This is a genomic window from Arthrobacter sp. H-02-3 (assembly GCF_003097355.1).
Taxonomy (GTDB): domain Bacteria; phylum Actinomycetota; class Actinomycetes; order Actinomycetales; family Micrococcaceae; genus Arthrobacter; species Arthrobacter humicola.
Window position 1 is genome coordinate 1 of record NZ_PYUI01000028.1, and the last position, 54,207, is coordinate 54,207.

General features: G+C 62.7%; 58 protein-coding genes. 30 read left to right on the forward strand and 28 right to left on the reverse strand.

The features are described 5' to 3' along the window. Window positions 1-1,110 (forward strand): dihydrolipoyl dehydrogenase family protein (locus C9424_RS19480; protein ID WP_133247540.1); only part of this gene is annotated, 1,110 nt, incomplete at its 5' end. Between the two features lie 74 nt (window positions 1,111-1,184). Then, entirely contained in the window at window positions 1,185-1,691 is a 507-nt protein-coding gene (locus tag C9424_RS19485; protein WP_116768505.1) for a DUF1440 domain-containing protein, read from the forward strand. A 72-nt stretch (window positions 1,692-1,763) separates the two neighbouring features. On the opposite strand, the gene C9424_RS19490 is transcribed toward C9424_RS19485, so the two are convergent. Together C9424_RS19490 and C9424_RS19495 are read right to left on the reverse strand one after the other, a co-directional pair. Then, complete coding sequence (locus C9424_RS19490) at window positions 1,764-2,744, reverse strand: cytochrome c biogenesis CcdA family protein (protein ID WP_116768506.1); 981 nt, start codon at window positions 2,742-2,744, stop codon at window positions 1,764-1,766. 12 nt (window positions 2,745-2,756) lie between these two features. Further along, on the reverse strand, window positions 2,757-3,359 hold the full coding sequence (locus C9424_RS19495; RefSeq protein ID WP_202615937.1) for a TlpA family protein disulfide reductase: 603 nt from the start codon (window positions 3,357-3,359) through the stop codon (window positions 2,757-2,759). Window positions 3,360-3,916: 557 nt separating this feature from the next. Here C9424_RS19495 and C9424_RS21520 point away from each other — a divergent pair. Further along, complete coding sequence (locus C9424_RS21520; RefSeq protein ID WP_161958258.1) at window positions 3,917-4,057, forward strand: hypothetical protein; 141 nt, start codon at window positions 3,917-3,919, stop codon at window positions 4,055-4,057. 224 nt (window positions 4,058-4,281) lie between these two features. On the opposite strand, the gene C9424_RS19500 is transcribed toward C9424_RS21520, so the two are convergent. From C9424_RS19500 to C9424_RS19550, 11 genes are read right to left on the reverse strand one after another with little or no spacing between them, the layout of a single operon-like run. Continuing rightward, window positions 4,282-4,719, reverse strand: a complete 438-nt coding sequence (locus tag C9424_RS19500; RefSeq protein ID WP_116768507.1) for a DUF4913 domain-containing protein — start codon at window positions 4,717-4,719, stop codon at window positions 4,282-4,284. A gap of 14 nt (window positions 4,720-4,733) precedes the next feature. After that, the gene (locus C9424_RS19505; protein ID WP_116768508.1) at window positions 4,734-6,503 is read right to left on the reverse strand and encodes a type IV secretory system conjugative DNA transfer family protein; all 1,770 of its coding nucleotides are present in this window, start codon (window positions 6,501-6,503) and stop codon (window positions 4,734-4,736) included. After that, window positions 6,500-8,089 carry an ATP/GTP-binding protein gene (locus tag C9424_RS19510; RefSeq protein WP_442862058.1) on the reverse strand — a complete coding sequence of 530 codons (1,590 nt, stop codon included), beginning with the start codon at window positions 8,087-8,089 and terminating at the stop codon, window positions 6,500-6,502. Before C9424_RS19510 ends, C9424_RS19505 begins: the two co-directional genes overlap by 4 nt. 8 nt (window positions 8,090-8,097) lie before the next feature. Next, window positions 8,098-9,606 carry an SCO6880 family protein gene (locus C9424_RS19515; protein ID WP_116768509.1) on the reverse strand — a complete coding sequence of 503 codons (1,509 nt, stop codon included), beginning with the start codon at window positions 9,604-9,606 and terminating at the stop codon, window positions 8,098-8,100. Further along, a complete protein-coding gene (locus C9424_RS19520) occupies window positions 9,593-10,861 on the reverse strand; it encodes a hypothetical protein (RefSeq protein ID WP_237563575.1) in 1,269 nt (422 codons plus the stop codon). The genes C9424_RS19515 and C9424_RS19520 overlap by 14 nt, the downstream gene beginning before the upstream one ends. 40 nt (window positions 10,862-10,901) lie before the next feature. Then, window positions 10,902-11,648: a hypothetical protein gene (locus C9424_RS19525; protein ID WP_116768511.1), complete on the reverse strand. Its 747-nt coding sequence runs from the start codon at window positions 11,646-11,648 to the stop codon at window positions 10,902-10,904. A gap of 27 nt (window positions 11,649-11,675) precedes the next feature. Next, window positions 11,676-11,945 (reverse strand): hypothetical protein, encoded by a 270-nt coding sequence (locus C9424_RS19530; RefSeq protein WP_116768512.1) that lies wholly within the window; start codon window positions 11,943-11,945, stop codon window positions 11,676-11,678. Window positions 11,946-11,956: 11 nt separating this feature from the next. Continuing rightward, complete coding sequence (locus C9424_RS19535) at window positions 11,957-12,568, reverse strand: DUF6668 family protein (RefSeq protein ID WP_116768513.1); 612 nt, start codon at window positions 12,566-12,568, stop codon at window positions 11,957-11,959. A gap of 34 nt (window positions 12,569-12,602) precedes the next feature. Then, on the reverse strand, window positions 12,603-14,105 hold the full coding sequence (locus C9424_RS19540) for a chromosome partitioning protein ParA (protein ID WP_116768514.1): 1,503 nt from the start codon (window positions 14,103-14,105) through the stop codon (window positions 12,603-12,605). A 41-nt stretch (window positions 14,106-14,146) separates the two neighbouring features. After that, window positions 14,147-14,665: a hypothetical protein gene (locus C9424_RS19545; RefSeq protein WP_116768515.1), complete on the reverse strand. Its 519-nt coding sequence runs from the start codon at window positions 14,663-14,665 to the stop codon at window positions 14,147-14,149. After that, window positions 14,662-15,741 (reverse strand): CHAP domain-containing protein, encoded by a 1,080-nt coding sequence (locus C9424_RS19550; RefSeq protein ID WP_116768516.1) that lies wholly within the window; start codon window positions 15,739-15,741, stop codon window positions 14,662-14,664. Before C9424_RS19550 ends, C9424_RS19545 begins: the two co-directional genes overlap by 4 nt. Window positions 15,742-16,208: 467 nt before the next feature. Between C9424_RS19550 and C9424_RS19555 the strand changes: the two genes are divergently transcribed. From C9424_RS19555 to C9424_RS22110, 9 genes are all read left to right on the forward strand, one after another. After that, on the forward strand, window positions 16,209-16,481 hold the full coding sequence (locus C9424_RS19555; RefSeq protein WP_237563576.1) for a helix-turn-helix domain-containing protein: 273 nt from the start codon (window positions 16,209-16,211) through the stop codon (window positions 16,479-16,481). Window positions 16,482-16,587: 106 nt separating this feature from the next. Further along, on the forward strand, window positions 16,588-16,794 hold the full coding sequence (locus tag C9424_RS19560; protein ID WP_116768518.1) for a hypothetical protein: 207 nt from the start codon (window positions 16,588-16,590) through the stop codon (window positions 16,792-16,794). Between the two features lie 401 nt (window positions 16,795-17,195). Next, on the forward strand, window positions 17,196-18,221 hold the full coding sequence (locus C9424_RS19565) for a hypothetical protein (protein ID WP_116768519.1): 1,026 nt from the start codon (window positions 17,196-17,198) through the stop codon (window positions 18,219-18,221). Between the two features lie 162 nt (window positions 18,222-18,383). Further along, window positions 18,384-19,028: an AAA family ATPase gene (locus tag C9424_RS19570; protein WP_116768520.1), complete on the forward strand. Its 645-nt coding sequence runs from the start codon at window positions 18,384-18,386 to the stop codon at window positions 19,026-19,028. Continuing rightward, window positions 19,019-19,318, forward strand: coding sequence for a hypothetical protein (locus C9424_RS19575; RefSeq protein WP_133247541.1), 300 nt, complete (start codon window positions 19,019-19,021; stop codon window positions 19,316-19,318). The genes C9424_RS19570 and C9424_RS19575 overlap by 10 nt, the downstream gene beginning before the upstream one ends. Before the next feature lie 262 nt (window positions 19,319-19,580). Beyond that, window positions 19,581-19,937 (forward strand): TnpV protein, encoded by a 357-nt coding sequence (locus tag C9424_RS21995; RefSeq protein WP_237563577.1) that lies wholly within the window; start codon window positions 19,581-19,583, stop codon window positions 19,935-19,937. A 95-nt stretch (window positions 19,938-20,032) separates the two neighbouring features. Then, window positions 20,033-24,988, forward strand: a complete 4,956-nt coding sequence (locus C9424_RS19580; RefSeq protein WP_237563578.1) for a helicase-related protein — start codon at window positions 20,033-20,035, stop codon at window positions 24,986-24,988. Between the two features lie 298 nt (window positions 24,989-25,286). Next, window positions 25,287-26,060 carry a hypothetical protein gene (locus C9424_RS21345; RefSeq protein ID WP_133247542.1) on the forward strand — a complete coding sequence of 258 codons (774 nt, stop codon included), beginning with the start codon at window positions 25,287-25,289 and terminating at the stop codon, window positions 26,058-26,060. 5 nt (window positions 26,061-26,065) lie between these two features. Beyond that, window positions 26,066-26,191, forward strand: coding sequence for a hypothetical protein (locus C9424_RS22110; RefSeq protein WP_272914165.1), 126 nt, complete (start codon window positions 26,066-26,068; stop codon window positions 26,189-26,191). 78 nt (window positions 26,192-26,269) lie between these two features. Here the strand turns inward: C9424_RS22110 and C9424_RS19590 are convergent, their stop codons facing one another. From C9424_RS19590 to C9424_RS19600, 3 genes are all read right to left on the reverse strand, one after another. After that, a complete protein-coding gene (locus C9424_RS19590; protein WP_116768524.1) occupies window positions 26,270-26,515 on the reverse strand; it encodes a hypothetical protein in 246 nt (81 codons plus the stop codon). A gap of 73 nt (window positions 26,516-26,588) precedes the next feature. Continuing rightward, on the reverse strand, window positions 26,589-26,903 hold the full coding sequence (locus C9424_RS19595) for a hypothetical protein (RefSeq protein WP_237563579.1): 315 nt from the start codon (window positions 26,901-26,903) through the stop codon (window positions 26,589-26,591). After that, window positions 26,884-27,216 carry a hypothetical protein gene (locus tag C9424_RS19600; protein WP_116768526.1) on the reverse strand — a complete coding sequence of 111 codons (333 nt, stop codon included), beginning with the start codon at window positions 27,214-27,216 and terminating at the stop codon, window positions 26,884-26,886. The genes C9424_RS19595 and C9424_RS19600 overlap by 20 nt, the downstream gene beginning before the upstream one ends. A 409-nt stretch (window positions 27,217-27,625) precedes the next feature. On the opposite strand from C9424_RS19600, the gene C9424_RS19605 reads away from it, so the two are divergent. From C9424_RS19605 to C9424_RS19630, 7 genes are all read left to right on the forward strand, one after another. Next, a complete protein-coding gene (locus C9424_RS19605; RefSeq protein ID WP_116768527.1) occupies window positions 27,626-28,234 on the forward strand; it encodes a DUF6349 family protein in 609 nt (202 codons plus the stop codon). A 158-nt stretch (window positions 28,235-28,392) separates the two neighbouring features. Continuing rightward, the gene (gene nrdH, locus C9424_RS19610; RefSeq protein WP_116768553.1) at window positions 28,393-28,626 is read left to right on the forward strand and encodes a glutaredoxin-like protein NrdH; all 234 of its coding nucleotides are present in this window, start codon (window positions 28,393-28,395) and stop codon (window positions 28,624-28,626) included. 77 nt (window positions 28,627-28,703) lie between these two features. Next, the gene (locus C9424_RS19615) at window positions 28,704-29,318 is read left to right on the forward strand and encodes a hypothetical protein (RefSeq protein WP_116768528.1); all 615 of its coding nucleotides are present in this window, start codon (window positions 28,704-28,706) and stop codon (window positions 29,316-29,318) included. Between the two features lie 63 nt (window positions 29,319-29,381). Then, entirely contained in the window at window positions 29,382-29,528 is a 147-nt protein-coding gene (locus tag C9424_RS21525) for a hypothetical protein (protein WP_161958259.1), read from the forward strand. A 3-nt stretch (window positions 29,529-29,531) separates the two neighbouring features. After that, complete coding sequence (locus C9424_RS19620; RefSeq protein ID WP_116768529.1) at window positions 29,532-29,819, forward strand: hypothetical protein; 288 nt, start codon at window positions 29,532-29,534, stop codon at window positions 29,817-29,819. A gap of 23 nt (window positions 29,820-29,842) precedes the next feature. After that, entirely contained in the window at window positions 29,843-30,367 is a 525-nt protein-coding gene (locus C9424_RS19625; RefSeq protein WP_116768530.1) for a single-stranded DNA-binding protein, read from the forward strand. Between the two features lie 67 nt (window positions 30,368-30,434). Next, window positions 30,435-31,040 carry a DNA-binding protein gene (locus C9424_RS19630; protein WP_116768531.1) on the forward strand — a complete coding sequence of 202 codons (606 nt, stop codon included), beginning with the start codon at window positions 30,435-30,437 and terminating at the stop codon, window positions 31,038-31,040. Between the two features lie 347 nt (window positions 31,041-31,387). On the opposite strand, the gene C9424_RS21755 is transcribed toward C9424_RS19630, so the two are convergent. The 5 genes from C9424_RS21755 to C9424_RS19655 form a co-directional block, all read right to left on the reverse strand. After that, window positions 31,388-31,972 carry a hypothetical protein gene (locus tag C9424_RS21755; protein ID WP_116768532.1) on the reverse strand — a complete coding sequence of 195 codons (585 nt, stop codon included), beginning with the start codon at window positions 31,970-31,972 and terminating at the stop codon, window positions 31,388-31,390. Beyond that, window positions 31,969-32,283, reverse strand: coding sequence for a PadR family transcriptional regulator (locus C9424_RS22000; RefSeq protein WP_116768533.1), 315 nt, complete (start codon window positions 32,281-32,283; stop codon window positions 31,969-31,971). Before C9424_RS22000 ends, C9424_RS21755 begins: the two co-directional genes overlap by 4 nt. A gap of 86 nt (window positions 32,284-32,369) precedes the next feature. After that, the gene (locus C9424_RS19645) at window positions 32,370-33,053 is read right to left on the reverse strand and encodes a nuclease-related domain-containing protein (RefSeq protein ID WP_237563580.1); all 684 of its coding nucleotides are present in this window, start codon (window positions 33,051-33,053) and stop codon (window positions 32,370-32,372) included. A gap of 553 nt (window positions 33,054-33,606) precedes the next feature. Then, window positions 33,607-33,804 carry an MJ0042-type zinc finger domain-containing protein gene (locus C9424_RS22245; protein WP_116768535.1) on the reverse strand — a complete coding sequence of 66 codons (198 nt, stop codon included), beginning with the start codon at window positions 33,802-33,804 and terminating at the stop codon, window positions 33,607-33,609. 361 nt (window positions 33,805-34,165) lie between these two features. Then, on the reverse strand, window positions 34,166-34,486 hold the full coding sequence (locus tag C9424_RS19655; protein ID WP_116768536.1) for a hypothetical protein: 321 nt from the start codon (window positions 34,484-34,486) through the stop codon (window positions 34,166-34,168). Window positions 34,487-34,799: 313 nt separating this feature from the next. On the opposite strand from C9424_RS19655, the gene C9424_RS19660 reads away from it, so the two are divergent. The 4 genes from C9424_RS19660 (at window position 34,800) to C9424_RS19675 (ending at window position 37,363) form a co-directional block, all read left to right on the forward strand. Beyond that, window positions 34,800-35,375, forward strand: coding sequence for a recombinase family protein (locus C9424_RS19660; RefSeq protein ID WP_116768537.1), 576 nt, complete (start codon window positions 34,800-34,802; stop codon window positions 35,373-35,375). Window positions 35,376-35,574: 199 nt separating this feature from the next. Beyond that, a complete protein-coding gene (locus C9424_RS19665) occupies window positions 35,575-35,931 on the forward strand; it encodes a transcriptional regulator (protein WP_116768538.1) in 357 nt (118 codons plus the stop codon). Continuing rightward, a complete protein-coding gene (locus tag C9424_RS19670; protein WP_116768539.1) occupies window positions 35,931-36,785 on the forward strand; it encodes a nucleotidyl transferase AbiEii/AbiGii toxin family protein in 855 nt (284 codons plus the stop codon). Before C9424_RS19665 ends, C9424_RS19670 begins: the two co-directional genes overlap by 1 nt. Then, entirely contained in the window at window positions 36,782-37,363 is a 582-nt protein-coding gene (locus tag C9424_RS19675) for a recombinase family protein (protein ID WP_116768540.1), read from the forward strand. Before C9424_RS19670 ends, C9424_RS19675 begins: the two co-directional genes overlap by 4 nt. Before the next feature lie 351 nt (window positions 37,364-37,714). On the opposite strand, the gene C9424_RS19680 is transcribed toward C9424_RS19675, so the two are convergent. The 4 genes from C9424_RS19680 to C9424_RS19695 form a co-directional block, all read right to left on the reverse strand. Further along, entirely contained in the window at window positions 37,715-39,352 is a 1,638-nt protein-coding gene (locus tag C9424_RS19680; RefSeq protein ID WP_161958260.1) for a DUF262 domain-containing protein, read from the reverse strand. Window positions 39,353-39,482: 130 nt separating this feature from the next. Beyond that, complete coding sequence (locus C9424_RS19685; RefSeq protein WP_116768542.1) at window positions 39,483-42,596, reverse strand: type III restriction-modification system endonuclease; 3,114 nt, start codon at window positions 42,594-42,596, stop codon at window positions 39,483-39,485. 5 nt (window positions 42,597-42,601) lie between these two features. Continuing rightward, window positions 42,602-44,488: a site-specific DNA-methyltransferase gene (locus tag C9424_RS19690; RefSeq protein ID WP_116768543.1), complete on the reverse strand. Its 1,887-nt coding sequence runs from the start codon at window positions 44,486-44,488 to the stop codon at window positions 42,602-42,604. After that, window positions 44,473-44,709 (reverse strand): hypothetical protein, encoded by a 237-nt coding sequence (locus C9424_RS19695; RefSeq protein ID WP_116768544.1) that lies wholly within the window; start codon window positions 44,707-44,709, stop codon window positions 44,473-44,475. Before C9424_RS19695 ends, C9424_RS19690 begins: the two co-directional genes overlap by 16 nt. 723 nt (window positions 44,710-45,432) lie before the next feature. Between C9424_RS19695 and C9424_RS21530 the strand changes: the two genes are divergently transcribed. Further along, window positions 45,433-45,585 (forward strand): hypothetical protein, encoded by a 153-nt coding sequence (locus tag C9424_RS21530; RefSeq protein ID WP_161958261.1) that lies wholly within the window; start codon window positions 45,433-45,435, stop codon window positions 45,583-45,585. Between the two features lie 524 nt (window positions 45,586-46,109). Here C9424_RS21530 and C9424_RS19705 read toward each other — a convergent pair. Continuing rightward, window positions 46,110-46,418, reverse strand: coding sequence for a hypothetical protein (locus C9424_RS19705; RefSeq protein WP_116768546.1), 309 nt, complete (start codon window positions 46,416-46,418; stop codon window positions 46,110-46,112). Between the two features lie 224 nt (window positions 46,419-46,642). Between C9424_RS19705 and mobC the strand changes: the two genes are divergently transcribed. Genes mobC through C9424_RS19720 form a run of 3 tightly spaced genes read left to right on the forward strand, consistent with a single transcriptional unit; the run spans window position 46,643 to window position 49,922 of the window. Next, window positions 46,643-47,035, forward strand: a complete 393-nt coding sequence (gene mobC, locus C9424_RS19710; RefSeq protein ID WP_202615938.1) for a plasmid mobilization relaxosome protein MobC — start codon at window positions 46,643-46,645, stop codon at window positions 47,033-47,035. 2 nt (window positions 47,036-47,037) lie between these two features. After that, a complete protein-coding gene (locus C9424_RS19715; protein WP_116768547.1) occupies window positions 47,038-48,654 on the forward strand; it encodes a relaxase/mobilization nuclease domain-containing protein in 1,617 nt (538 codons plus the stop codon). 29 nt (window positions 48,655-48,683) lie between these two features. Further along, complete coding sequence (locus C9424_RS19720; protein WP_116768548.1) at window positions 48,684-49,922, forward strand: hypothetical protein; 1,239 nt, start codon at window positions 48,684-48,686, stop codon at window positions 49,920-49,922. A gap of 329 nt (window positions 49,923-50,251) precedes the next feature. Here C9424_RS19720 and C9424_RS19725 read toward each other — a convergent pair whose 3' ends face one another. Both C9424_RS19725 and C9424_RS19730 read right to left on the reverse strand, forming a co-directional pair. Then, window positions 50,252-50,932, reverse strand: coding sequence for a haloacid dehalogenase type II (locus C9424_RS19725; RefSeq protein ID WP_116768549.1), 681 nt, complete (start codon window positions 50,930-50,932; stop codon window positions 50,252-50,254). Between the two features lie 95 nt (window positions 50,933-51,027). After that, a complete protein-coding gene (locus C9424_RS19730; RefSeq protein ID WP_116768555.1) occupies window positions 51,028-51,417 on the reverse strand; it encodes a heavy metal-responsive transcriptional regulator in 390 nt (129 codons plus the stop codon). A gap of 275 nt (window positions 51,418-51,692) precedes the next feature. Here C9424_RS19730 and merA point away from each other — a divergent pair, with 275 nt between their 5' ends. The 3 genes from merA to C9424_RS19745 form a co-directional block, all read left to right on the forward strand. After that, complete coding sequence (gene merA / locus C9424_RS19735) at window positions 51,693-53,135, forward strand: mercury(II) reductase (protein WP_116768550.1); 1,443 nt, start codon at window positions 51,693-51,695, stop codon at window positions 53,133-53,135. Window positions 53,136-53,170: 35 nt separating this feature from the next. Continuing rightward, entirely contained in the window at window positions 53,171-53,836 is a 666-nt protein-coding gene (merB, locus tag C9424_RS19740) for an organomercurial lyase MerB (RefSeq protein WP_116768551.1), read from the forward strand. A 131-nt stretch (window positions 53,837-53,967) separates the two neighbouring features. Then, window positions 53,968-54,207: FAD-dependent oxidoreductase (locus C9424_RS19745; RefSeq protein ID WP_161958262.1), on the forward strand; the 240-nt coding region annotated here is incomplete at its 3' end.

Consider the following 54,207-nt stretch of genomic DNA (forward strand, 5'->3'; position numbering starts at 1 on the left):
GACTACCGCGATTACATGATCAGGCATCTTGATGACAAGGACCAGATCGACGGGTACGCCCGCCACGGGGCGGTGGTCGTCAAAGAGGAGGCCCGGATCACCGGACCCGGACGGATCCTGGCCGGAGACCGGGAACTGAGCGCGGAACATATCATCATCGCGACCGGCTCCGAACCGGTCCTCCCGGCCCTGGAGGGCCTGGATCAGATCACGGCCTGGACGAACCGGGAAACCTATACGGCCACGACCCTCCCGGAGCGGGCTGTCGTCGTCGGCGGCAGTGCCGTCGGGATTGAGACGGCCACGTTCCTGGCCCGTTTCGGAGTCAAGGTCACCCTGATCCACCGCGGGGACCGGCTCCTGGAACGTGAAGAACCCCGGGCCGGTGAACTGGCCGGCAAATACCTGCCCGAAGCCGGGATTGACATCCGCCTCGGAGTAAACGCCCGTCGGGGCCGCCGTGCGGGCGGGCAGAGCGTCCTTGACCTCGACGACGGCACCGAGGTGGCGGCCGACGTCGTCATCTTCGCCACAGGCCGCACCCCTCGCACCCAGGACCTGGGGTTCGAACAGGCAGGCGTGGTCCTGGGTGAGCGCGGGCAGGTGCAGGTCGATGAACACTGCCGTGCCGGCGAGAAGGTGTGGGCGATCGGGGACGTCACCGGCATCATGGCCTTCACCCACGTCGCGAAATACCAGGGCCGGATCGCGGCCGACGCCATTCTCGGCAAACCCCGGAAGGCCTTCTACGAGGGTATTCCCCGGGTCGTGTTCGCCGACCCGGAAATCGCCGCCGCCGGCCTCACCCGGGACCAGGCCGGACAGCAGGGCTTGAGAACCGCAGTGGCGGAAATCGACCTCGCCGCAGCCATCACCCGGCCCTGGACCTACGAACGGGATCCCCGTGGACACCTGGGCCTGCTGGCCGATACCGAGCGCAAGGTCCTGATCGGCGCCTGGGCAGTGGCCCCGATGGCCGGGGAATGGATCCACCAGGCCTCCCTGGCCATCCGCGCCCGGATCCCCATCGACACCCTGCGCGACCAGGTCGCCCAGTACCCGACCTACAACGAGGCCTATCAGGCTGCCCTGGACGAACTCGACATCTAGCCGCCGCGCACACCCAGGGACGCTGCTGCCCCCTGGCGTCCGGATCACATGATTCCTCCCAGGGAGAGATCATCATGAAAGTCGCTGAAGCACTCGAAGACCTGGCCACCGCCTGGGTCGCCGGCTACGTCGGGACCAAGGCCATGGAACCGGTCAGCATGAAACTCTACGAACTGGAGCCTGCCCGGGACCGGGCCCGGGAAGACGCCGCCCGGCCGGGGCCGCCCTATGAGCTGGCAGCAAAGAAGATCTTCGGTGCGGCCGGGATCATGCTGGAGGGAAAAGCGCTGGAGCGCGCCTCGATGTTCATGCATTACGGGCTCGCGCTGAGCTGGTCGCCCCTGTATGTGCTGCTGCGCCGCAGGGCAGGCATGGGAGTGGTCGCCGCCGGCCTGCTCACGGGGACGGCGATGTCGTTGATCGCCGATGAAACCATGACACCCCTGGCCGGGTTCAGCGCCCCGAACCGTGCCTACCCCCTGGTGACCCATCTGCGCGGCTTTGCCGCCCACCAGGTGTTCGGGCTCGCCGTCGCCGCAACCTGCGAAGCACTCTGGGCTCTGCGGGGACGCCGACCATAACCCCCACCCCACCTCAACAGTTCCAGCACCCCGGGCTCAGCTGACTGCTGGCCGGCGCCGCCTGATCCGGCGTCAGGCCGGCGGGACGTCGCGCGATGCAGCAGGGGTCGTGCGGTTCAGGTCCGCGTCGGAGTGGTTGGCGCCATTTACGGGCAGTTCGGTTGCGGGCGCGCAGCAGTCGTCATCGGGTTCCTTCGGCATCGGCCCGGCGGTGCGCCTACGTGTCCAGAGGGCCGCGAGCAGCACGGCCGCGGCGAGGGAGATGGCGAGAACCGCGATGACGGCGGTATTGGCCCCGATGAACCCGGTCACTGCCGAAGACAAAACGTTCATCCCTCCGGCGATGCCCTGATTGGGCTGGCCGGTGGCCAGCGCCGGCGCCCAGTAAGCGACAAGATAGGCCCCGGAAAGCACGAGTACGGCTCCGGCGACACGGGGCAGGTAGCGCGAGGCCCGGTGCAGTCCTTTGGCCAGGGCTCCGCTGGCCAGCGCCGAGGAGAGCGCCAACAGGATCAGGACCATGCTCGCCCCGGCGGCGTAGGCCACGAAGACCAAAAACAGGGCAGTAATGCTGTTCGCTGCCAGGGCCTGGGCGATGACCGCCAACAGCACCGCCAGGGTGCAGGAGAGCGACGCGACGGCGTAAGCGGCGCCGAAGGCGACCATCGAGCCCGGCCCGCGGCCGGGCCGGTTCAGCCGGTTCGAGTTCAGGCTCAGACCCACGCGGCGGCCGGCGAGCATCGCGATCCCGACCCCGGCGAGCAGGACCCCGATCAGAACAGCCACCCACGGTACGGCGCCGATGATGCTGCGCAGACCGAAAGCAACGAGCAGGCCGGTAAGGGTGAAGATCCCGGCGAATCCGAGGCTGACCAGTAGCCCGGCGCCCAAGCCACTGAGAGCACGGCGGAGAAGCCCGGGACCTGCGGACTCGGCGGCGGTGTCGTCGCGACCGATGTAATAGGCAAGAAAGGCCGGAAGCATGGCGAATCCGCACGGGTTCACCGTCGAAAGCATCCCGGCACCGAAAGCGAAGGCGAGTGTTCCTGTCATGGTCGGTCCCTCCTACGAGCCGGCGGCCGCGAGGGCCTTGGCAGTTTCATCGGCAGAAGGATCCACTCCGCGGTAAATCTCTTTGCCTGAAGAGTTCAGGACGACCGTCGTCCCGAGGGAACCGATGTTGAAGTGTTTCAACAAGGTCCCGTCATCCCGCACCAGCGTGACCGGCGGGTTGCCGACAGAGGCGATGAACTGGTTCAGGACCTCGGTCGGCTCGCTGGGATCAAGATCGACGGTAATGGCCTGCGCGCCGGGGGCGGCCTTGGCCAGGCCTGAGGCAACATTCTTCACCCCGGCGGCGCATGGTCCGCAGGAAGCTGTGAAGAAATAGATGACGGTCGGCTTGCCTGTCGGAAGCGTCAGCGACGAGCCATCAAGTGTCTTTACCGTGACGGACGCAGCCGCGGACCCCGACCCGGCACTGGCGGGGCCGGCGCTTGAGGAAGCCGCGGCACCCGCCGGCGCGCCTGCACTGGTAGTGGGGCCGCAGCCGGCCAGCAGTGTTGCGGCCAGCACGGCACCCATCAGCGCGCCTGCCCGCTTGGCCGGTCGGTGGCGGGGATGGTCCCGTGTCGGCCGGGGTGCTGACGGTGGTGTGGAGAAGGTCATGGTCGTCTGTTCCTTTCGTTCGCGGACGAAGTATCCCGGCTCCCCGGTTGCTGCACGGAAGCGTTGGCCCCGGTCTTCTGTGAGTCGCAGCAGTCAGCCATCTTCGGGGCGCGACCTTCAGCAGCGGGTGACCCGCCATCGGACTGCCCGCCCGGTACTGCACTTGCCCGGGCACTGGCGCGGCGGCGGCTCACAGTAAAGGCGACGGCTCCTGCAACAATTAGCGTGCCGATGGCAAGGACGGCAGGATTGCCGAGCACCCCGCCCGCCAGAGCGAGACCACCCCCGGCGATCAGAACCGGGCCGGCACAACAGATGACGGCCAGGGCCACGGCCCCGACAGCGAACAGAATTCCACCTATTCCCCCCGAAGGGGCGGACGGACGATCAGACATACGGTTTCTCCTCAAGACTGAAAACAATCCCCTGAGACCAGTGTCGACCTTCCACCAGAGGGGAAGGTCAAGCCCCTTGCCCGGCGAGCAGTCCAGCGAACCAGGCAACAAACGGTCCTGACAGCTACTTTCATCCGTCCAGGTCTCTGAACACTTGCTGGTGTGCTTCCGGTTGCACGGACGGTGCAGACGGCGGGCAACTCCTACCGGGACACCGACAAGGTCAGCGCCAACCTGACGACGTGGCGCCTCAACGGCAAGTCGTTCGCTCAGGCGTGGGGAGTAGCGCCGCGTAAGCGATGAGCACAAATGACTGGTGCCGTGGTGCAGAATGATCCGGTAGTCATGGCGCAGTCTCCGCCCACGTCATATGGCAGCCGCGTCGAGCTCCAGCTCTCGAGATCCCCTGCGAAACGCGTCCTTGACGCTTAGCGTTGGATATTTCACTTTTTCAGTAAGCCGCCCCAGATAGCTCACGAAAAGGGGACCCGCCTGTTGGTGGTCCCCCTTTTCGTGAGCATCGTTGTCTAAGACGTTGGCGTCCGTGCGTCGCGGAACCAGCCATCAGGTGCTTTCTTTGGTTCCAGATGGTCCGGGTCGCGGTGTTCTTTCATATCGCAGTTGTAGAACGGCCCCTGGGGGTTCAGCAGGACGGCCATGTGGTGGTCTGCATGATCCCGCCACCAGACGCTCATGCCGGTCGCAGCGTCGAGGCGCAGGTGCTCCCAGGAACGCCAGAGAGCCGCAATGCGCGAGACTGCTTCGGGGTGAAAGTACCACTCGATGCACCACTTTGCGGTCTTCCCGGTGACGCTGCGGACGTATGTCGGCAGCAGCTGCTCGTGAAGGAACTCTTCGGCCGTGCCGTAGACGAGCTCCGGTGCCTTCTCGGCCTTTTCGTCCTCGCTTGTGCCGGGGCTGGGGGCGGGAGTGTCCGTATCGAACAATCCGAAATCATCTGCCATGAGTGATTGCTTCCTTACTCCGTGACCCAGGGATTAGCGATCGGTGCGGCAGAAACCGGGACGGCCTCTTCTTCGGGCCGCGGGCTGTACTTCCTGATGGACGCCTCCACGGCTTCCTTATGCCGGCCGGTGTACCAGGGCATTGTCCGGACCAGCGTGGCCGGGGCACCGGATGCGAGGACTACCGCGCGGCCGCGGTCGAGTTCGGCGAGGTTGGAGACATCGAAGATGCGTTCCTTGCCCTCCTGCCGGGAGCGGCTGGAGCCGGACTTTCCGGACGAGACGGAGACGCTGGTGTAGCTGTAGTCCCCGATCAGGTCCGAGAGTGCCCGGAGGAAACCTTCTTCGGCCACGCCGCCGCCGTAGACCTTGACGTTTGCGGCCGACCAGATTTTCCGCATGTTCGCCTCGCCCCACAGTTCGACGCCCTGTGACCAGGACTGCAGGATGCCCATGACGATCAGGCCCTTGGAGCCGTAGTGGCTGAACTGATCCGGCAGGGCAGCCCAGCGGACGACGTTGGCCAACTCGTCCAGCGCGAACAGCGCAGGCTTGGGCAGGCGGCCACCACTGCGTTCGGCCCGTTCCTCCATCGCCTCGGCAATGGCCACCGTCAAAGCTGTGGTGAGCGGGGAAGCTGAGCCGGCCCCTTCCTTGGAGAGAATGTAAATCGTCTCCTGTGAGGCAGCGAAAGCATGCGGGTTGAACTGGCGGCGGGCATCAGTGGCCACCGTCGCGCCACCGGTCGGAGCGACCCAGCGCAGCGTGTTCCTGCTCTTGAGGCACTGAATCATCTTCTCTGCGGTGCCGAAGATACCGTCGCGCTGTTTGTCGGCCAGTTCCAGCGTGGACTCCAGGCCCTTGTACTGCAGCTCGTAGTCATGCTCTTTGAGGATGTTGATTGGCTCCCGGTTAACCTGCTCCGTCACCCACAAGTAGACCTGCGTGATGGGCCGCTCCCCGAGCGCGGCCGCGAGGAAGTACGAGGAGAGAATGTCTTCGGCTTTGGGGTCGAAGTAGGCATCCGGCTTGGACCCCGGGACCCTTGAACCGACTGAGAAGTGCTGCGTGAGCTTGTAGGCCTTCTCTTCGTCCGTGACGTAGGAGAGCGGGTTCCACCACCACTCCGCTTCCTCCTGGGCGATCTTCTGCGGATCGAACACCCACACCGGGGCGGTCAGGACCCGGACCCCCCGGGTGCCGTCCACCACATCACGCTTGTTCGAGGTGGAGACAACGGCACCGGGTGCGTCCAGGATCGCGGGCATGACCCGGGAAGTCGACTTACCTGTACGAGGACCCCAAATGTCGAGGCTGAGGTCTTCCCAGGACTGAATGAACGTCTGCCCGGTTGAGACAACCTTGCCGACGACGATGCCCGGGGTGTCCTTCACGCCCAGCCGCTCGGCCGTCGCTTTCGCGCCCTTCTCGGAGAACGCGGCCAAGGACTTCCCACGGCCCAGGTACCGGGCGGCCTTATCGACCCGGGCACGCTTGGACGCGCCCTTCTTCCATGCCACCAGCACGACAACAACCAAGACCAGAACCAGTCCGGCCATGAGGCACGCTGCGACCGTGGACTGGGTTGGCCAGGGCACCCGGCCCTTGATCAACCCGGCGATCAGATCAATCGGGTGGGCGGGCGGTGCTTCGATGCCGGCCATCCAGGAACCGAGGTGCGCGGCCGCGTAGGTCCCGCCGCCGAAGACGACGATGAAGCCGATAGCCAACCAGACCAGCAGGGCATCGCCGAGGCCCATTCCTTTACGGTTCGGTGCGCTCACGGTGTGCCTCCTTCGGTGGGTAGCTGCGGAGCTGCTGGCTCAAGGAGGGAATCAGCTGGGGCGTGCCACTTTGTTTGGGTGTCGTTCACGCCATGGTCTCCGGTTTCGATCGAGGTCAGCCCAACCTGCAGGGGGATGCCGGGGCGGCCGCCGACCTTGATCAGGAACTTTCCGCGGCCGGGAGGTTCGACGTCAACGCCGCGGGAGTCCCAGGCGGGCGGGTCCTGCCAGGAGATGAGCTTTTGCTGCTCCTGGCGGGACAACGGAATGGCCGAGGTCAGCAGCGGCATCTCCGAGGCCGGCAGACCGCCGCAGATGACCATGCCGGAACGCTCCACGAAGCCGCGGGCCTTCATCCGGTCCTCTTCCGCCGGCAGTGCCAGCAGGTCGGACATGGTGTGGGAAATCATGATCTGCCCGACACCCACGGACCGGTTCAGCCGGGTCAGGGCGTCCACCCGGTCCACCATGCCTTTACCGGCACGCAGTGCCCGCCACAGCTCATCCAGGACCACGAAGTAGTTCCGGCGCGGTTCCAGGCCGGCATCTGCCAGGGCGTTGGCGACGTTGACGGTTCCGAATCCGTAGGACCAGCACGCCAGCAAAATTGCGGCCTGCAGGTCTGTTTCGGTCTCGTCAATGCTGGAGACATCGAAGACCACGGCGCGGTCCCGCATCATGGGATTGGTGGTCTGCCGGGAGAAGATTTCCCCCAGCTTCCCTCCACCGGTCAGGCCCAGAAGGGTTGCTTCCAATGCGCGGGTTTCCTGCAGGTAGACGGTCATGTCTCCCCGGTCCAGTGCGACCTGGCGCAGCTCATCGGGCGCGGAGACAATGACGTCCAGGAGGTCCTTCAGGACAGGAATACCGTCGAACCGGTCATCGAGGACCCGCAGCGCCCGGTCAAGGATGGTCTGTTCCTGATCGGTGGGCGGGTTGTTCCGGCTGATGGTGATCAGCGAAACGACCATCGTCAGGCGCCGGCCGTGCGCGTCGGCCCGGACCCGCGTGGCGTCCTCATGGTGACCGCTGTCCTCGAGCAGCTGCGCGGCTTCGACGGCCTGGCCGGGGTCCAGAATGTTCAGGTACCCGACGCCACGGCCAAGCTTGATGACCTGCCCGTTGAGAGCTTCCACTGCTTTGACGTGCTCGCCTTTGAGGTCTCCCAGGATCAGAGGGTGAACACCCTGCGCCGAGAGGCCGATGAACATCCGCCGCACAACGGTGGACTTCCCCAGCCCGGGCTTGCCCAGGATGAAGGCCGAGGGGTTGGAGATGAGCCGTGCGCGCTGGAACCAGCTGATGGGGTCACAGCAGACCGTGGCCTGGGTTTCCTCGTGGCGTCCGAGCGGGATACCGATCATGGGCGAGGACGCACCGGAGGAGAACGGCCACAGGCCGCAGACCTGAACCGTTGTTCCCCGGTACTCCTTCACGGACGGAACGAGCTGGGCCATGCCCCCGCCACGACCGGACCAGCCACGGGCACCCGGCCCGGCCTCGCGTGGCTGCTTCTCAGCCTTCTTCTTGGGCGCAGCCGTTGCCCGCTCGGTGGTCTGCTTGGAGGCACGGGTGAACATGTCCATGAGGGCCACTACAGAGCATCCTTAATCTCGGAGGGCACCATGCTGTGCTTGGGCAACACCAGGCCAAGCGGCAGGGAGGCCGCGAACGCGGTGTCCTGCGCGCCGTAAGCGCGGCGCAACAACACCCGGGCAGTACCGGAGGTCTGCTCCACAGCGGCGACGGCATCATCGAGGCGTTCCCGGTCGGTCACGGTGGCCGTGACGACCATCCCGAAGTTCACCAGCCCGGCGCCTTGGGCTTCCTCGTGCGCGGTCTGCACAGCGGAGCGGGCATCGACCAGGGCGCGGGCACTGGGCCTGGTCCCGGAGGTGATGCGGACGTTGGCGTTGTTCTGGTCCCGCTCGACCACGGCAGCTGCCCGGGCGGAATCCATCGGGCGGTACAGCAGGGAAATTCGCTTACGGTCAACGTCCCCGTGCGGGGCCAATAGCCGGGACAGGACCGAGGAATTCACAGACCCGCGCGGGGCGCCGGTCATCGTCCAGGAGGCCGAGAATGCGCTGTCGTGCCGGTAGGTATCCCAGCTCGCCTGCGTCGCAGTGGGGCCGACCTCACCCCAGGTCAGGGACACCGGAGAACCGGCGGCGTGCGCTTCATCAATGATCAGGGCGGCGGGGGGATCGTAGGCGATCCGCACAACTTCGCAGAGTTCCTGCGCGGACATCGGACGGGCAATACCGGCGCCGGTGGACTGAAGGCGGGCCGACAGGCCCGGGATCCGCGAGGCGAGGTCACGGGCAACATCTTCCGGTGTGCGCTTCTTCGATCCCGCACGGAGGGAGGCGTTGAACGTCAGGGACACCCAGGCGCGGACCGTGGCCGATCCCTCCGGGTACGTATCCACGACTTCACTCAGCATGTCCTTGGCAAATGCCGGCGCGTCAGGGTCGATGTTCATCATGACTTCGTTCCGGAGCCGGTACCCAGAGTCGGGGGCGGTCTCCACCGTGACAGCCGCGGCGTCCAGCCCGGCCTCATCCGCCAGCCCGGCGAGCCATCCGCCCCAGTTCGCCACCCACGCATCAACCTGCTCAGGGTCAACCAGCGTGGCACCATCAGGTTCGGTGGAGAAAATCACCGTGAAGTGGCTCGTGGTTGGCACATGCAACAGGGCGAAGGGGCGCTTGTAGGAGTCAGCGAACTCGTACAGGGTGGACTTCGCGGCAAGTCCGGGGAGCTGGTACATGCCCCACTCCGTCACACCCAGAGGGCCGGACCGGTAGAGATTCGTCCCGGAGGACCTGGAGAGTTTGAAAGCCATGCGGGTGCCGAACCGGTCAACAACGGACTGGCCATGCTTGTCCTTGACCGTCAGCAACAGGGCGCTGACCCCGGCCAAGGCCAGAACAGCGAGGCCCGGGAACAAACCCCAGATAGCAAAGCTGGTGATGCCCAGCAACAGCCCGGCCATGACAATCCCGGTGCCGATAGCGCCGAGGTTGCCCAGACCGGCTGAGCGCGGTACGCGCCAATTGCCGTAGGACGGTTCTTTGTATTCGGTGCTAATTGCTGCCACTGGGGCCCTCCCCGGTTGAATCCTGCGCGGTCTTTTCGATTGCCTGCGATGTCTTTGACGCCACCTGTGCTCCTGCGGCTACGGCCATGCCAACTGGTCCGGCTGCTGCTGCGGCTCCCCCAGCTGCTGCTCCTGCTCCAGCGCCGGCACCTGCTCCTGCGGCTCCCGCCCCAGCTCCTGCAGTACCAGATGCTGCGGTGCCGGTGGCTCCAGCGGGGCCGGTGGACCCTGGGGTCGGCTGGCCGCCGCCTCCCTTGGGCCCAGGTGTTCCGTCGCTGCCCTTCGGAGATGTGCCTGATTGGTTGCTTTGCGTGCTGGCTGGCGTCGGTGCGGCATTGCCTTTGCCGCTGCCGCTGCGGCCCAGGGAGACAGCACCTGTGGCCATGGCACCCACTGCCGCGCCTGCCCCGGCTCCCCCGCCAGAGGCGACGGCACCGACCATCGGCGTCACGAACCGCATCAGGGCTGGCAGGGCGAACAAGGCAACGACCATTAGCGTGAAGCCCGTGATGGACCTAATCAGCGCGTTCTGGCCCGCACCGTTGCCCATGAGCAGGAACGCGACCGAGTAGACGATCGCCGCAGCTGGTTTGTAGAGGATGAACGCGATGGTCCAGCCAACTGCTTTCTGGAACCACTGCCTGCCCATCTCCGTGTTCGTGAACGCGGCCGTGGTGGGCAGGATGCCCGCCAGGATCACCAACATGCCGCTGCGCACCACCATCAGCACGACCTGGACGAGGGACGCAATCAACCCGATGAGTCCCAGGACGATCAGGATAAACACCCCGACGCCGGTCTGGTTGGTTATGACCAGGATGTTCATCGACGCTGCGAATCCCTTCCCGTCCGTGGAACGCTGGATGACGGCGACAGCGAAGGCGTCGGCCGCGATCACCAGAATTGAGATGACACCCAAACCAAGGCCCGACACCAGAGTGAGCGTGAGCAGCGAGCGGAGCAGGTCCTTTAGCGGTGCCCCACGCTGTTCCCAGATCATCCGGATGCCTCCGAGGATGACGGCGAGGACCGCCAGCGCCAGCGTCCAGGGCATCAATTCGCTATTGACGGCAGAAACAACGGGACTTGGCGTGGTGCCGTCCTGGCTGGCCAGGTTCACGGTGGGCATGGAGACCCAGAAGGTAGACAGTGTTGTCACCATCTGGCTCATGCCCTCCATGATGGCTTTTGCAAGATTGTTGATTGCGTCGTCCGCGATCCCCGCCGCAACATTGCCGAGTCGCTGTTCGCCCATGCAGACAACGTTCCAAACTTCGCATTCCTTTTCTGCCATGTCAGACTCCGGCCCAAGGGATAAATGAACTCAGGTCACTGACCTGGCGAACTGCGCCTCCGCCAGCGGGCGGGATATCCATTTTCCAGTCGCCGTCCTCCCAAAGCAGTGACGTCGAGAGAGCACCGTATCCGCCATCTTTGGTCTCGAAAGCCAGCTCCACAATGGCTGTTTCGGGAGTGTATGAATGGATCATGAAGCCGGCGATCTGGGCCTTCGGTGAGGTCCCACCGCTGACGTCCTTGCCTTCCTTTATGGCCTGTACTGCTTTGTCCCGCGAAGGGCTGTCAGCTGAAAGCTCCAGGTAAACCTGTTTTGCATAGCCGTTGAATGACGACGCCCAGATGTTCGCCGTTGCGTAAAGAGCCCCTGTGGGTGACTGGGCGAAGCACGACCTCAGACCGTCCTTGCCCACAGTGCCGGGGCCTGCTGTTGATGGATCGGTTGGAACGGCCATGGTTCCGAGCAAGTCCCACTTGGATTTGGGCGCGGTTCCCAGTGCAGTTTCCTTGCTCGCAGGGAGGCCGCAGACGCTCTTGCCAGCCCCAGCGGAGGCACTGGGGCTGGCTGCGGCTGTGCTGCTGGTCTCTGTCGGGGCAGGAGCTGGCTGGGCGTTTCCCTGTCCTTTGGGGAGCAGGAAGATGACGACGGTTGCTGCGATCAGCGCGACCACCAGCGCGGCAGCAATGATGAAACCGGGCTTGGTGAACGGATTGCTTTCGGTGGTGCTCTCTGTTGACTGGCTCATGGTGAACCTCCCGTTGTTGGTGCTGGCTTAGACGAAGGCGCGGACGATGCCGGAAGCGCCGGTGATGATGATGCAGCCCAGGAGGACCCAGCCGAGCTTGCCGATGGCTTGTGCGCCCTCTCCGCGCTGGAGCTGAATCACCATGCCGATGCCGACGATGATGACGCCCAGGACGCCGAGGACCAGGCCGATGCCGGAGGCCCAGTTCAGGACCGTGAGCAGGCCGCCGGCCTCGGCCGGGACGGTCGGGGTGGGGTTGGGGATGACGCTTCCGTCAAGTACGGCGAAGGAGTTCATGGTGAGACCTTTCAGTTGGTGGTGCTTGGTGTGGTGTCGGTGGCCAGGGAGGCCAAGTCATTGATGAATCGTTGGTATTCGCGGCCCGTGGGCGGCGTTGTGGTGTCGCCGTGCCGCCAGGCCTCTACCCAGGGCAGGGTCCAGAGTCGGGGCGCTCCCCCGCCGACGATTGCGGCGAAGTCACGGAGCGCTTTGGGAGTCTTCCCCGGTGCGTCCGCCAGGACGGCGAGGCCGAGCAGATCCAGCTTCGGTGCCGCGCCTGATGCCCATTGGGTCAGTGCGCTCTGTGCCGCTGTCAGGCCGCGCATGTCTGCCCGGCAGACCAGCAGAACCCGGGGTGTGCTCCCGTCCTGCAGGATGGGCCAGCAGTGACCGGTGGGGCGGGCCCCGTCGAGCAGGTCAGCGATGCGGCTTTCGCCGGCTCCCCCCTGGGCGCCGGTAATCCACAATGCTGCAGAACCTGACATGGTGCGGCGGGCCAGGCGGTCTGCCGTGTCCGGTTCAACCATTCCCCTCAGCGGCTCACTGATCACTGCCGCAGGCGGCACGTGCGCGTACGGTGCTTCCTCTTCCGCGCTGTCGGCGGCGGGGCTGGTGATCCAGGGGTTCAGGGACTGTTGCATGGTTCCTCCTTTCAGAATCCGTTGGTGGGTTGTTCTAGAAGCCGGCGGCGACGGCGGCCGCTGCGGCCAGCCATGCCCGCTGGGTGGCGGGCTGAAGGGCTTCGTAACGGATGGGACCGTTGACCATGGCCGGATCGTAAGGAATCCGGACGACCGCGCGGACGAACGGCTCGAAGCCGTCAGCGATCCGCTGGGCTTCGTCCTTGGCCCGCTTCAGGGCGTCCCCGGTCATGCTGCGCTTGGCGTCGGTGGATTCGGAGACGATCACGACGGCGTTGCGTGCCAGCTCCGCGTCGTGGCCACCACGGGATTCCAGCGTCTGCAGCGTCAGCCGCGCAGCTTCGGCGCGGTCCTCGATGGCCGTGACCGGGACGACGAGCTGGTTGGTGTGGTCGATCATCCGGCGCCAGTTCGCTGCCCTGGCGGTGTTACCCGAGTCCATGACCACCAGCCGGTAATACCGAGTGAGCACCTGGTGGGCGATATCGACTTCCTCAGCGGTGACTTCGTGATCGCCTTCTTCGTTTTCATCCGAGCGCAGAACGTCGAACTTGTCGGCGGTCTGGTGATGGACGAACTTGGCGATTTCTGCCGCGTTCGTGGCCGGAGAGAGAAGTTCGGTCGATGAATCGATCAGGTCCAGAACGCTCCGGGCATGGGAACCCTTTTCCGTCCGCCAGCCCAGGGTGCCTTGGGATTCGTTGTTGTCCCAGGCGACGGTGGCGGCCCCGCTGTAGCGGGCAAGGATCGCCGAGAGCATGACGACCGTGGGGGTCTTGTTCGCCCCGCCCTTGCGGTTCACCACGGCAATAGTCCGGGGACCGGGCCAGTGCTGGCTGACCGTGCGGATGTCCTCCCGCTGGGAGAGTTCTTCCGCTGAGGGGTCCATCCGGAATCCCAGTCGCGTGAGCGCTCCCCTCCATCCCTGTGTCGCCGGTTCCAAAACCGGAGCGCTGACTAGGAACGAGGTTTCCTTCAGGCTGCGACGGGTCAGCGGTGCTTCCGTGACGGTTGCGGTGGTCTGCGGTTCTTCTGCGGCGGCCGACGGCTGGGCCTCCGAATGGGCAGGCTCAGGTGTCTCGGTTGCTGGCTCGGTCTCGACGGGGTTGGGCGGCCACGGCTGTCGTTTCACCGCTGCCGCAGCGGTGGGCTGTGCGGGGGCGGCTGATGGTTCAGGAGCAGCAACAGGGACCGTATCAATGACGGTCGGAGCGATGGTCTCGGGGGTGGTTTCCGGGGCCTCTGCGCGGCGGCGTGCCGGGCGCGGTTCGTAGGAGACGGATTCGATCTTGTTGTCCGGGTGCACGATGAGTTCACCGTGTCCTTCGGGATCCTCAATCTGGACCCGGACGGGGCGCTGCAGCGTCTGCGCCTCGCCCACGACCAGGGCAAGGGCGTTGTTGCGGAGATCCTGTACGGAGTCCCCGGCAGGCACGACGCGGGAGTTACCCGCGACGACGACCTCAGCGGTCCCGTTGTCGCGGACGATGGCCCTAATGTTTGGAAAGGCCAGGACCTCGGTTGGTGTAGTACCCATGAACTTCTTCCTTACGTGTGTGAGATGGAGAGGTGCGGCGCTTAGGACGTTGGTGGTGTGAGTCGGTTGACCTTCCACGGGGCGTCCTTGCCCGTGCGGAGCAGCTGCACCGTGTAGGTCCCGGCGTTGGTGGGGACCGCTGCCATGACGCCGAAGCCGTTGGTTTCATCGACGCTTAGGGTGGCGGTCCCGGTGACGCGGGATGCGGGGATGTCGGCCGGGTCCACTGCCGAGTAGTCGGCGGTGGCCTGCGGGGTCAGCCAGCGGGCCAGGTCATTAGCCCACTGCTTGTCCTCCACGGTGGGGCGGGCGAAGTCCGTCATAGCGTTCTCTGCGACGTCCATGGCCTCGTCCTTGCTGGCCTGATCCCAGGTAATGCCGATGGTGGCGGGGATAGTGCCGCCCGGTGCCTGTGGTCCACTGTTGGCGCTCAGGGAGACCGGCGCGGATGAGGTGGGGCTGGCGGCCGCTGATGCCGACGGCGCTGCCGTGGTGTTGCCTGCCGGTGCGCACGAAACGCAGAGCAGCGCCACACCGATCAAGGTCACGGGCTTTTTCACTTTTTCTCCTCTTGGGTGGGCAGGTACAGGAAAGCGGAGGGGACAGTGTTGGTTACTGTCCGGGTGTAGTAGCTGTGGTCCGCCGGGGCCGGGTTGCCGTTGTAGCCCTCTTCGACGTAGGTCCCATTGCCCTTGACTTCCTTGACCACCGCGACGTGGCCGAAGCTCGGGTCCGCTCCCCCGGCACCGGGCGCGTACCAAACAACGGCACCGACCCGGGGCGTGCTGCCGGAGTCCCAGCCCTTGGCATCCCAGCCGGCCTTCCAGGTCAGGGCCGAGCCGAGCCCCTGCCCGTCCGGGCGGAAGGAGCCGTTGAGGAACTTGAACGGAGCTTTCGTTGAACCCATCTGCTGGTTGACCCGCCACAGGGCGAAGTCCACGCACTCGCGGTAGTACATGCCCAGCGGCGAGGTGCTGGACGCGTTTGCGCCGGCCTGTAGCCAGGTCGGGGAGTTCTTCCACGGGTAGTCATCCCCCGCGCCGGACTGTCCGGGGACCGCGCAGTCGCTGCCCTGCAGGGAGAACTTTGAGTTCGAGAGCGCCTGGACGAGTTTGACGGCCTCGGGCCAGTACTTCTGGTAGTGGTAGGGATCGGCGTTGCGCTGGACCCTGTTGCCGGCAATGGTCGGTTCCAACAGCTCCCAGCCGGCCACGGCCTGCAGGGCGTTGATGAAGTTCGTTGCGCTCCTGGTGGGGTCCATGCGGTCCGCGTAAGAGCCCCACGCGCCGTTGTCGCGCTGCTGGAATAATCCCCGGGAATCCGGGCCGGGTCCGTCGCCGTGGTCCAGCACCCGCAGCCCTGACTCCCCCAGGGAGACCATGACGCTGATCATCTGACCCTTCACGGATAGGTCCAGTGCCTTACCTGCACCCATGATCGCGGCGGCGTTCTTCAGCTGCTCTTCGGTATACCCCTCGACCTTGGTGTTGCCGTCGATGACGACAGAAACAGCCGGGCCACAATCGGCGGCCGCCGGCTTCGCGGGGGCCAGCAACAGCAGCATGGTGAAGATCAGACCAAAGAACAGGCCGGGGATGGCAATGAGTGCCACCAGGCCAAGCGACTTACGCTGCATCAGGAAGGCCCCCGGCCCGGTTGTGGACCCAGGAATCCTTGAGCCACAAAGGGCCGGCGGCTTCGACGGTCATGACAACCCGAGGGCGTCGAATCCGCAGCACCACGCCCGGACGGCCATCCTTGAAGGCCTCAGCCGCGCCGAACGGCAATAGATTACTCAATCCCTGTCTCTCCCCCCGAGAACATCACGTCCACCTCTACCCGCACCCCGTGACAAAATTCCACTCGGTGGACCAACAGGCCATTTTCCACGAATTCAGTGAATTCGCTGTGTCACAAGGTCTCCCTGTGTCAGTGGTCACTGGCTGTCTGAGTTCTTGTCTGTGCGATAGTTAAGACATTACCCTAAAACGACATTAAATGTAGTCTTGTCGTGACCGCGCCGGAGTCAAACACAGGAAGTGACAAAATGATTGGATGCCCCGATATATTCGTCCCCCGAGCTCCCTGCCCAGGGACGTAGAGATGGCCATCGAGTCATTCGGGACGATGTTCTCCCGGGCGATTCTGCGCCACCTCTCCATCCACGGCCCCACTGGGGCGGCAGACCTGGCCCGTGAACTCGGAACCGATCCCAACACCGCGCGACGGACGCTGCAGGGACTCGAAGATGCGGGCCTGGTGGAAGCCGATGTTCCCGCGGGTCAACGGCGCGGGCGGACCGTGACCTTCACCGTGCGCCCGGAGCGTCTGGAGCAATTGCTGGACGGTCTCAAGGACTTCTTACGAGGGCGTTAAATGTTCTTCCTTTGGAAGACACGCGGCCCGAATCCCGAGTAATGCATATTCTTAAGGCTATTTTCGAGCTATGGCTACGAGACGGCGCAGGCATCGCGGAACGGCAATGGACAACGTCCAGCTGAATACGCTGGTGCCGCAAGAGGACAAGGACTTCTTCTTTTCCGTCGCGGATCGCATGGGCGTATCGACCGGCGAAGCCATGGAGCAACTGATCGCTCATCTGCGGACAGAAATGAAACCCGACGGCCTGCCCTCATGGTTCGACCGAACCCAACTACCGGAGACATTGCCCATGGCACAGGCGAGTTAAAAGTTGAAGGCCCGCACTTGGCGGGCCTCCACTAAGTATCCGTTCAGATCCAAGTTTCCTGGCAGTCACTGATCTGAACTATTCAAGCTTCCTCTTGCGAGGACGCTCCCTTTTTCACACCCTCCAACAGGAAAGGTATTGCCCCTATGGTACCGGACCCCGGTTCCACGTCAACGGTTGTCCGCGCGAGTGTCGGCCGGCAAAAAGCAGCCGAACGAGACCCCGAAAAGCTGCACCTAACGCCCGAGAACGTGGCGGCTCTTGGTGCCGCCCTTCCTAGGACGGAAGACACCACCGCCGATCCTGACTCCCCTACCGGTCGCAGCAAACGACGTGCAGGACGTAAGGGCAAGCACGGGCCCAGGCGCGTACGGAAGGCGAAAGAGCGCAGCAACCGTGCCGTGTGGTCGGTCATTCCGGGGGGACACAGGCCTGCCCGGCACATCGTCCGCTGGCTACGCAGCATTCAGGAGCTGGCAGAGTTCCAGCTGGCCCGCAAGGACCTGAAGGCGAACATCTGGCGGTTCGCCAACGCCGTCGCCCAGTGTCCTGGCTTTGACCCCGCCAGCATGACCATCATGCCCATCTGGCAGCGCCTCCAAGAGCGGTTCGGATTCCCCGCCAAGAGCATTTCCAACTACTTCCGCCGGCTCAGGGATTGGGGCGTGCTGGCTGTGGTTGCCACGGGGCGCACAGCCCAGTTCACCCCTAAATCCAGCGGCCGCACCGAGAACGAAGCGGCCATCTATGTGCTGCTGGAAAAAGCCGAAGATCAGGGTGTGGAAAAAAGTAGCGTACCGGTGCCCACTAGGGCTGTTAATAACCCCCCGCACGCGCGGGCGGGCGAATCGTCAAATCCTCAAATGGATGCGGCTTCGCCGCAACCTTCTTTGAAGCGCGCCGCCCAGCGGCGCGAGGTCAATCACCAGCTGCTCGATCGGACAGAATCCCTCTGGGACCCGAACGCCACGACAGACGCCACGACCAAGCGTGAGCGCCGCGAGGCTGAGCGTCTAGCCTCGCTGGAGCTTCAATTCAGGTCTTTCCCGCTGCAGCGCATCTCCACCGCGCATGTCGCCGCCATCTGCCGGCCTTTCTTCCGGGCCGGTTGGACAATCAAGGACATTCTGCACGCCATCGACTGGCGGCCGAATACCGATGCCAGGTACCACCATGACGGCGCCCACGGCGTGGGAAACACTGGGGCATGGCTGAAGTTCCGCCTGGGCAAGTGGGCGCGCCATGACGGCGGTTTGTACCGCTCCCCCAGCCAAAAACGCGAGGCCGAACGGTCTCAACGCGCCGCTGAAACCCGGGCGGCCGCCGAACGCCGGGAACGTGCGCTGGCAGAACGTTCCAGCTACACGCCGCCCACCGTGCCCTGGAGAGAGCGCGTCGCCCGGATTCGCCAAGCCCAATTGGGCTGATAAACAGCCGGTCTGACAAGCGATATCGTTGTGATATCGTTTTGATATTAGTATCAAAACAGTTTCACTCTTATACTGTTTAGATATCTCCGCGAAACTACCCCAAAACAGTTTCAGTCTGATATCGCCGCAGTATCATTGCCCCGAAGAGAGGAAGACCCCATGCCAGTACTCCTTATAGCCAGTCAGAAGGGCGGGACAGGCAAGACCACGACGACCATCAACGTCGCGGCCGAGCTTGCCCGCAGAGGACGTGACGTCCTGATCGTTGACTGCGACAAGAGCGTTCAGTCCGCGTCCACGTGGGCTGCTGATCGCGCTCAGGATGAGTCACTCCCCCGCGTCCACGCCATCCAGAAGACCGGCAATGTCCGGGAAGCACTGAAAGACCTGAGTGCCCGGTACGACTATGTGATCGTGGACGCTCCCGGGCACGACAGCCAGGAAATGCGGACGGCCATGACCATCGCGGACCTGATGCTCATCCCGGTGCGGCCCTCACAGTTCGACCTGGACACCATGCCCGGCATGGTCGAGCTCATCGAGACGGCCAAGGACATGAATCCGAAGCTCAAAGTCGCTGCCCTGCTTACCCAGGTGCCCACCTACTCCTCTGCGACTGAAGAGGATGAAGCCAAGGACTTTCTGCGGGACTACCCGCAGATCCCGCGTATCGACGCGGCGCTCAAGATCAGGAAGGCCTATCGGGACAGCATCCCGGCCGGCAAGGGCGTCATCGAGATTTCGAACGGATCGGCCAAGGCCGAAGTGCAGGTACTAGTGAAGGAGATTGAGGAATGGCTATAAAGAAACGCGAAGCCCGCGCAGTGGCGTCCACCGCGGTGGCCGGGGACGAGGACGCCGTGGCCCGGAAGGCCGACGAGTTCGGGAAGGGCGGATACGCGCCGGAAGTGGTTGAGGCGACTCTGGATCCCAACGCGCCAATTGGCCCGCAGGGCATCCTGTTTCGGTTCAACGACTACCAGAAGCAGCTGCTCAAGGAATCGGCAGACGCTGACAGGCGTAGCCAGCAGAAGCTGCTTGAATCCATCATCTGGCCGGAACTGGAACGCCGGAAAGCGGAGCGCAACCAGTAGCACCATAGTATCCGGGTGATATCAGAGCAGTATCGCCGCGGTATCCCACGAATGGCGCTGTCCGGGCATCCGTTGGACGACCGATCCCCGCCATCGCGGGGGAGTGGTCCTCCTGTGACAGGTAATACGGGTGAATCCCCGCTAGCGTGACCTTCGGACCACACGAGGCACCAGGGGGAGAAGTCCATGGCGGGGCGAAAGAAACAAATTGATGGCCAGTTGAGCTTTGAAGCTCTTTGGGCGGCACCAGACGAGGATCGCAATGAACAGGTACGGCAGGCAGGCTCAGGAAGCCTGGAAGACAGCCAGTCCGACGCGCTACAGCCAGATACAGAACCCGGAGGAGTTCTTCACCAAGCTGGGGGAGGAAGCCCAAGAACAAGTGGACGGGCTGCTGATCAAGCTCGCGGGGCCGGACCCGAAGGGGGAGGGGTACCTGGAGAAGGTAGGCCGGTTGAACGCAGCACGGAACCAGGCCGAGGAGATCGTTCGCTACGACCTGCTTTCGCCGCCGGAGACGGAGGACGAGGACGGGGAGGGCGAGTACGTGAACCCGAGTATTCAGGAGTACCTGGACTCGATGGCGGAAGCGGACAAGCTGCGCGAGCAGCTCTACTAGAAACCGGGACGGGCAGGTTCCGCCCGTCTTCCCAGGAAGACTTTGCCCCATCCGGTGCCCGTAGCCGTATCCGGGCGAACCTTGAAGCCCTCGAGGTGCTGCAGACGCTGCAGGATGAGGACCGGCAGGCCACGGAGGCTGAGAAGGCGTCACTGGCGCGGTGGGGGAGTTGGGGAGCGCAAGGCGTCTTCCAGATATTCGATGAAACGCGGGAGGAATATGCCGGGGACCGCGAGCATCTGCGCAGCCTCCTGACCGAGTCCGAGTACGACGCCGCGCGTCGGACCACGATCAACGCCCACTACACGGACGCTGCCTACGTCCAGGCCATGTGGTCAACCGTGCAGGAACTGGGCTTTAACGGCGGCACTGTTCTGGAACCGGGATCCGGGGTTGGAACCTTCATGGGCTTTGCCCCTGACACCGCCACGATGACCGGTGTGGAGCTGGACCCGACCACGGCGGCCATCTCCCAGGCCATCTACCCCGAGGCCACCGTCCGTGCCGAGTCCTTTGCCGATACCAAGCTGCCGACCGGGCACTTCGACCTTGCTATCGGCAACGTGCCCTTCGCCAACGTCAAGCTGCACGATCCTCGCCACAACGCCGGCGGCCACTCGATCCACAACCATTTCATCCTCAAATCCTTGGAACTGACCCGCCCGGGCGGGATGGTGGCTGTGCTGACGTCCAGCTTCACGCTGGACGGCACGAACCCGGCAGCCCGCAGGGAAATGAACCAGCTGGCCGACCTCGTGGGCGCTGTCAGGTTGCCCACCGGCTCCCACCGGAAGGCAGCCGGCACGGACGCCATGACGGACCTGTTGATCTTCCGCCGCAGGGAACCTGGCCAGGAACCGGCCTCCACTCTTTGGGAGACCGTCACAGCCCGTCGGATCGACGGGACTATTACCCGCCTGAACTCCTACTTTGACGAGTACCCCGAACGCCTGTTGGGCGAGCTGCACGTCAGCCATGGCATGTACGGGGCCGAGACCCTGCAGCTGACCACGGACGACCTCTCAGCCGTCCCGGAGCGCCTGAACGCTGCCCTGGCTGATGTCGTTAACGAAGCCCGGTCCGCCGGCATGGTCATGACCGAGCGGACCGTCGAGCAGGAACGCCAGCGTGCCGCCTACGTACCGGCTGCCACCCACGAATGGGACGGCCACATCAGCGCCAAGGACGACGGCTTCACTGTTGTCCAGAACGGCTCCCACGCCGACCTCGCAGTACCTAAAACCCAGGCCGCTGAACTCCGGGCCCTGCTGGGGCTGCGCGACGCCGGACGGACGCTGCTCACCGCAGAAGCCGAAAGCCGCGACGACACCGCCGACATTGATTCCCTGCGCGATCAACTCAAGACTGCCTACAGTCAGTACGCGGACACCTACGGGCCGATCAACCGCTTCACGCTCCGGGACACCGGCCGCGTGGATGAAGAGACGCAGGAGCCCATCCAGGCCCGCATCACGCCACGGGCAGTTTCCATCGTCTCCCGTGACCCGTTCGGGCCGCTGGTCATGGCCTTGGAGAACTTCGATGAAGCCACGCAGACAGCCTCCCCGGCTGCCCTGCTCTCCAGTCGTCAGGTCCAGCCCCGCCGCCCGGTCCTTGGTGTGGACACCGCCGAAGAAGCCCTCACCGTCACCCTCGATACCGTGGGAGAGGTTGATCTGGACTACGCCGCGTCCCTGCTGGGCATCAGCCGGGACGAAACACGGGCCGCCATGGGGGAGAGCATCTACGAGGTCCCCGGCACCGAGGAGACCTACCAGGCCCGGGCCGAGTACCTGTCCGGGAACGTGCGGGAAAAGCTGGAAGTCGCCCAAGCGGCCGCGCTCTCGGACGACAGGTACGCCGCCAACGTCCAGGCCCTCACCGAAGCCATGCCGGAACCGCTGCGCATGGACGAAGTGGAAGCCCGTCTCGGCGCGGTCTGGATCGACGCCGGCACCCACCAGGAGTTCGTCCGGGAAATCCTGAACGACCCCTACGCCACCGTCTCCAACGCCGCCGGGTCCATGTGGGACGTCAAAGCCAACCGCCATACCCTGGCGGCCACCAGCAACTGGGGCACCCAGCGGATGCCCGCGTCTGACGTCCTCAAGCAGGTCCTGGAACAGCGGCCCGTCCGCGTCACTGATGAAGGCGAGGACAAGCGCCGCATCCTGAATCCCACCGAAACCGCAGCAGCCCAGGAGAAAGCCCAGCTGCTGCAGGAGCGTTTCAGCGAGTGGGTCTGGGAGGAACCAGAACGGGCCACCCGCCTCATCGACGAGTACAACCGCCGCTTCAATTCCATCGTGCTGCGCGACTACAGCACCGAGGGGGAGCGGCTGACCCTGCCCGGCATGGCCAAGGACTTCTCCCCACGCCCGCACCAGCGCGCGGCCGTGGCCCGGATGCTCTCCGAGCCTGCCGTGGGACTGTTCCACCAGGTAGGTGCCGGAAAGACCGCCGAGATGGTCATGGGCGTCATGGAGCTGCGGCGCCTGGGCATGGTCAACAAGCCAGCCGTCGTGATCCCGAACCACATGCTGGAACAGTTCGCCCGCGAATGGCTCCAGATTTACCCCCAGGCCCGCATTCTTGCCGCATCATCGGGCGACCTCGCAGGGGACAACCGCCGCCAGTTCGTCGCCCGCGCGGCCGCCAACGAGTGGGACGCCGTGGTCATGACCCGCACAGCTTTCCAGCGCGTCAGCCTCAGCCCCGAAGCCGAAGCTGCCTACATCAACGCTGAAGTCATCCAGATGCGGGCCGAGCTGGAAGCCGCGAAAGAGAACGGCCAGGACAATGGCCGCGCCAACGCCAGCATCGTCAAACGCCTGGAAAAGGCCGTCCTCTCCCAGGAAGAAACCCTCAAAGCCAAACTCGACACCCCCGCAGACCCCGGGATCAGCTTTGAAGAGACCGGCATTGACTACCTCGTCGTGGACGAGCTGCACGACTACAAGAACCTCCGGACCCCGAGCAACATCCCCGGCGCCGGAATCCAAGGCTCCAACCGTGCATCCGACCTCCACATGAAGACCGAGTTCCTGCGCCAACGCGAAGGACGCCGCGTGATCACCGGAGCCACGGCAACACCCATCGCCAACTCGGTCACGGAAATGTACGTCATGCAGCGCTACCTGCGCCCGGACCTGCTCCGGGCCACCGGGATCCAGGACTTCAACACATGGGCCGCCACGTTCGGCCAAGTGGTCGAAGAAATGGAACTCTCAGTAGCCGGCGGTGACCGGTTCAAGCTCAAGAGCCGCTTCGCTAAATTCCAGAACGTCCCCGAGCTGCTGAAAATGTTCCACACTTTTGCGGACGTCAAAACCGCCGAAGACCTGAAACTGCCCGTACCGGCCCTTGCCCCGCGCGACGTCGACGGGTTGCGCCAGCCGAACATGCTGGCCGTGGAGCCCAGCCCCGGGCTGCGCGAATACATCCAGGACATCGGGAACCGCGTGGACCGTATCCAGCAACGGCTGGTGGACTCCGAGGAAGACAACATGCTCAAAGTCTCCTCAGACGGCCGCAAAGCCGCCCTGGACATGAGACTCGTTGACCCCACGCTCTCCCAGCAGGGCCCCACGAAGATCAGCGCGACCGCTGACCTGCTGGCCAGCGTGTACGAAGAACACAAGGACCGCATCTACACCGACCCGAAAACCGGCGAGCCGGACCCGGTTCCCGGTGCCCTGCAGCTGGTCTTCTGTGACTTCGGCACACCATCTGAGCGGTGGAACGTCTACGGCGAACTCAAAGACCAGCTACGCCGCAGAGGCGTACCTGAACACATGGTCCGGTTCATCCACGAAGCCAAAAACGACACCGAGAAAGGCCGGCTCTTTGCCGCCGCCCGTTCCGGCCAGATCGCCGTCCTCGTGGGATCGACCTCGAAAATGGGCGTCGGCACGAACATTCAAAAACGCGCCGTGCACCTGGTGGACATGGACGCCCCGTGGCGGCCCTCCGACGTCGAGCAACGCCACGGCCGCATCCTGCGCCAAGGCAACCAGAACCCCGAGGTCCGCATCTCTCAAGTGGTCACGAAGGAATCCTTCGACTCCTTCATGTGGCAGGGACTTGAACGCAAGTCCCGGTTTATCAACCAGATCATGCGCGGCCGCCTGGACGTGCGGGAAATCGAAGACATCGGGGACAACACCCTGAACTTCGCCCAGGCAAAAGCCATCACCAGCGGTAACCCGCTGGTGCTGGAAAAAGCCGTCGCAGACCAGGAACTTGCCCGGCTGAGCCGTCTGGACCGGGCCTACAACCGCAATATGGTTGCCGTGGCCCACACCAAGCGCGGTGAGCAGTCTGCGGCCGAGGCCGCGTCCCATGAATTGCCACTGATCCAGGCGGCCGCCGGCCGGACCGTTGACACCACCGCGGATGCCTTCGCAGCCAGCATCGACGGCAAAACCCTCGACAACCGGGGCGACGCCGCCGAAGCGCTCCGCGCATGGGCAGGGAAACACGGCCACCGGCTCATGAACCTCTACGGATATGACGAGCTCGGAACCATCGCCAACCTTGGTGGCCACGAACTCCGCGCCAAACTCGTGCCCGCACGCGACCTTGACCACGCCACCGTCGAAGTACGCATCGAGGGAGTGCCCAGGGCAACCACCCAGATTGCCCGAAGGAGCCTGCTTTCAGCTGATATCGGCACCATCAGGCAGCTTGAGAACAGGGTTTCCTCCCTGCCACGACTGGCAGCAGACGTCGACGGACGCCGACAGGAAGCTCTCTCCCGCGTCGAACAGGCAGACAAGGCACTGGCGGAACCCTTCAAGTACGCCGACGCACTCAAAGCCGCCCGGGGGGAGTCCGCACGCATCGACCAGCTCATGGCCGACGCGGCAAAGCCAGAAGAACCGGAAAAGCCCGAACCCCCAGCCGAAATCGACCCCCGAATGGAAAAGATGCAACGGCTAATGAATGCATCATTCCCGCCACAGCCTGGCACCCCGGCCTCCACGGCCACCGCCGCCCAACACGGGACACCCGAACAGCGCCGCCAGCAACAACCCGAATACGGGCGCTGAAGCCGGTCCCGGGCATACGTAAGCCCTGCACAGCCAAAAGCTGTGCAGGGCTTCCCGGGGCTTACATCAGCAGCTGGCCAATTCCCGCCAAAATATTTCAAGTCACATGGGTGATCTTCGCCCACGGCGGGAGGCGGAGCCTTAAACGACGACTGGCCTTTTGGCATTGTTAACAGGTGTTTGCATCGGTAATCCTATGTGGCATTTGTTAATGGTCGTTATATAGCATCCGCTGAAACCGCATCTCACCGAATCTTGTTGCCCCGTTCGCCGCGCTTTCTAGTGCTTAGATCAATCCATGGAACAGCACCTCACAGAACTTCAAGACAAGTCGATACAAGCCCTTCTGGACGACTCCAAGCGGAAGAAGAACGTTCCTATCCGGACTGACTTCGTTCAACTCCAGAAGGGGAAGAAGCCCGGTGCGCTCGGCGAGCTCATCAACTCAAGCAACGGCAGATCACTGGACTTGTATCTACTTCACCGACTAGCAGCGTCAGCACCACCATGGGACACCAAGCGCGATGCCGCTGTCTGGTCTCGGGCAATGGGCCTCGGGGATGAAGCCTATGGAAAAGATGCCGTGTCGAGGTGCTGGGCCAAACTTGCCGACCGGAAGCTCATTCTCCGGGAAAGGGAGTCCAAGCAGGCAAAAATCACAACCCTCCACGAGGACGGGAACGGTGACCCCTACACCGCCCCTTCGGGTAAGTACTTCACACTGCCCTTGGAGTACTGGTCGGACAGTTGGTACAGAGACCTCACCGTCCAGGGCAAAGCCGTCCTTCTCATAGCCCGGTCGCTCCGTCCCGGTTTCTACCTACCAGGGCGCCTCGTAAAGAAGTGGTACGGATTCTCTCCGGACGTCCTCACAGACGGCATCAACGACCTGCGGAAACACGAACTAATCACATCCAAGGACAGGACCAGGGAAGACTACGGAACAGCGCAGATCACCTTCACAGAGCCCCACTACACCCTAGGAGCACCGTTCGACAAGCCATCAAAGGGACAGATCGACCTGGGGCAACTCATCAAGACACCTGGCATTTTTACGAGCGAGAGGGGGTGATATTTGTGGAAAAAACGCGACCTGAAAGACGGAAAGCCGAGATCATCCACCTGTGGGTCAACACAGCAAGCGTGGTGGTCTCGGCCCTGATCCCGGTTGTCTGGGACATCATCAGCGGAATCGCTAACTAATCACCTAATCAGCACGTGGGGGACCGTTTCAGTTGACGCTAAGCGGTCCCTCACGTCCGCAATATCGATTCTACGCAGTCATGCCCGCGCTTGTTCAGAAATCCGGCGCCACAACACGAAAGCCACCAGGCTATTCAGGAAAGCGATGAAGACATCGCCCCCAGCCGGTCGGCCGATGACGAGATCGAGGGTAACCAGCACCAGAGATCCCGTTGTAGCAACGGTGAACACAACGGCAAGGATCCACAGGGCTCGCGATGACAGCCGCCCACTACCGTGCCGCATTCGGTCATGGCGGCCGGGATACGGGGCCGGATCATTCATGTCCCCACCCTACTCAGGAGGAAGTGTCGTGGCCGGAACGGGTGGGGGCATGAATGATCCCCGATCACCTCCGCTAGTTGTCCGCGATGGATTCCAACAGCCACTGCTCCGCCAGCGGGTCCCGCCGCAGCTCGAAGGTCCGCAGCGCCGCCGACGAGGTGCCTAGGCGGACTTGTACCCGCCAATGCTCAATGTCCACGACGTTCCCGACGCCCACCGGGACAGTCCGCTGGGTCTGCCACCAGGAATCCCTGGTGAACCAGTGCAGCGGCTCTGCCGCCACAGCCCATACCCGCCCGTCGTAACGGACCGCCAGGGGAATGCCTGCCGCCGTAAACCGGACGTCCACGGGAGCGTGGAGGCTCGTTTCACTTACTGCTGCTGTCACGGTTGGTCCGCTCTCCCAAATTCCTGTTCATCAACTCTTCCCGGCGGGTGACCGCCGAACTCCACACCCACGTCCGGTACGTCACCGGGCCGTCCTTCCAGGTCACTTCGGCGGCCTTGGCTGTCCAGGCGAACACTTCACCGTCCACCAACTCCGCGCAGTTCGGAAACCTGATCCACGCCTTCACCGGTATCCCCGGATACCCGTTCTTGGCCGGGAAATGCTCGAAATCAAGCTCCTCCACCGTCAGCCCAATCGGGCCGGCACGGCGAGCGTACTGCGCCTGCAGCTGGGTCGCTTGCTCCCGGTTCACTAACACACCTTATCGAATATGTGTTCGAATGACACACCGAAAAAATAGGCCGGACGGCCTCCTTTTAGTGTGCAGTGGGGGTCTGACAATCTCCCAGGATCGGCAGAGTTCCCCATGGTCCAAGCCTGCCGCCGCCGACGCACCACCCGGGTGGGGTTGGGTTCTTTTCAGCAGGGACGACGCAATGGTCAGGCGGGGAGCAGGGGCCCCCACGCATCGGAACCTTGGGGCGTGGTGGAGATATGAGGGAGGGCAAAAATCCGCGTAATTACGGGGATTTACCTTGAGTGTGTACTATCAAAATGATATCATTATAGTATCAACAAGATATAAAGCGGGTGGGCTCTGCGGACACAGAACCCACCCTCGCCAAGCGACTCTCATCCCTACGCAATAAGGAGATTGGACCATGACAGCAACAGATGTGCTGACCGGCCAGCTTGACCTTCTCACCCTACTTGAACTGCAAACCCTGCCCACGGCCCCGCTGCACTTCACCGTGGGCCACTACCGCCCGGACGAGCTGGACGCCGCCTATGAGTACCGGGCCAAAAGCGACGGGCGGATGGGGGTGTCCAACTGGAGCCGCCAGTGGAACGGAAACCAGACGGGCAGGAACGTCACTGCCGGATCCGCCCACCGGACCTTCACCTACGGAGCGGACCTGCGCTGCAACGAGCACTGGCGCAACCCGGACTGCCAGTGCATGGGAGACCTCCTGTACCGCGTCTACTGCCACGACTGCGACTGGTGGGGGGGAATCCACGAGAACGAGAACCAAGCCGTGGAGGACATGCTCAACCACTGCTGGCCAGGATGGCAGTACCGGCCAGTGGTCACGTCAGCCGTGAAGCCCAATGGGGGATACAAATTCAACGTTCCCGAGGACTACCCCAAGGAATGGCAGTATCCCGGAGCGCCGGTCAGGACGGCACGAACGGCTATGAGTGGCCGCCACGTCCCCGGACGCGGCCCGTGGGGCGGGTATGACGTAGGAGTCATGGAAGCCGGCGAATAGCCAAAGGAAGGGTGGGGCCGGAAGGGTCCCGCCCTTCCTAGTATTCACGGGAAAAACAGCCGCTACCACTATTCACAGTGATATCAAACTGATATCATAATAGTATCAGAAGGCAGACGAGCGAAACCAGAACCGACGAAAAGATGGAGCTGATCCTCATGACGGTCACCGTGTACACCAAGCCAGGATGCGTGCAGTGCGACGCAACCGAGCGGGCACTGGGGAAGAAAGCCATTGCCCACCAGACGGTAGATATCTCGACCGACGCCGAAGCGCTGGACCGCATCAAGACACTGGGCTACCTGCAAGCTCCCGTGGTCGTCACCGACCAAGACCACTGGTCCGGATTCCGACCAGACAAGATCGAGGAACTGGCTCAGCTGACCGCTTAGCCGCTCCCCACCAACGGGCAGACGCTGCGGACACAGCACCTGCCGGAACCCCCCCCTTCCTACGCAAGGAGAACACCATGAAGAAGCACACCCTGACAGCCGGCCCCCGCGTCGAAACCAACTCCGCAGACACGCTGCACGTGACCATCACCGTCCGGGAATCCTCCGAACGACGCGCCAACGTCACCATCAGTCGCGAAGGCTTGGAATCCTGGGTACGGGCACACCACGAAACCCCCGTCATCACCACAGCCCGGCTCCACCAGTACATCGACGTGATGCACGGTTCCGGGATGCTCCCCACAATCACCGCCAAGACGTCCGGGCGAGAACACGAAGTGACCGATATTGAACCGCTGGTATTTGATCGGCGCGCCATCGACTCAGGAATCTACGGGGACCAGCACGCCGAAACGCTGCTGAAAGCCAATCCTTTCCTTGTCTACTCGGACCAGCTGCCCGAAGTGCACGACATTGACGGCCATCATGTCGCAGCCCTCTACCGATCCCCGGAGAACGACGAGCCGGCAACCAGGTTGATCCTCGACCACAAGGGCTCCATGAGCAGACTGGAAATCTGGGAACACCGGGGGAGCGCCCCGGACGTCCACGCCGGTTCGGACTGGACCGACATCGAAGGTTCCGCCCTTTGGAAAGACCTCCTCGCCGCTGGAATCCCCACAACCGACTAAAGACCACCCGGCACCCGGAGGAACACGCCCCGGGTGCCGGGCCACCAAGCTTTGGAGGACACCATGACCATCTGGTTCGCCATCTACGACTCACACCAGGGCAAGACAAAGATCAAGGCAACCACCACGGAAGACGAGCTTCACCGCTGGCTGGAACAGAACACCCACTCATTCCGCGAAGTCCGCCAAATCGCCACGGCAGAGGTATAGGCCATGGCACGAAACAGCAGCTTTCCAAGCAAGATCACCGGCTACCTCGAACCACCACAGGGACGGCTGGACCCCACCGAACCACATCGAAGCAACTTCTCCGGCTGGTCCGCACACGGACGCGGTACCGTCGCAGAGATCATCGACTTCTATTCCCAGCCCGAATACGCCGAAGAGGGCAAACCGATCAGCGGCGACCTCACCCAGCGGTTCCTGGCGTGCGAGAAAGGCGCTGGCTGGCCAAAGTATGGCGACATCCCCGATATCAAACCACTGAACGCACTGTTCTAAACCGAGAGAAAAGGGCAACACCAATGTCAGGCGAAACCACTATTACCGTGATTGGCAACCTCACTTCCGACCCAGAGCTGCGCTTCACCCCCTCGGGATCCGCGGTGGCAAACTTCACCATCGCCTCCACGCCCCGGACCTTTGACCGGCAAAGCAACGAATGGAAAGACGGCGAGACCCTGTTTCTCCGGGCGTCCGTCTGGCGCGAAGCGGCAGAGAACGTGGCCGAGTCCCTGACTAAGGGCATGCGGGTCATCGTCTCCGGACGATTGAAGTCCCGCTCCTACGAGACCAAGGAAGGCGAAAAGCGCACCGTGATCGAACTGGAAGTGGACGAAATCGGCCCTTCCCTCCGGTATGCAAATGCGAAAATCAACCGCACCCAGCGCAGCACCGCCCAGGGGGGACAAGGAGCTGGTGGGTTCGGCAACCAGGGCAACACTGGGCCGGGAGGCCAAGCGGCGCCGCAGGAAGACCCCTGGGCCACACCGCAGACCAGCGGCGCCGGCGGCTGGGGCAGCGGCCCGGACTCCGAGCCGCCATTCTAAAGCATTGAAAAGTAGTAGTAGGAGTAGTATCGTTACTACTCCTACTACTTTTTTGGGAGAAACCGCCATGACGTCGAGTGTGAAAGACCGCGTGTTTGCCGCCGCCGAGCAGATCAGCGCTGAGCGCCGCCCGACCGTCTCCACGGTCCGGGCTACCGCCGGCGTCAGCAACGCGGACGCTACCCGCTACCTGAAGGAATGGTCAGAGGAGAAGCTCGCCGCCGGGGGACAGGTGGCAGCGACGCCGCCGGCCCTGCTCGAACAGGCCACGCGGCTCGCCGCGGCCTGCTGGGCTGACGCCTCTACGCTGGCTTCCGAGCGGCACGCCGCCGTCGAGACGGCCTGGGCGCAGGAACGCAAGGACAAAGACCTGGAAATCGCCGAGCTGGTGGCGGACCTGGACAAGGCAGCCGCGGAGAAGGAATCCGCGGCCGCCGAACATCAGGCCCGCATCACCGCCCTGCAGTCCACGGCGGAGGCTTTGGAGCAACGGCTGGCCGCCCTGGGCACTGAGCTGGAAGACACCCGTGCAGCAGAACGCGCTGCTGCCGGCGCGGCAGCGGAGGCGGAGAAGAAGCTCGCCAGTGCCGAGGCACGTAGCAGCACACTGGAGAAGGTGCACAACGCCTTGCTGCAACGGGTCGCCCCGGAGGCGAAGCCCTCTGATGTCTAAGAAGAACAAATCCTACATCCAAGCCAAGGGCCCGACTTAGTTTCAGGGATGGCTCGATCCGGCAGCCTTTGCACGGAATCGTTCGTTTACGTGCACGGACACAGCCGGATCCTGCAGGCCCCCAACTTCCTGTCACTTTTGTCAGTTTCAGAAGTCGTCTGCACTGGCTTCCGCGGAAGTACGGGACTTGTGCAGACGACTCCTGACACGGAAGTGCTCGAAGTCGTCTGCACCAACCGTCGTTTTGTTAGGAGTCGCCTGCACCAACCGTCATTCTGTCTGAAGTCGCGTGCACTAACAGCCACCGGCATACGGGCACACCACACGCTATGTCGGCCATGCTCCGATCAGGCTGCCAAATTCGTCGGCACCTCTTCTGATTGGACCTGGATGAGGTCGCAGTCAATAATGTCGTCGATGACGAAGGTCACCTGTTCGCCCGGATTCAAGTGAACGAACAGGGGCCAGCTCTCCAGATCTCCCTTGAGTCGGTCGCCATCGCGGTGCGTCACTCGCACCCACATCCGTTCCCCTGGGAATCGCGCGACTGACCACGCAAGCTTCACCAAATCACCGGGCTCGATCAGCTCCTTGAGTTCAAGGTCTGGAACTTCGAATGTATCCGGCGACTCCAGATGGCGCTGCAGACCTGATTCGACCTTGGAACGGTGCCAAACGTAACGACCCCATGCCCACGAAATACGCGGCGACAATCCGAGGCGCAGTGCGACTTCGAACTGTTGCGCCACCCAGAACGGGCGCTCCCATCGCGGCACTTCGTAGAGTTCTGCCTGCAATTCTCGCCGACGATCAATATCAGGTATGAGCCGTACGACCGCGGCGAGGACCAGTCCTGGCGCGAAGCCGAACAGCAGCACTGCCAAGCCGAATGCGCCCAGAGCGCCAGGAGCAGAGAGGAGCTCAGCGATCATGCGAACGCTCCTCGGAGGGTGGAAAAACGCTGCTCGGTCTGGACTCGATGAGCCACAGCACCGAGCTCAATTCGACCGGTATCCGTCAGGGTGTAGTAGCGCCGGGGTGGCCTCTTCTGGCCTTCCTGTCTTTCCTCCCAATGGTCCTCCAGCCAACCTTCGTCTAGCATGCGGTCCAGCTGAGGATATAGGACGCCGGAGCGAACGCCGGAACGTTTAGAGAGCTGATATCCCCAGATGTATCCGTCACCTTCGTGACCCATCTGCAGGATCGCGAGTGCGACCAGTGCGAGCGAGTGCGTAACCTTCATAGGTCTAACTCTACATAGGTCGAGCGCGTTTCGGAAGAGGATCCCCTAGCGTGCTTCCGAACAGCTCCGAACATGGACACCTGACGTCACGCAGACTTGAACCGCGCGGCTACCGACTCAAGCGTCCTCGGCACATCAACCTCGCCGGTTGTCTGCTCTATAAGCACTTTGGCTAACCGTTTCGGCCAGAGCACATAAACGCCACGAGTCGAGAACGCGCCCCCGATCAGGGGCCAATCTGCTTCGATGAAGCACAACGCCCCGGTTACCGGCACATCCCCAACGAGGTCTCGTACAACATCGACCTGTTTGAGCACCCCATCGACCAGTTTCGTGCAATCACGCCGGCCAACGAGGAGCTTCTCGACCCGGGGGCGAAGGATGCCACCCTCGATCTTCAACTCAGGCCGTCCCTTGTACCGTTTGGCATCAATCACCCAGATTCCAGCAGGAGTGATAGCGATATGGTCGATATTGGCCTTCGAGCCGGGGATGCGTCGGTCGTGGAGGACAGCCAGGCCATCGGCGGCCAGGGAATTTAGCCGAGCGCCCAGGCGTTCCTCACCGATCGCGCCCCGATCCCAGGACTTGGTGTGCTGCCGCTCGTCAGAGAGGGCGACTGCGAGGCCACCGAAGCGACCCCACTTCTCGCGGAGCTTTTCTTCGTCCTTCGCCTTGCGGCGCTCATATTCGCGTCGGGCGGACGAGCCGGCTACTCCGGACTCAGCGGCCAACGAATCATCATCCGGTGTTTCCAGGTCCTGGGACATGGTTTCCGTAGCCTCGGTGGCACAATCCAAACAGAGGACGGTCTTCGTCTCGCGCTCATAAATAGCTTCTGTCGCAGCCGGAAGAGAGGCGAGGCACAGCCGACACGCTCCGGCGTACCGGAGCCTCATCTGCTTCACGAGGATGCACTTTGGAACATGGGCATGGACCCAGTCTGCTTGTAGATCACGGCGGTTAGGCCGCGGATGCTCTTTGCCATGGCTCAATCCTCAACCAGGGCAGGAACTTTTTCGGGGGCGCCGCGCGTGGCGGTACCCAAGACCTCAGGAACTGTCTCAGCACAGGATCGACTGGGGAACCGCCCTGTCTAAGCTCCTCCGGTTGTTGCCGGTGGCTGGCGGCGTCGCTCCGGGATGGGGCATGGGAGCGCCCCGATGCTATTGGGGGATGCATCGAGGCGCTTGAAAGAGCGTATGAGGAGGACTTTTTCAAGTCAAACTGCTTAAGTCGGCATCCCAGAACCACCACCACGGGGCCGAAGCACCGCTTTGGCGAGATGGCTAACCGGACGAGGTCGGCACTGGAAGCGGGCCGCTACTTGCCGAACCTCTTCAATGCCATGTCTAGGTCACTGAGAGCCTTAGATGCCTTTCGGGCGCCGCCGCCTTCGTCATGCAACTTCACCAGGTGCCCTCGCGAGCACCGCACTGTGCGCTGCTTAGCGACGTCATCGAGCGTGAAGCGGACCCTACTTCCGCATTCCGGGCACTCGGTCTCCATCTTGTCGGTCATTGCCTGCTCACCCTTCGTTAGGAACTACTGGCGACCATGATGCTCCCGACCCCAGACATTTTTGGATCTGACACGGCCCCCGGTAGCCCACGTGCTCCCTTGGACAGGCTCACTAGCGGATCTTTGACCGGGCGCAGCTCGAGTGCTCCTGAGACCGGGAGGCGTGGCATTAAGGGTGCGTTTAGCGTTTCCTCGTTCTCCATCCGGTCTCGAAGAGGAAGTGGCTTGTTTCGCCAGGGCAACCCCGGAGTCGCTCATCTCGTCCGCTAGTTTCAGCACGTCGTACATTCCCAACTGGGCTTCCCGGCTGATCGCGGTGACAAGAGTTCCCTCGTCGGTGGCGAACAACGGCGATCCTACTTCACGCCTCCGACACGCCGCGTGGCTTAGTCGGTCCTTTGTATCCCTCCGCCGCGCAGCCTGGGCATACGTCAGGGTCTCCAGGATCGAAGACCTTCGGGAGTACCACCTTGACCTTGGCCCCGCACAGGGCAAGTTTGTATTCCCACGGCGCGTCGCAGAACTGTGGCTCCGTGTAGATCCCCGTCCGGTGCCAGCGGAAGTCGGATATGGCGTGGACCTTGCCTATGTTCACCGGCAGTGTCGGGTATGCGATTCCGTGGCCGTTGTCGCGCGTTTTGTCGAAACGGTCAAGGCCGGCAATAAGTTGGCGTTCGCGCAAATCTGCTTCCTCCGTTCGCGGGTTCCCGTCCGTAGTGGCCAGGCTGTTCCCTCCATGCGAGCGTACTTGCGGCCACAGACAATATGGCGCGGTTCGTGGAGCTCGTCACACACCTCATACCGAGCGTTTCCTTCCAATGTGCCGGCGCCAAAGACCCGCGAACGCCAACGACAGTGTTAACGTCCCCAAACGATCGTTCGCGAGACACTATCGGGCGCTTTCGTCGAGCCGCGGAACTACGCGGTCATTAATGTATTGCTTGTCGTGTACGCGCCTGTGTAACGCTCAGCTGGGTTGGTGATACGTTGCGGTAATGAGAATCGGATACGGGCGCGTCTCCACCCGCGACCAACATCCCGAGGCCCAGTACGACGCCTTGACGGCTGCCGGCTGTGAGCAGGTCTTCCTTGACACGGCCTCCGGGAAGCTGGCCCGCCGGCCCGAGCTGGACAAGGCCCTGCTTTCAGCCAACCGGGCAGGGGACCAATTGGTCGTCACCAAGCTCGACCGGCTCGGACGCTCCCTCGAACACCTCATCGATTTGTCCAAGACGCTGCAGGAGCGCGGTGTGGACCTTGTGGTCCTGGACCAGAACCTCGACACATCCACCCCCTTGGGCCGGATGTTCTTCCAAATCCTTGGCTCAATCGCCGAGTTCGAACACGCCCTCATGTCCGAACGGACCCGTGACGGGCTAGCCGCAGCCCGTGCCAGGGGCCGGACCGGCGGGCAGAAACCCAAACTCGGCCTGCGCCAGGTCAAGCTGGCCCGGGAAATGTATGAAGAAAAAGGCCTGGACGGCAAGCGGGCTCACACGGTGGAACACATCGCCCAGGAATTCGGCGTCACCCGGCCGACGATCTACCGGCACCTAGCGAAACCAGACTAAAAGCCCGTGCAGAGGACTTCTGACATTCAGTGCAGACGACTTCTGAAACTGACAACTTTCACCGGAAACGCGGGGAGGTCTCTTGCACGAAACCTTGCACGTAACCGGTTCGTGAACGACGTCGGTCACTATTGAGTTTCGTGCAGTCTTGCTACCCTGAGCCCAGCGGGAACAACCAGCCGCGCCATAGGAGACACCAATGCCAACCATCAAGCACCGGCCCGCAGGACGCCGCACGGCCGAACCGCGTGTCTACATGCAGGACGTGATCCCCTATGAAGCACCGGAACGTTTCGCCGACCTTCACGGTCCAGCGGAAGGCACCTTGACTCTGCCGCTGCGGGTCTATTGGGGACCTAAGGCGGAGTGTGACTTAGGGCAGCCGGAGGACGTCATCAAGGCCTACCAGGCCATCCTGCGCGAAGCCGCACGAGAGGACCAGGAAGAACTGCTCAACGCTTCCCTTCTTGGTCGGGTGTGGCGTCAGCTGATGCTCCCTGCCCGTTGCAGGGACCTGTGGGAGAACAAGTTTCCCCAGCTGGCGCAGCAGGCGTAATGGCGGAGGTTGATTACCAGCGCGAAGTCACCCGTTTGGCGTTGGACTCCCTGGCAGGGGGAGGATTTGCTCTTGCCGGTTCAGGGGCCATCCGTGAGCACGGAATCATCGACCGCCCTACACAAGACATCGATCTCTTCACATCCATAACCAGCCCAGAGGCTTTTGCGGAATCCACCAAGAGGCTCGTGGCCGCTATGCGGGAGCGCGGGTTCGAAGTCGAGGAGCATCGCAATGCCCCGCAGTATGCGAAGTTCTCAGTCACGTCGCCAGCCGGCCAAAGGGTCGAGGTGGACCTTGCCGTTGATTGGCGTTCCGAAGAGCCGGTGACGCTGTCCGTAGGCCCGGTTTTGAGTCTGCCCGATGCCGTAGCCAGTAAGGTCTCGGCCGTCTACAGCCGGGCCGAAGTCCGTGACTACTTAGACCTTGACTCCATCAGGGAATCCGGGCGCTTCACCGATGCCGAGATCCTCGAACTTGCCGTTGATCGTGATCCAGGTTTCGACGTGCAGATGTTCGCTGGCCAGCTCGATCAAATCAACCGGCTCGGCAGCGCACGGCGGGTGGAGGAATATGGCGTCGGGGAGCAGGAACTGGCACAGCTCAAGTCCCGGCTCACTGGTTGGGCCGAGGAGTTGCGTAACGACGCGCCGACGCCCGGGCAACGCAACGTTCAGAAGGTGCAGCAGCAGTCCACTGATCTGGATCCCAGGATGGAGCAGGTCATGAAACTTGTGCACGCCTCCTACCCAGGTACGGCGCGGGATGCGCTGAGGCCGCCAGCCGAAACGCCGGCCGCTGAAGCCCGGCCACAGCCAAAGGACCGAGGCCAGGAACAGGGCAGGATGCTGTGACGGCGAACCTCATCGGATACGCCCGCGTCAGCACCGCTGAGCAAAACCCGCAGCTGCAAGAGGACGCTCTGCAACGAGCGGGAGTTATCAAGACCTTCACCGACGACTATGCGTCCGGTTCCACGCAAGACCGGCCCGCCTGGCAGCAGTGCTTGGAGTTCCTGCAACCAGGAAACGTACTGGTGGTGTGGAAGCTGGACCGCATAGGACGGTCCACCGCCGATCTCGCCCGTATCGTGACTGAACTGGGTGAGCGTGGCGTCCAGTTCAAGTCGCTGACCGAGAGCTTTATCGACACCACCACCGCGGATGGTCGACTCATCTTTCACATCTTCGCAGCTTTGTCCGAACACGAACGCAGCAGGATGCTGGAACGCACCAGAGCGGGCCTTGACGCGGCCCGTGCACGCGGCCGCGTCGGCGGCAGGCCCTCCACCATGACGGAGGCCAAGATCAAAGCGGCCCGCACGATGCACGCGGACAAAACACCCATTGTGGAAATCGCCCAAGCACTGAGTGTCGGACGCATGAGCGTCAGCCGGGCATTGGCGAAGGCTCAGGCGCCGAAATCCGTCTAAGCCGGGGGGCCGAACGGCGCTTCCTGCTGTTTCCTTCGGAGAAGGCCTGCCCGTTCGTTCTCTCACCGAGCGAACCGCCCCTAGGAGGAGTGTCGCAGCCATGCCGGCGCCTACGTTTCCGGACAAACTGGAGAACGATGTAACGCAACTGGCCATAGGCGTTCCCCCTTTCTCGTCATCTCGGATTGATTGAATCATTGAAATCCCGAGAGAGATAAGGATTAGCGCCACGGCTGCAACACTCCCCATCGGCCCAAAAGGGTCTGTGAAAGCTACGGCTATCTAATCACAGGATGGATGTGTCACCCGTCCTGTCTGAGTGGACCGGGCTGCAGGCGATTAGCTCGGGGGTCACCGATGGGGCCACGCGATGCAAGCAATTGAGGCGAGTTCGGCCGTACGATTCTGAATGGCATCGACGTCCCAAGCATCAAGTTGAGCAAGATTTTTTGTGAGTGCAAAGTCAGATCCAGCGTAGGCCTCCCGCTTGAAGCCAAATGCCATATCGCCAAGGTCGCGATTCAGTTTCTTTTCCAAAAGAGCAAGGTTGCCAATCTCATCGACAACCGCTGAGACTGAATCGTCAACCTTGGCAGAGTGCTGAGATAGAACGTGTTCGATGTTTATCCCATTCGATGCCCAGTCGAGTAACCTCGGGCTCTTGTTACTTCGGCGGCTGTTTGCCTTTTCCAACATGGCTAGCAAATACTTTGCCCGCCCGGGTGCGACGGGGCCGAAAGCACAGAAGGCTGCTTTGAAAACCGTGTCGGTAGGTATGAGCTTGTTTAGGTGTGAGCGTACATCGGCCTGAGTTCTAGCCGCTTCCGAGCTTATGGCAACAGCGGCCTGGCCGAAAGCATCTTCCGAGAGTCGAGCCCCTATCTTCCCTGCAAACAAAGAACGCACTGACCATTGGCTCATTTTCACAAGAAGCTTGGCGGCGGAGCTTTTCCTCCAATGGAGGAAGGCCGCCAGAAGGACAGGGATACTGCTCTCAAACCCAAACCGTCTATATGCTAGCAACGCATCCCGAACATCAACCTGGACGTCGGACCAATATTGGTTGTCAGGATCGCGAAGAGCAAGGTAGATCTTCTGGGCATCCGCTAAACGCAGCAGGTACCCTTTGGCGTCTGCTCCTTCTTGCGTGAGATCTTCCTGGATGGCCCTGTACAACTTACGAGTTGAGACAGCTCCATGGCGTGACGCATATTCGTATCGGATAAATTTGACCAAATCGTCGGGCTTATCAAAGTTGGTTTCGAGAGATACCCAGTTTTCTTCGAAGAACCTCATATGGGGACCTGCTTGGCTGAATAAAAAATTCTTCAGTAGGTCCGCGGTCGTAAGATCGGCTCCTCGGTCGTTGAGGGTTTCAAAGATCACATATGCTTCAGAGAGATTTGAGGCTGTCGCTACTAGGACCTGTACGTCCTTTTCAAGTTGCGCAGAAACCTCCATTAGACGTTGGTACTCGGCCGCAGTTGGTGCAAGCTCCTCTAGGTGCGAGAGGCAAATTTTGTAACATGTCAGAATGGGATCTGAATCGTCTAAGACACCATGCTCGCCGTCCATGAGCAGGTCGTAAGCCCTCTGGTTTTTGGGGCTCAGAATAAGGCGTTCTACCTCCCGTTCCTCGGACAGCACATACCCCTTGAGGTACCTTTCGGCCATCTTTTCCGCCTGGTCATTTTTCCCGTAACGGGAAAGTAGATCACGTATGGCAATCAACAGGACCGAGGTGGTTGCTAGCCGCTGCTGACCATCCACGACCTGAAGTCGCCCATCAGAATTGGGGGAGTTAGCAAAGACGGTGGTGCCAACGAAGTACGAGACGCCCTTGGCTCTAGCCTTAGCTAAGTCGTCTAGGAACTCTTCAACGTTCTCCGCTTCCCACGCATAGGATCTTTGGTACCTCGGAACTTCGAGGAGGTGGTCAGCTAGTAGATGGCCCAACTGGTCATGGTCAAAGTCGGTTTCTTTCGCCAACAGGTCTTCCTTCGATGTCAGTGTGTAGGAGCTAGATAACCATACGTACATCCCTCTTAGAGAGTTGGCTTTAGTTCTCCCTGACGCCGACTTGGGGTATTCCCTAACCAGACAATCACCAACACACCCCCTATAGCTGCTGACCAACTGTTGTATTGACTTCGGGTTTTTCCCCGACGACTAGCTGCATGAGCTGGCTATAGTCGGTTACCACGTCGTAAGTGACATTCTCATCATGCTTGCGGTTCAGCCCAGCGAAGAACTTGCGGGCGCATTCGATCTTCGCTTCCTCGACTCCGCGAAGCTGCATCGAGGACAGCGAGCCCTTAGTTTCCGCGACGAAGTAGACGTGCTTGACCATGCCCTCCTGGAAGGCAATGGCCCAGTCGGGGTTATAGTTGCCGACCGGAGTTGGGATGAAGAAGCCGCGCGGGAGCTTGGCGTAGACGACGACCTCGTTGCTGGTGTCTAGCTCCGTGACGAAGGCGCGTTCGCCCTTGGAGTCAGTGACAACGTAGTCATAGATGTGCTTCTTCAGCTTCTCCCCGGCCTTGGCGAAGTCCTGCCTGGTTTGGTTCTCCGTGAAGATCGTCGTGTCGTAGCGCTCCTCAAGCGTGTCGTACGTCAGGTGCTCCACTATGACGGTGGCCTTTTGCTCGTTGATGAGCCGCGCCGCCTCGGTGATGAACTGCTCCGGGTTCTGCCGGTACTTAGAGAACGTAACCGGCCTGACTGAGCTCAAGATCGCACCGGCCGTGCGGCGGGTGACTTGGGTCTTATCGGTGATCTCGCCCAGCAGATCGTACTTTACAGGTGAGGACGCCGAGACCTTCTCGGTGTGTGTTCTCGTTGAGCTGACGGCGAACCCCGCGCCACTTGCAAGATCGTCCGGGTCGAGCGCAGCCCGCTGCTCACCAGACTGAACCACATACTGCATCGCCGCGACGTTCAGGTGGGCGTCCATCGCGGTGACGCATTTGTGGATCAGCTCAGTGGAGTCGAACTCGACCTGGTAGACGGTCTTGTGGTTGAGCCGGCCCCAGAGTTCGCGAAACTCCTTCCTGGCGAAGTTCTCCTCGTTAAGGGGGATCCGCTTCGGCTTGCGCCCATCTTCCGGCAACGGGATGCCGACAAGGAGCGCGTCAACGAGCGGCCAGAGGTAGTCGATGACCGGCTTGAGCAGGTCCGAGTTTGGCTTGGCGAGAGCGTCGGCCTCACGGGCGGCCTTATAAGCGTCGGAGATGGTGTCGTCGTCGTTAATGTAGTCGTTTTTGACAAGGTACTTGTACAGCGCGTTCGCCATCGCCTCCTCGACGATGCTCTCGCCGGATTCGGTGGCAAATGTCTTGCCCGCGAAGTACTTGACGCTCGCCTTCCGTGGACGGGAGGCTAGTGATTCGCTGATCTCTTTCTGTAGGCCCGTCACGAAGTCGGTGTAGGACTCGTCGGTGACGACGGTCAGCTCATTAATGTCGTGCACGGTGACGGGGTTGTCTATACGCTCGCCGTGTTGGTCGACGGCGATCCGCAGGCCGCGGCCTATCTCCTGGCGGCGGGAGACGGTGTTATCGCTCTTCTTGAGCATGCCCATGACAAATACGTTTGGGTTGTCCCAGCCTTCCCGCAGTGCCGAGTGGCTGAAGATAAACCGCACCGGTTCAGCGAACGACAGCAGGCGCTCCTTGTCCTTAAGGATTAGGTCGTAGGCGCCGACATCCGTAGATTGGCCCGCGTCCTCGCCGCGCTTGGCCGTGCTCGGATCCACCAGCCGCTTGGTTTTCTTGTCGATCGAGAAGTAGCCCTGGTGCGTTTTCTCTACACTGATCGATTCTAGGTGGCGCCTGTATGCCTCTGCCTCTGAGTCGAAGTCCAACTGGCTCAGTTCGTCTGCCGCCAGTGCCCGGTACTCCTCTTCGAATACGCGCGCATAGTCACCGAGGGTGTCTTCGCGCTCGTAGTCGCGGTACTTGGCCACCTCGTCGATAAAGAACAGCGACAGCACCTTGATTCCCTGCGCGAAGAGCTGGCGCTCCTTGTCCAGGTGGGCGCGGATGACCTCCCGGATCTGGATGCGGCGCTTGGCCTCTTCGGTCACGTCGGCGGTGATCTGCCCGGCGGCCATGATGCTGCCATCACTGAGTTCAATGACGTCACGGTTAGCGTCAATGTCGCTAATGATGAGGTTCTTGTATGCCTCGATCCCACCAGAGATGTCGTGGAGTCGGGCTCCCACGTCGAGCCATTTGACCTGCCGCTTGATGCCGCTCCTGGTCTGTATCTCCAGCTCGACCCTCGCACGCGGCTTAGCCGCCTTTGCGATCTCTATCGCGTCCAGGTACAGGTAGGCAGTGCTCCCGGCCAGACCCTTGACCGCGATGCCGCGCACAGCGATCTTTTTCACGAGTTTCTGGTTGTAGGCATCCACTGCGTCGAGTCGGTGAACCTTGTTGTGCTCCACCTTATGGGTCGCCGAGTAGCGCAGCACCATCAGGGCATTGAACCGACTCAGCGCCTCCAACGACTTGGCCGCGCCGATCTTCTGGGGCTCGTCGATAATGACGATCGGCCGGTTCGCGCTAATCACTTCAATCGGACGGCGTGACTGGAAATCGTCGAGCACATCGTAAATGCGCCGGTTGTCCTTGCCCGTCGCGTTGAACGCCTGGATGTTGATGATCATTACTTGCACGCCGGCATCGGAGCTGAACCGTTCCAATTCGTGCAATTGAAGGGAGTTGTAGACGAATGAACGCGGCTTGGTGCCGTAGATCTTCTGGAAGTGCTCAGCGGTGATGTCGAACGACTTCTTCACACCCTCGCGGATGGCCACGCTCGGAACCACGATGATGAACTTGCTCCATCCGTACCGCTTGTACAGCTCCATAATGGTCTTGATGTAGACGTAGGTCTTACCGGTCCCTGTCTCCATTTCAATATCAAGGTTTGGGGCGCCCGCCGCCGCCGCCTTGCTCGGCAGGAGCGACTTCGACAGTGGCAGGTTTCGGCCGCGCTGCACCGCCTGGATGTTTTCCAGCAACTGCGAAGGGCTCAGGGCAATCTCCGCGTTCCGCAGTCCGGAGTCCAGAGTCTCAGGAAAGCCCAGAGTCGGGTGGGCTGAAGTTGCACGGCGGCCAGGATCAATCCGATACGACACCCCGTTGTCGCGGGGCTGTCCGGCGAAGCAATCGATCACCGCATCGACCGCATCGGTCTGATACTGCTGAACCTTGAATTGAAATTTCATCTGGCTTAGATCGCCTTCACGTCGGTCGCAGGCGAGGCTTCAGCGAACACCTGCTCGGCGTTGATACGGTCAGCGTCTGTGGCGAAGCCCGAGTCACGAAACACCGCACGCAGCGGCCTCCTGTTCGCGACCTCACGAACTAGCGCAGGACCCACCTCGGCGTCGAAGCAAGCGATGAGCGCACCGTCCTCGACGATAAACACCTTATGGCCCTCGACCTGCTCGACGGCGATCGGCATCGTCAGTTCAAGGCCCCAATCGAGCAGCACCTGGAACAGCAGATCCTCGCCCGTGCGATCGGGCTTCACGCTGTCCGTGTAGAGGTCGAGTTGGTCCTGTACCAGCGCATCCGGCGTACGTCGAACGTCAGTGAGATTCGTCGAGTCGATTTTGAGAGTGCGGAAACCAACATCAAGGTTCTCTTCTGTGAGGCCAGACTCTTCCAGCACCTTGGTCCCGGCGCGCCTGATGCGGTCCCGGCATACGTCCGCGATCGTCAGGTAGGCAGGCACCCCGGTTGAAGTCGACTCGGATGCACCGTACGGCTCGGGGTACTGGACCGTGATGCACCGTCGACGCCCACCGTCTACCGCATTGGACTGAAGCACCGCGTCAGCGGTTGTGCCGGACCCAGCGAAGAAGTCGAGCACGAGGGAGTCTTGATCCGTTGCGATCTGAAGAAGTCGTGTTATCAGTCGGACAGGTTTAGGAGTGACGAACAGGTTGTCCCCGGATGAGGCATCCATCAAGCGGTGCAGTTCCTGCTTCGCGTTGCGCGTGCTACCAACGTCGCGCCAGTTCCAGTAGGTCTGGGGAATTACCCCATCACGAACCTCGGAGAGGAATCGTTTGACGCCTGGACGAATGGATCCGTCTCCCCACCAGATACGCCCATCGGCGTCAAGCTCATCGAACTTGACCTTGCTGAGGCGCCAGTAGCTTCCAGGAGGTGGACCCGCGATGAACCGCCCGCTCGGCGTCGTGATTGAGTATCTCCCCTCGTCATACCGGTTACGTGCTGCCAGATCGCCCAATAGCCAAGGACCGCGAGGATCGTTGTCGGGGTTCTTGTAACGGGCAACCATGTCGTCGGTTCTCGGTAGAAAGTTGGGTCGCCATGTATCTGCGTCCCGCGCGAAGAGTACGAGGTATTCGTGGTCCTCGCTAAGATGTCGCGCCGAATTCTTGGGGCTGTCCATCTTGTGCCAGATGACGGTGGCGATGAAGTTGCCTTCGCCGAACACTTCGCTCATGAGCGCGCGGAGCGCGGCGATTTCATGATCATCAATCGAGACGGCAATCAAGCCGTCCCTGGCCAAGAGGGAACGTGAAAGCTTGAGACGCGGGTACATCATGCTCAGCCAGTCGGAATGAAATCGCCCGTTCGACTCCGTATTGGTGACGAGTCGGTTGCCTGCTTCGTCAACCTGCCCAGACCGGGCCAGATACTCACCTGTTGTCTCGGAGAAATCGTCGTTGTACACGAAATCGTTGCCTGTGTTGTACGGCGGATCGATATAGATCAGCTTGACCTTGCCGAGATAGGACTCCTGAAGCAACTTGAGAGCCTCGAGGTTGTCGCCTTCGATGAAGAGATTTTGAGTGGTGTCGAAGTTCAACGACTCCTCGCGCGCCGGGCGAAGGGTCTTGGCTATAGGTGCATTGGCGGCGAAAAGTGCCTCGCGCTTGCCAGGCCAGTCGAGCTGGTAGCGCTCCTGAGGACCCTCAATGACGTGAGCAGACAGCTCCTGACGCAGCAGGTCGAAGTCGATCGCCTTTGTGACGTGGCCGTGGTCATCACGCCCCTCGGTCATGACCGTGGGGAAAAGTTCGGCGATCTTATCGATATTCCGTTCAGTCAGGTCGGGTGAGTGCATCAGCAGTTTTTCCACGGGGTGTCCTCGGTCATCGGGGTTGCAGGGTCAGTAAGAAGGACAAGCTCAGACATCCGGGCGCGGAGCTGGCGGTGCAGTTCCACTTTGCGGTTGAACTCCGGTTCGTTTCGGAGCTTCTTTTTCCGGGGAGCGACAGCGCGGTAGAGCTTTAGTGCCTGGTACATTCTGCCGGTTGCCGCCGATACGCCTCCGCCGGGGCGCACCGCGATGGCCGTCATTGAGCCTTGTCCGACGAAATCGACCGGAGTGTTGCGGCCAGGCCGCGCACGGCCACGGGGTCTTCCTGCCAGGGCCCTCCGGTGCGAGAGCATGCGTGCAAGCCGGTAACGCCAGATCCTTCGGCTGCATTGGCGAGCTCGGCCCAAGCCTCCTGCAGTTCTGCAAGTTGCTCGGGTGTCAGCGGCTCCTGATGCTCCGGTTCACTCCCTACAACGACAGCGGAGGCAGCCGTGCCGACCGCCGACCGACGTCTCATGAAGAGGCTCCGCAGACCCATACCCTTCCCCTCAAATAGATGTCCCGCCGGGAGGCCTGCTCGGGGGAGAAGCGCCTACGACTGGCGGGACTGTTCTACCGTATCAAGGCATTTAGGGTCCGTAGTCAGCAAACCAAGGGTCCGCACTCCATGGAATGCGGACCCTTCGTTTTGCAAACATCCTGCTGCTTACACCTTCGAGCTTAGTCCTCGCGTTGGGAGTTGGGATGAAGTACCTGCAGGGTGCTGTAAACCGATAAAGCCCCTCGACCACCTGGGCACGGCAAAAGCTATTACCTTCGGGCTTTTCCCGCACCCAGGTGGACGACGGGACCCAGCTGACCGCCTGTACACAAACGCCAGGGCACCACGTCCTCGGAAGGTCACCACGGGGGCCGGCGTTCATGCACAGCCTGGGTTGGTGCGTGAACGGCCCTCACCAGTGGATCTACGCATGAGAGAGGGTATGACCAAGCAACCCTTCAAGCGTTCAATCCGGCAGATCAAGGCGTCAGCGGAAGCTGTAAAGGCAGTAGGAAAAGCCATGTGCTGGCTCGCTGCCGGCGTCGTGGCAATCATCGAAGCCCTGCAAATTATCATCCAGCGGTGCCTTAGCTGAGAAACAAAAAAGGAAGAGGAGCCCCATAGTTGTTCGGGGGTCATTTCGGTGTGTACGGCGGTCGTTGCCGTGCCTTGGATCAAGCGGGCCTATGGAAGACGGTGGTGAGTAATCGCCGCCCTGCAGCTTGTGGTTGTCACCGCCCGTGACGCCGCTGGTAGCCCCCCGAGCGCATTAGAACCTTCCCGCGGGCTAACGGTGCCATCGCTCCTGACCTCGGCCCCGCACACCCGAATGTGTGTCGTCCCGGCTGAAAGAACCCAACCACGGCGGCCCGGCTACCCGGCAGCGGTGCGGCTTGGACCATGGGAAACGTGTCCGTTCCCGGCACCGTATGTTCTAGGCTGTGCACGGCCACCGCTCGCCGTGGGCGAGGTTGGCACATGGTGGTGACGTGGTGGTTGTGTGCAGGCGGTCAGCTGGGTCCCGTCGTCCACCTGTGCACGGGAAAAGCCCGAAGGCAATAGCTTTTGCCGTGCACAGGTGGACGAGGGGCTACTGGTTGTCGAAGCTGGTAGCGCCGATTATTCCTTCTCGCGTGCAGCTTCATGACTTGGCTTTGCCTGGCGGGTGGTCTTAGCGCCACGTGGACGTCCGCCGGCCTTCCTTGTTGGTGCGTCTAACCCGAAGCCCCGCAGGTCAGATTCGGTCCAGTCGGCGCGGAGAGCGGCCTGGTAGTCCTTTGCGTATTTCTGTTCGGCAAATGCAAGCAGCTGGGCTGCCTCTAGGAGTTCGACGCTGCTGGCCGCGGCGGTCTTCACGGCATCTACTTTTGCGTCGCGGGCGGCGTCAATTTTTGCGGCCGCTTTGGCGGCGATGTCGTTGATGTCCATGCCCCCGACTCTACCGGGTTTTGCCACCTGTCCCGGGACTGGTTTTGGGGGACGGTGCACGCAGGGCAGGAAAACAGACAAAGACAACCATCCGGAGCAAGCTATACACTTACACGGGTGTAAGTGGCTTGTCGCGCTCGACACTGGCGGTCGAGTGCGGCACACTGGTCAGTGTGGTCCCCGGTTCCGGGGTCGCTGCGCTGGGCCTTGAAGGGATGGATTGAATGTCGGATGAGGGATTCACTCACCGTTTCAATCTGTCGCGCCGACGCCGGGAGAACACTCCCGCCGGCACCAAGAAGCGCCGTGACCTGTGGGTCACTGTTGAAGAGGAAGCCGCGCTGGTCGCGAGGGCTGAGCGCGAGAAGGTGACTGTCCCGAACCTACTGATTACATCAGCGCTGTCCGAGTCCCAGGAGACGACAACGGAAAGGCGTGCCGCCATCGCTGAACTGATGTCTCTGCACAATCTGATGGCCCGTTCCTCCAACAACATCAACCAGCTCGCGCGGCAGGCAAACGCCACCAGCGAGTTCCCCGCTGAAGCACGCGAAGCACTGAAGCATCTCCGTTCAGTGGCGATGCGCATTGACCGCACCATTGAGGGGTTGATGTAAGGATGATCCCGAACATCACACGCGGTTCGCGCATGGGCGGGCTCATGGTTTACCTGGCATCGACTGACGCCAATAAGACGAAGAACGCACACAGCGAGCCGCACTTGGTAGCAGGCGATGCTGCGATTATGGCGTGGTACGACGACGGTGTTCTGGACCGGGACGATGCGCTGGCGATTGCCAAGCATCTGGACCAGCCGCGCAAGGCGTATGGCGTGTCGGTTCAGATCAAGGACATGCAGTGGGACGCGGCGAAGAAGGAGCGCGTGCACGTCGGTTACAAGGACGCCAGCGTGTGGCACTGCTCGTTGAGTTTGCGCGCCGAAGAGGGCGCACTGACGGACCAGCAGTGGGGCGATATCGCCAATGACTTCGTGGACTCCATGGGCTTCACCGAAGCCAGCGGAAAAGCACGCTGCCGGTGGGTTGCGGTCAACCACGGCACGTCCGAAAACGGCAACCACCACATCCACCTGGCCGTCTCCCTGGTCCGCGAAGACGGAACTAAAGCCTCCACCCACGGCGACTACAAGAAGGCGCAGGAGACCTGCCGGGAGCTGGAGGCTAAGTACGGGCTGGAACAGCTCTCCACCGTGCACTCCACCCGTGGCTACGACCGGGCCGAGAAGGCCACCGCTATCCGGGACGACCGGGAAATGCACCGCTCATCTCTGGCACGGAAAGTGCGCGCCAGCGCCAGCGCCTCTGCTACCGAAGGTGAGTTCGTCCGCCGGGCCCGGGACACCGGCCTCTTGGTGCGGCCGCGCTACGCGAAGAACACCACCGACGTCATTGTGGGGTACTCAGTAGCCGAACGCCCCACCCAGGGTGAACGTCCTATCTGGTTCGGCGGCGGGACTCTCGCCTCTGACCTGAAGCTTGGTGCCTTGCGTGAAGAGTGGATGGACTCACCGCACCTGGCCACGGAGGCTGCAGCGGAATGGAACGCAGCTGCCCGCAACAGGCGCACTGTGTCCAGGACTGGCCCCGAGAACGGAACTCCGCCGGCGGAAATGTGGGTGGAATACACGCGGAACGCGACCGCACTGGTTGAGAAGCTACGGGCACTGCCGCGTGATGATCACGCCACGTGGGCGAAGGCTGCCCGGGAAGTATCCGGGGCGTTCGCGGCATGGTCGCACCGGCTCGAACCGACGCCGGGTCCGTTGGCGGCCACCGCCGCCGAACTGTCCCGTACCGCACAACTTCGCGCGCCACGGGATCACAACAAGCCCGTTGCCCTGCCGTCCATTGCCGGTACTGCCATGTTGTTCATGGCGGCCTCGAGTAAGAACAAGACGGCTGCTCAATCGGCGCTCATGCTGCAGCTGGTCAATACCGCATTCGCCATCCACGAAATGCACCAACAGTCCGGACGAACGAGAGAAGCGCAGCGGCTCCGTGCCGTCGTCATCGAACAGCTGAAACCGTTCGCAGCGACCATGCCCAGGCCGGTCACCGTCGGTGCACCAGAACAGGCAGCGGTACCGAATTCCGTAGAGCTTGGTCTCCGCGGCATGGCACCCATCCGCCCAGGTTCAGCCGTGCCGAGCACACCAATACCGGCCAAAACCCACCAGCACACCGGCCGCGATTCCGGCCCCGTGCTGGACCGATAAAGACCACCACCAACTGCAAGGGGAGCAAGATGAGTGAATCAGATGGAATGGATGATGTCCTGGACGGCGGCCTGCGGCAGTCGCTGATGATCGCCTCACGCATTGCCGAGACTCTGGCCCGGCGGCGGCAGGAATCCCAGCGGCAGCAGGAACATCAGGACGCCCAGGTGGCGCACGAAGCGCAGGCTCGCCTCACTGCTGATCGTAGCGCGGCGCACGCGGCGCTGGCACCCGTGGAGAAGGACCAGTGGTGGGACAAAGCCCAGCCCCATGACATTGCCACGGCACACGCTGTCGCTGAAGGCTGGAAGGACCACGACCCGACCGCCCTGGCGGCCTCGGAGAAGATCCGTCAGGAAGTTCTCACCCGCTACGGCATCGGCATCGACACCCACGACGTCGGCACAGATGCCGCCTACCTTGAGTCAGGTATCCAGGCCATCACCACCGAGAAGGCCCGGCAGGACGAACTGGCGCGCAGCCAGGAAGAGACCCGCAAGGCGGCCGTGGAGCACGAGAAGGCCATGCAGCTGCTCGCCGCGGCCCGCGCCGAAGAACTCCGCGCACAGGCCGCGAAACTGGCCCCGGAAATGGAACGCCACCAGGTGCCCGCAGAGTACCTGGCCAACCCCGAGCTGGCCCAGGCATTGCAGACCGCTCACAATGCGAAGACCCCCACAGCCGTTGCAGTTGCCGACGCTGACATCCAGGAACGCATGTTCCTCATCGGCAAGGACGGGATCAACGGTCCCGACATCGACCAGCTGCGCAAAGAAACCACAGCGAACATCAACGGCGCCGGAGATTCACACTTCGAGGATCCCGCCTTCGTCCAAGCAGCCAAGGACATGCACGAAGCCAAACTCCTGGCAGAGGGAGGCTTCACAGGGTCCGAACGGACGCCCGTGGAACAGCGGTACGAACGAGCCGAAAAGGAACTCTTTGCCCGCATGGAAAGCGTCGGCCGCGAGATCGAAAACCGCGTCACCGGCAACGACAGCAGCCGGCTCAAAGACCAGGGCCTGAAAGCCGAGAGCACGTCGTCCACCGACTACGGCTCAGCGGAACGCCAGAAAGCTTTCGCTGCATCCCTGGCAACTACCGGAGCCAACGAAACTCAAGTCCGAGGGCGCGCCGCTGCGGAACGCAGCGAGGGCACACACCCCAGCGCAGCCGTCACCATGGGCAAGGGCGCAGCCAAAGCCAAAAAGACCCGCACAGGGGCAGCAGTGGGCGCGGAAAGGACCAAAAGCGGCCCCGCCCGCTAGATAGGGATTGTGAATTCTTTGAATATCCAACGCTAAGCCTGGGCGGTGTCGGGTAACGAAGGTCCGCCCGCGTTGTGCCTGGCTTCATTATGCCCGTGACCGGGCCGGCTGACAGTGCTAAGGGCAATGACAGCAATTGCTCTTACCTGCAACAGAACTGGACCTTCCCGCCGTCCAGGAACTGACCGCCTGAGACCCCGGGAGGTGGAAGTGAGCATCGGCCCGCTTCCACCCGGTCCGCGGTTTTCACCTCCAAACCAGCAGGCGGCGGCAGGGCGCGGCGGTCACCCGCAGCCGGGCCCCGTCCGGACGGCCGGCCACGGTCCTCGTCAGTGCGCTGCTGCCAGGGCCGCGGGAAGTTCGGTCAGGGCTGTGATGATGAATTCAGGAGCCTCAAAGTGGTCCGGGTAGCTACCCCCGGTCCTGTTCAGCCAGGCTGTATGCAGCCCGGCACGGGCGGCGCCGTGGATGTCCCACGGATGCACGGCCACCAGCAGCATGCCGGCTGGGTCGGCCCTGGAGGCGGCGGCGGCATATTCATAGGAGGCCCGGGCAGGCTTCCAGGCGGGCGCGTCTTCGACCGAAAGCAGCGACTCAAACGCTTCCCGGATCCCGGCCTCGCTGAACAGTTTCCCGGCGATCTGGGCTGAGCCGTTGCTGAGTGTGATCAGCCGGAACCCTGCAGCGGCGAGGGCACTGACCCCGTCGGGGACATCCGGATGTACTCCGAGGCCGGTCATGCCGCTCATGACATGGTCGACCGCCGCGTCGAGGGGGCGGTTAAGCTCCACCCCGGTCAGAAGTCCCCGGAGTGCGTCGGCTCCGATGGCGGCGAATGATCCGTTGTCTCCGCTGGCCGTAAGTGCGAAGCCGTCACGCAGCAGCGTGGCGAACCAGAGTTTAGCGAGTTCAGCCGGCGCTCCGACCTCGTTGAAGCGTTCCCCCATGGGCGACATATCTGACAGGGTTTCGTTGACGTCAAAGACAATGACTGAGATGGCGGTGGTCATGGATTCTCCATATGGTCGCGTGTACGTCTCGAGCGCAAGTGTGCCGGGCACTGGGGAATTCAGTAGCGGCGAACCGGCATTGGCCTTGGCTCTCGTTAGAGGTAGCTGCAGATGCGTTCGGGGTCGCAGGACGCGGGGTCCCCTGCGGCCGCGGCGTCATGGAATTCGGCGACGGTTGCCCGCAGTGCGGTGAGTTCTGCGATCTGGGCGTCGAGGTCGCGGAGCTGTTTGGCCAGCAGGTCCCGGACGTGTACGCAGGGGGCCTGGCCGATGTCCCGGACGGAGAGGATGTCTCCGATCTGGGCCAGGGTCAGTCCGGCGGTGCGGCCGCGGCGGATGAATTCCAGCCGGCTGACTGTCTCGTGGGGGTAGTCGCGGTATCCGTTCGGGGCCCTGTCGGCGGCCGGCAGCAGGCCCCGGTCCTCGTAGAACCGCAGTGTCTTGGCTGTCATGCCGGCGGCCGTGGCGGTTTCGCCAATACGCATCATGCACCTCTTGTCTCTGGGGATTCCCTCTTGACCTTCCAGTTTAGTGGAAGGTCAAGAACCGATACAGGAACCTGTGTGTGCCGCCCCGGGCCGGGGAGCCCACTTTTTCCGGGGGCGTTGAGCCGGGGGATGGCTCCCCGGTTCGGGGACGGTGACGGGTCTGGCTCTTGACCTTCCCCTGTGGTGGAAGGTGCAGACTGGGGCCAGACCATTACACGAGGCACCGTTGCGGGTAGGCGGGATGGCGCTGCTGTACGACTTTGGAGGATTTTATGTCTGAACCAACACCTGATTTTGATCTGGCCGTCATCGGCTCCGGCGGCGGAGCGTTCGCGGCCGCGATCCGGGCGACCAGCCTGGGCAAACGGGTCCTGATGATCGAGCGTTCCACCGTCGGCGGGACGTGCGTGAACACCGGCTGTGTTCCCTCCAAGGCGCTGCTGGCCGCGGCAGAGGCCAGGCATGTTGCCCTGGACGCGTCCGGCCGGTTCCCCGGCATCAGCACTTCAGCCGGGCCGGTGGACATGGCCGGGCTGATCGGCGGGAAGCGTTCCCTGGTGGAGACGATGCGGTCGGATAAATACGTGGACCTGATTGCGGACTACGGCTGGGAGCTGCGCCAGGGCAATGCCGTGTTCGCCGGCACTCAGGACGATCCGGTCCTGGAAATCACCGGAGGCGACGGGGCCCGGGAATCCGTGAGGGCCGCGCACTATCTGGTGGCCACCGGGTCCGCCCCGTGGGCGCCACCGATCAACGGGCTGCAGGACACGGGGTACCTGACCTCCACTACCGCGATGGAACTCGAGGAGGTGCCCGAGTCCCTGCTCGTGATCGGTGGCGGGTACGTGGCCCTGGAACAGGCCCAGCTCTTCGCCCGGCTCGGGTCCAAGGTCACCATGCTGGTCCGCTCCCGCCTGGCCTCGGCCGAGGAACCGGATGCCTCGCGCGCCCTGATGGGTGTCTTTGCAGACGAGGGTATCCGCGTCGTCCGCCGTGCGGCCGTGTCCTCGGTGCGCACGGACCCGGCCACCGGCGGGATCGTCGCGACCGCTGCCGTCTCCGGCGGACAGGAGGACTTCCGGGCCGCCAGGCTGCTCGTCGCCACGGGAAGGCGCCCGGTCACGGACGGACTGAACCTGTCCGCGGTGGGCGTCAAGACCGGGGACAGCGGAGAAATCGTGGTCGACAGCCGGCTGGCCAGCTCCAACGAACGGATCTGGGCCGCCGGGGACGTGACCGGACACCGCGAATTCGTTTACGTCGCAGCCTCCCACGGCTCCCTGGTGGTGGAGAACGCCTTCAACAACGCCGGGCGCGAGGTCGACTACCGGCACCTGCCCCGGGTCACCTTCACCAGTCCGGCACTGGCCGCGGTCGGGATGACGGACAAGGAAGCCAACGAGGCCGGCATCCGGTGCGAATGCCGGGTCCTGCCCCTGGAGTACGTGCCCCGGGCCCTGGTGAACAGGGACACGCGTGGCTTCATTAAGATCGTCGCCGACGCCGATACAGGACGGATCGTGGGAATCACCGCCGTTGCGAAGGACGCCGGGGACCTGGCCGCAGCCGGGGTCTACATCCTGGAAGCCGGGATGACCGTGGGGCAGGTGGCAAACCTGTGGAGCCCCTACCTGACCATGGCCGAAGGGATCAAGATCGCCGCCCAGTCCTTCACCACGGACGTTTCCAAACTCTCCTGCTGCGCCTCCTGACACCTACCCCCTCGACACCGGAAGAAAGATCCACCATGAACACTAACTTCAGCGACCTTACCGACCGTCTGACCTCACCGGACACCGGCATCGAACCCGCCCTCTGGCTGCCCCTGCTGCATCTGCTGGCACAGGGCGAGCCCGTGGCCATCGGGGACCTGGCCGCCGTCACCGGCCGCACCGTGCCGGAGATCCGCGCCGCGCTGGCCGCGGTGCCGGACACCGAGTACGACGGGGACGGACGCATCATCGGGCACGGCCTGTCCCTGAGCCCCACCCCACACCGCCTGGAACTCGCCGGGGAACAGCTCTACACATGGTGCGCCCTGGATACCCTGATCTTCCCGGCCCTGCTCGGCACAACCGCCCGGATCGAATCAGCCTGCCACGCCACCGGAGTCCCGATAAGGCTCAGCGTCGGCGCGTCCGGTGTGACCGGCGTGGAGCCGGCCACGGCCGTGGTCTCCCTGCTGAACCCCGAGGACATGAGTTCGGTACGGTCTGCGTTCTGCAACCAGGTCCACTTCTTCGCCTCCGACGAAGCCGCGCAACCCTGGCTCGACGCCCACCCGGGCGGTTCCGTCGTTCCCGTCGCCGAAGCCCACCGGATCGGCACGGCCATGGCCGGGTCCCTGCTCGATGAAATCCTGCCCGCACAGCCTGCCGCCCCCGAAAGGGGCGCACACGGATGTGCCTGCTGAGGACCCGACCGGCCTCTGCCCCGGACCGGACACCTCAGGACGCCCGCATGCCGGCACCGTGATGCCCACGGCCCGAAACCACGGCTTGAGGAACAGCACCCGAAATATCATCCGAGATCAGGGGGAGAGCTATGAGCGAACATTTTGACGTGGCAGTGCTGGGCATGGGACCGGGCGGGGAAGTCGCCGCGGGCCGTCTGCTGAAAGCCGGGAAAAAGGTCGCGGTCATCGAGCGCGAGCTCATCGGCGGGGAATGCGCATACTGGGCCTGCGTGCCGTCCAAAACCGTGCTCAGGCCACCCGAGGCCCGAACGGAAGTGCATCGGGCGGCCGGTGTTACGGGGGCGGAGCTGGACTGGGCGGAAACCAGC

Coding starts and splice junctions, on each gene's coding strand:
- C9424_RS19605 (WP_116768527.1), top strand. CDS start 27,626: ATGACAGCAACAGATGTGCTGACCGGCCAGCTTGACCTTCTCACCCTA.
- C9424_RS19705 (WP_116768546.1), bottom strand. CDS start 46,418: ATGGACATCAACGACATCGCCGCCAAAGCGGCCGCAAAAATTGACGCC.
- merB (WP_116768551.1), top strand. CDS start 53,171: ATGAACACTAACTTCAGCGACCTTACCGACCGTCTGACCTCACCGGAC.
- C9424_RS19510 (WP_442862058.1), bottom strand. CDS start 8,089: ATGGACATGTTCACCCGTGCCTCCAAGCAGACCACCGAGCGGGCAACG.
- C9424_RS19660 (WP_116768537.1), top strand. CDS start 34,800: ATGAGAATCGGATACGGGCGCGTCTCCACCCGCGACCAACATCCCGAG.
- C9424_RS19570 (WP_116768520.1), top strand. CDS start 18,384: ATGCCAGTACTCCTTATAGCCAGTCAGAAGGGCGGGACAGGCAAGACC.
- C9424_RS19555 (WP_237563576.1), top strand. CDS start 16,209: ATGGCCATCGAGTCATTCGGGACGATGTTCTCCCGGGCGATTCTGCGC.
- C9424_RS19670 (WP_116768539.1), top strand. CDS start 35,931: ATGGCGGAGGTTGATTACCAGCGCGAAGTCACCCGTTTGGCGTTGGAC.
- C9424_RS19500 (WP_116768507.1), bottom strand. CDS start 4,719: ATGGCAGATGATTTCGGATTGTTCGATACGGACACTCCCGCCCCCAGC.
- C9424_RS22245 (WP_116768535.1), bottom strand. CDS start 33,804: ATGACCGACAAGATGGAGACCGAGTGCCCGGAATGCGGAAGTAGGGTC.
- C9424_RS19620 (WP_116768529.1), top strand. CDS start 29,532: ATGGCACGAAACAGCAGCTTTCCAAGCAAGATCACCGGCTACCTCGAA.
- merA (WP_116768550.1), top strand. CDS start 51,693: ATGTCTGAACCAACACCTGATTTTGATCTGGCCGTCATCGGCTCCGGC.
- C9424_RS19630 (WP_116768531.1), top strand. CDS start 30,435: ATGACGTCGAGTGTGAAAGACCGCGTGTTTGCCGCCGCCGAGCAGATC.
- C9424_RS19525 (WP_116768511.1), bottom strand. CDS start 11,648: ATGAGCCAGTCAACAGAGAGCACCACCGAAAGCAATCCGTTCACCAAG.
- C9424_RS21525 (WP_161958259.1), top strand. CDS start 29,382: ATGACCATCTGGTTCGCCATCTACGACTCACACCAGGGCAAGACAAAG.
- C9424_RS19520 (WP_237563575.1), bottom strand. CDS start 10,861: ATGGGCGAACAGCGACTCGGCAATGTTGCGGCGGGGATCGCGGACGAC.
- C9424_RS19715 (WP_116768547.1), top strand. CDS start 47,038: ATGATCCCGAACATCACACGCGGTTCGCGCATGGGCGGGCTCATGGTT.
- C9424_RS19685 (WP_116768542.1), bottom strand. CDS start 42,596: ATGAAATTTCAATTCAAGGTTCAGCAGTATCAGACCGATGCGGTCGAT.
- C9424_RS19575 (WP_133247541.1), top strand. CDS start 19,019: ATGGCTATAAAGAAACGCGAAGCCCGCGCAGTGGCGTCCACCGCGGTG.
- C9424_RS19530 (WP_116768512.1), bottom strand. CDS start 11,945: ATGAACTCCTTCGCCGTACTTGACGGAAGCGTCATCCCCAACCCCACC.
- C9424_RS19485 (WP_116768505.1), top strand. CDS start 1,185: ATGAAAGTCGCTGAAGCACTCGAAGACCTGGCCACCGCCTGGGTCGCC.
- C9424_RS19665 (WP_116768538.1), top strand. CDS start 35,575: ATGCCAACCATCAAGCACCGGCCCGCAGGACGCCGCACGGCCGAACCG.
- C9424_RS19540 (WP_116768514.1), bottom strand. CDS start 14,105: ATGGGTACTACACCAACCGAGGTCCTGGCCTTTCCAAACATTAGGGCC.
- C9424_RS21345 (WP_133247542.1), top strand. CDS start 25,287: ATGGAACAGCACCTCACAGAACTTCAAGACAAGTCGATACAAGCCCTT.
- C9424_RS21995 (WP_237563577.1), top strand. CDS start 19,581: ATGAACAGGTACGGCAGGCAGGCTCAGGAAGCCTGGAAGACAGCCAGT.
- C9424_RS21530 (WP_161958261.1), top strand. CDS start 45,433: ATGACCAAGCAACCCTTCAAGCGTTCAATCCGGCAGATCAAGGCGTCA.
- C9424_RS19535 (WP_116768513.1), bottom strand. CDS start 12,568: ATGCAACAGTCCCTGAACCCCTGGATCACCAGCCCCGCCGCCGACAGC.
- C9424_RS19695 (WP_116768544.1), bottom strand. CDS start 44,709: ATGACGGCCATCGCGGTGCGCCCCGGCGGAGGCGTATCGGCGGCAACC.
- C9424_RS19490 (WP_116768506.1), bottom strand. CDS start 2,744: ATGACAGGAACACTCGCCTTCGCTTTCGGTGCCGGGATGCTTTCGACG.
- C9424_RS19495 (WP_202615937.1), bottom strand. CDS start 3,359: ATGACCTTCTCCACACCACCGTCAGCACCCCGGCCGACACGGGACCAT.
- mobC (WP_202615938.1), top strand. CDS start 46,643: ATGTCGGATGAGGGATTCACTCACCGTTTCAATCTGTCGCGCCGACGC.
- C9424_RS19625 (WP_116768530.1), top strand. CDS start 29,843: ATGTCAGGCGAAACCACTATTACCGTGATTGGCAACCTCACTTCCGAC.
- C9424_RS19550 (WP_116768516.1), bottom strand. CDS start 15,741: ATGCAGCGTAAGTCGCTTGGCCTGGTGGCACTCATTGCCATCCCCGGC.
- C9424_RS19615 (WP_116768528.1), top strand. CDS start 28,704: ATGAAGAAGCACACCCTGACAGCCGGCCCCCGCGTCGAAACCAACTCC.
- nrdH (WP_116768553.1), top strand. CDS start 28,393: ATGACGGTCACCGTGTACACCAAGCCAGGATGCGTGCAGTGCGACGCA.
- C9424_RS19720 (WP_116768548.1), top strand. CDS start 48,684: ATGAGTGAATCAGATGGAATGGATGATGTCCTGGACGGCGGCCTGCGG.
- C9424_RS19560 (WP_116768518.1), top strand. CDS start 16,588: ATGGACAACGTCCAGCTGAATACGCTGGTGCCGCAAGAGGACAAGGAC.
- C9424_RS19730 (WP_116768555.1), bottom strand. CDS start 51,417: ATGCGTATTGGCGAAACCGCCACGGCCGCCGGCATGACAGCCAAGACA.
- C9424_RS19645 (WP_237563580.1), bottom strand. CDS start 33,053: ATGTCCCAGGACCTGGAAACACCGGATGATGATTCGTTGGCCGCTGAG.
- C9424_RS19590 (WP_116768524.1), bottom strand. CDS start 26,515: ATGAATGATCCGGCCCCGTATCCCGGCCGCCATGACCGAATGCGGCAC.
- C9424_RS22000 (WP_116768533.1), bottom strand. CDS start 32,283: ATGAAGGTTACGCACTCGCTCGCACTGGTCGCACTCGCGATCCTGCAG.
- C9424_RS21755 (WP_116768532.1), bottom strand. CDS start 31,972: ATGATCGCTGAGCTCCTCTCTGCTCCTGGCGCTCTGGGCGCATTCGGC.
- C9424_RS19725 (WP_116768549.1), bottom strand. CDS start 50,932: ATGACCACCGCCATCTCAGTCATTGTCTTTGACGTCAACGAAACCCTG.